General features: G+C 63.8%; 46 protein-coding genes and 1 tRNA gene. 21 read left to right on the forward strand and 26 right to left on the reverse strand.

Translation table 11 applies throughout. The annotated features are described in order from the left end of the window. Window positions 1-183 precede the first annotated feature (183 nt). Window positions 184-1,104, forward strand: a complete 921-nt coding sequence (locus B8784_RS10835; RefSeq protein ID WP_084396516.1) for a transposase — start codon at window positions 184-186, stop codon at window positions 1,102-1,104. A 58-nt stretch (window positions 1,105-1,162) separates the two neighbouring features. Here the strand turns inward: B8784_RS10835 and B8784_RS10840 are convergent, their stop codons facing one another. Then, the gene (locus tag B8784_RS10840) at window positions 1,163-1,861 is read right to left on the reverse strand and encodes an SdpI family protein (RefSeq protein WP_084397978.1); all 699 of its coding nucleotides are present in this window, start codon (window positions 1,859-1,861) and stop codon (window positions 1,163-1,165) included. Next, window positions 1,858-2,157: a metalloregulator ArsR/SmtB family transcription factor gene (locus B8784_RS10845; protein ID WP_084397979.1), complete on the reverse strand. Its 300-nt coding sequence runs from the start codon at window positions 2,155-2,157 to the stop codon at window positions 1,858-1,860. The genes B8784_RS10840 and B8784_RS10845 overlap by 4 nt, the downstream gene beginning before the upstream one ends. Window positions 2,158-2,277: 120 nt before the next feature. Here B8784_RS10845 and B8784_RS10850 point away from each other — a divergent pair, with 120 nt between their 5' ends. Next, entirely contained in the window at window positions 2,278-2,706 is a 429-nt protein-coding gene (locus tag B8784_RS10850; RefSeq protein ID WP_084397980.1) for a hypothetical protein, read from the forward strand. 62 nt (window positions 2,707-2,768) lie between these two features. Here the strand turns inward: B8784_RS10850 and B8784_RS10855 are convergent, their stop codons facing one another. Beyond that, window positions 2,769-3,311, reverse strand: coding sequence for a type 1 glutamine amidotransferase domain-containing protein (locus tag B8784_RS10855; RefSeq protein ID WP_407646483.1), 543 nt, complete (start codon window positions 3,309-3,311; stop codon window positions 2,769-2,771). A gap of 152 nt (window positions 3,312-3,463) precedes the next feature. Beyond that, the gene (locus B8784_RS10860) at window positions 3,464-3,928 is read right to left on the reverse strand and encodes a PH domain-containing protein (protein ID WP_158085655.1); all 465 of its coding nucleotides are present in this window, start codon (window positions 3,926-3,928) and stop codon (window positions 3,464-3,466) included. 146 nt (window positions 3,929-4,074) lie between these two features. On the opposite strand from B8784_RS10860, the gene typA reads away from it, so the two are divergent. Beyond that, entirely contained in the window at window positions 4,075-5,907 is a 1,833-nt protein-coding gene (typA, locus tag B8784_RS10865; protein WP_084397983.1) for a translational GTPase TypA, read from the forward strand. On the opposite strand, the gene B8784_RS10870 is transcribed toward typA, so the two are convergent. Next, window positions 5,904-6,419 (reverse strand): SRPBCC family protein, encoded by a 516-nt coding sequence (locus B8784_RS10870; RefSeq protein WP_084397984.1) that lies wholly within the window; start codon window positions 6,417-6,419, stop codon window positions 5,904-5,906. The genes typA and B8784_RS10870 overlap by 4 nt on opposite strands. A 160-nt stretch (window positions 6,420-6,579) precedes the next feature. Here B8784_RS10870 and B8784_RS10875 point away from each other — a divergent pair, with 160 nt between their 5' ends. Next, entirely contained in the window at window positions 6,580-7,020 is a 441-nt protein-coding gene (locus tag B8784_RS10875) for a GNAT family N-acetyltransferase (RefSeq protein ID WP_158085656.1), read from the forward strand. 9 nt (window positions 7,021-7,029) lie between these two features. Here B8784_RS10875 and B8784_RS10880 read toward each other — a convergent pair whose 3' ends face one another. After that, on the reverse strand, window positions 7,030-9,111 hold the full coding sequence (locus B8784_RS10880) for an alpha/beta hydrolase family protein (RefSeq protein WP_084398016.1): 2,082 nt from the start codon (window positions 9,109-9,111) through the stop codon (window positions 7,030-7,032). 505 nt (window positions 9,112-9,616) lie between these two features. Here B8784_RS10880 and B8784_RS10885 point away from each other — a divergent pair. The 5 genes from B8784_RS10885 to B8784_RS10905 all read left to right on the forward strand — a co-directional run bounded on the left by B8784_RS10885 (window position 9,617) and on the right by B8784_RS10905 (window position 13,155). Further along, the gene (locus tag B8784_RS10885) at window positions 9,617-10,339 is read left to right on the forward strand and encodes a DJ-1/PfpI family protein (protein ID WP_199288580.1); all 723 of its coding nucleotides are present in this window, start codon (window positions 9,617-9,619) and stop codon (window positions 10,337-10,339) included. Window positions 10,340-10,523: 184 nt separating this feature from the next. Continuing rightward, the gene (locus tag B8784_RS10890) at window positions 10,524-11,225 is read left to right on the forward strand and encodes a hypothetical protein (RefSeq protein WP_084397987.1); all 702 of its coding nucleotides are present in this window, start codon (window positions 10,524-10,526) and stop codon (window positions 11,223-11,225) included. Between the two features lie 5 nt (window positions 11,226-11,230). Continuing rightward, the gene (locus B8784_RS10895) at window positions 11,231-11,857 is read left to right on the forward strand and encodes a class I SAM-dependent methyltransferase (RefSeq protein WP_084397988.1); all 627 of its coding nucleotides are present in this window, start codon (window positions 11,231-11,233) and stop codon (window positions 11,855-11,857) included. Continuing rightward, complete coding sequence (locus B8784_RS10900; RefSeq protein ID WP_084397989.1) at window positions 11,847-12,659, forward strand: heme-dependent oxidative N-demethylase family protein; 813 nt, start codon at window positions 11,847-11,849, stop codon at window positions 12,657-12,659. Before B8784_RS10895 ends, B8784_RS10900 begins: the two co-directional genes overlap by 11 nt. A gap of 58 nt (window positions 12,660-12,717) precedes the next feature. Further along, on the forward strand, window positions 12,718-13,155 hold the full coding sequence (locus tag B8784_RS10905; RefSeq protein ID WP_084397990.1) for an EVE domain-containing protein: 438 nt from the start codon (window positions 12,718-12,720) through the stop codon (window positions 13,153-13,155). An 8-nt stretch (window positions 13,156-13,163) separates the two neighbouring features. Here B8784_RS10905 and B8784_RS10910 read toward each other — a convergent pair whose 3' ends face one another. Together B8784_RS10910 and B8784_RS10915 are read right to left on the reverse strand one after the other, a co-directional pair. Further along, complete coding sequence (locus tag B8784_RS10910) at window positions 13,164-14,138, reverse strand: bifunctional helix-turn-helix transcriptional regulator/GNAT family N-acetyltransferase (RefSeq protein WP_084397991.1); 975 nt, start codon at window positions 14,136-14,138, stop codon at window positions 13,164-13,166. 94 nt (window positions 14,139-14,232) lie between these two features. Continuing rightward, window positions 14,233-14,763 carry a D-glycero-alpha-D-manno-heptose-1,7-bisphosphate 7-phosphatase gene (locus tag B8784_RS10915; RefSeq protein WP_084397992.1) on the reverse strand — a complete coding sequence of 177 codons (531 nt, stop codon included), beginning with the start codon at window positions 14,761-14,763 and terminating at the stop codon, window positions 14,233-14,235. Between the two features lie 131 nt (window positions 14,764-14,894). Here B8784_RS10915 and B8784_RS10920 point away from each other — a divergent pair, with 131 nt between their 5' ends. Continuing rightward, entirely contained in the window at window positions 14,895-15,164 is a 270-nt protein-coding gene (locus tag B8784_RS10920; RefSeq protein WP_084397993.1) for a hypothetical protein, read from the forward strand. A gap of 63 nt (window positions 15,165-15,227) precedes the next feature. Here the strand turns inward: B8784_RS10920 and B8784_RS10925 are convergent, their stop codons facing one another. Further along, window positions 15,228-16,487 (reverse strand): TCR/Tet family MFS transporter, encoded by a 1,260-nt coding sequence (locus B8784_RS10925; protein ID WP_084397994.1) that lies wholly within the window; start codon window positions 16,485-16,487, stop codon window positions 15,228-15,230. Window positions 16,488-16,666: 179 nt separating this feature from the next. Here B8784_RS10925 and B8784_RS10930 point away from each other — a divergent pair, with 179 nt between their 5' ends. The 3 genes from B8784_RS10930 (at window position 16,667) to B8784_RS10940 (ending at window position 19,454) form a co-directional block, all read left to right on the forward strand. Then, a complete protein-coding gene (locus tag B8784_RS10930) occupies window positions 16,667-17,221 on the forward strand; it encodes a LemA family protein (protein ID WP_084398017.1) in 555 nt (184 codons plus the stop codon). Then, a complete protein-coding gene (locus tag B8784_RS10935) occupies window positions 17,221-18,912 on the forward strand; it encodes a DUF2207 domain-containing protein (protein WP_084397995.1) in 1,692 nt (563 codons plus the stop codon). Before B8784_RS10930 ends, B8784_RS10935 begins: the two co-directional genes overlap by 1 nt. A gap of 155 nt (window positions 18,913-19,067) precedes the next feature. Beyond that, entirely contained in the window at window positions 19,068-19,454 is a 387-nt protein-coding gene (locus B8784_RS10940; RefSeq protein WP_084397996.1) for a hypothetical protein, read from the forward strand. Window positions 19,455-19,527: 73 nt separating this feature from the next. Here B8784_RS10940 and B8784_RS10945 read toward each other — a convergent pair whose 3' ends face one another. The 8 genes from B8784_RS10945 to B8784_RS10980 all read right to left on the reverse strand — a co-directional run bounded on the left by B8784_RS10945 (window position 19,528) and on the right by B8784_RS10980 (window position 27,869). Further along, window positions 19,528-20,307, reverse strand: a complete 780-nt coding sequence (locus B8784_RS10945) for a crotonase/enoyl-CoA hydratase family protein (protein WP_084397997.1) — start codon at window positions 20,305-20,307, stop codon at window positions 19,528-19,530. A gap of 13 nt (window positions 20,308-20,320) precedes the next feature. Beyond that, a complete protein-coding gene (locus B8784_RS10950) occupies window positions 20,321-21,037 on the reverse strand; it encodes a DUF4336 domain-containing protein (RefSeq protein ID WP_084397998.1) in 717 nt (238 codons plus the stop codon). Beyond that, on the reverse strand, window positions 21,034-21,957 hold the full coding sequence (locus B8784_RS10955; protein WP_084397999.1) for an alpha/beta fold hydrolase: 924 nt from the start codon (window positions 21,955-21,957) through the stop codon (window positions 21,034-21,036). The genes B8784_RS10950 and B8784_RS10955 overlap by 4 nt, the downstream gene beginning before the upstream one ends. Before the next feature lie 78 nt (window positions 21,958-22,035). After that, on the reverse strand, window positions 22,036-23,217 hold the full coding sequence (locus B8784_RS10960) for a vWA domain-containing protein (protein ID WP_084398000.1): 1,182 nt from the start codon (window positions 23,215-23,217) through the stop codon (window positions 22,036-22,038). Between the two features lie 107 nt (window positions 23,218-23,324). Further along, a complete protein-coding gene (locus B8784_RS10965; protein WP_158085657.1) occupies window positions 23,325-23,828 on the reverse strand; it encodes a tellurite resistance TerB family protein in 504 nt (167 codons plus the stop codon). A gap of 59 nt (window positions 23,829-23,887) precedes the next feature. Further along, entirely contained in the window at window positions 23,888-24,508 is a 621-nt protein-coding gene (locus B8784_RS10970) for a coiled-coil domain-containing protein (protein ID WP_084398002.1), read from the reverse strand. A gap of 69 nt (window positions 24,509-24,577) precedes the next feature. Next, on the reverse strand, window positions 24,578-26,581 hold the full coding sequence (locus B8784_RS10975; RefSeq protein ID WP_143435430.1) for a tetratricopeptide repeat protein: 2,004 nt from the start codon (window positions 26,579-26,581) through the stop codon (window positions 24,578-24,580). Between the two features lie 202 nt (window positions 26,582-26,783). Beyond that, window positions 26,784-27,869 (reverse strand): hypothetical protein, encoded by a 1,086-nt coding sequence (locus tag B8784_RS10980; RefSeq protein ID WP_084398004.1) that lies wholly within the window; start codon window positions 27,867-27,869, stop codon window positions 26,784-26,786. Between the two features lie 197 nt (window positions 27,870-28,066). Here B8784_RS10980 and B8784_RS10985 point away from each other — a divergent pair, with 197 nt between their 5' ends. Next, window positions 28,067-28,555 carry a hypothetical protein gene (locus B8784_RS10985; protein WP_084398018.1) on the forward strand — a complete coding sequence of 163 codons (489 nt, stop codon included), beginning with the start codon at window positions 28,067-28,069 and terminating at the stop codon, window positions 28,553-28,555. A 27-nt stretch (window positions 28,556-28,582) separates the two neighbouring features. On the opposite strand, the gene B8784_RS10990 is transcribed toward B8784_RS10985, so the two are convergent. Both B8784_RS10990 and B8784_RS10995 read right to left on the reverse strand, forming a co-directional pair. Further along, window positions 28,583-28,659: transfer RNA gene (locus tag B8784_RS10990), tRNA-Arg, on the reverse strand. Window positions 28,660-28,712: 53 nt separating this feature from the next. After that, a complete protein-coding gene (locus B8784_RS10995) occupies window positions 28,713-29,705 on the reverse strand; it encodes a P1 family peptidase (RefSeq protein ID WP_084398019.1) in 993 nt (330 codons plus the stop codon). Between the two features lie 79 nt (window positions 29,706-29,784). Here B8784_RS10995 and ggt point away from each other — a divergent pair, with 79 nt between their 5' ends. Further along, window positions 29,785-31,590 carry a gamma-glutamyltransferase gene (gene ggt, locus B8784_RS11000; RefSeq protein WP_084398005.1) on the forward strand — a complete coding sequence of 602 codons (1,806 nt, stop codon included), beginning with the start codon at window positions 29,785-29,787 and terminating at the stop codon, window positions 31,588-31,590. Here the strand turns inward: ggt and B8784_RS11005 are convergent. From B8784_RS11005 to B8784_RS11015, 3 genes are read right to left on the reverse strand one after another with little or no spacing between them, the layout of a single operon-like run. Next, window positions 31,587-32,987: a sensor histidine kinase gene (locus B8784_RS11005; RefSeq protein ID WP_169712621.1), complete on the reverse strand. Its 1,401-nt coding sequence runs from the start codon at window positions 32,985-32,987 to the stop codon at window positions 31,587-31,589. The two genes, ggt and B8784_RS11005, sit on opposite strands and share 4 nt — an antisense overlap. Window positions 32,988-33,002: 15 nt before the next feature. Further along, window positions 33,003-34,514, reverse strand: coding sequence for a dihydrolipoyl dehydrogenase family protein (locus tag B8784_RS11010; RefSeq protein WP_084398006.1), 1,512 nt, complete (start codon window positions 34,512-34,514; stop codon window positions 33,003-33,005). Next, a complete protein-coding gene (locus B8784_RS11015; RefSeq protein WP_084398007.1) occupies window positions 34,511-35,251 on the reverse strand; it encodes a TVP38/TMEM64 family protein in 741 nt (246 codons plus the stop codon). The genes B8784_RS11010 and B8784_RS11015 overlap by 4 nt, the downstream gene beginning before the upstream one ends. Window positions 35,252-35,483: 232 nt before the next feature. Here B8784_RS11015 and rpmH point away from each other — a divergent pair, with 232 nt between their 5' ends. From rpmH to yihA, 4 genes are read left to right on the forward strand one after another with little or no spacing between them, the layout of a single operon-like run. Further along, window positions 35,484-35,618 (forward strand): 50S ribosomal protein L34, encoded by a 135-nt coding sequence (rpmH, locus tag B8784_RS11020; protein ID WP_018148127.1) that lies wholly within the window; start codon window positions 35,484-35,486, stop codon window positions 35,616-35,618. Between the two features lie 32 nt (window positions 35,619-35,650). Further along, window positions 35,651-36,034 carry a ribonuclease P protein component gene (gene rnpA, locus B8784_RS11025; protein WP_084398021.1) on the forward strand — a complete coding sequence of 128 codons (384 nt, stop codon included), beginning with the start codon at window positions 35,651-35,653 and terminating at the stop codon, window positions 36,032-36,034. Window positions 36,035-36,070: 36 nt separating this feature from the next. After that, the gene (gene yidC / locus B8784_RS11030) at window positions 36,071-37,912 is read left to right on the forward strand and encodes a membrane protein insertase YidC (protein ID WP_233356069.1); all 1,842 of its coding nucleotides are present in this window, start codon (window positions 36,071-36,073) and stop codon (window positions 37,910-37,912) included. Continuing rightward, a complete protein-coding gene (gene yihA / locus B8784_RS11035) occupies window positions 37,909-38,553 on the forward strand; it encodes a ribosome biogenesis GTP-binding protein YihA/YsxC (protein ID WP_084398009.1) in 645 nt (214 codons plus the stop codon). The genes yidC and yihA overlap by 4 nt, the downstream gene beginning before the upstream one ends. 14 nt (window positions 38,554-38,567) lie before the next feature. On the opposite strand, the gene B8784_RS11040 is transcribed toward yihA, so the two are convergent. From B8784_RS11040 to B8784_RS11050, 3 genes are all read right to left on the reverse strand, one after another. Then, window positions 38,568-39,185, reverse strand: a complete 618-nt coding sequence (locus tag B8784_RS11040) for a hypothetical protein (RefSeq protein ID WP_143435431.1) — start codon at window positions 39,183-39,185, stop codon at window positions 38,568-38,570. Between the two features lie 78 nt (window positions 39,186-39,263). Beyond that, window positions 39,264-39,818, reverse strand: coding sequence for a DUF1697 domain-containing protein (locus B8784_RS11045; RefSeq protein ID WP_084398011.1), 555 nt, complete (start codon window positions 39,816-39,818; stop codon window positions 39,264-39,266). 33 nt (window positions 39,819-39,851) lie between these two features. Continuing rightward, window positions 39,852-40,355, reverse strand: a complete 504-nt coding sequence (locus B8784_RS11050; protein ID WP_143435432.1) for a hypothetical protein — start codon at window positions 40,353-40,355, stop codon at window positions 39,852-39,854. Between the two features lie 218 nt (window positions 40,356-40,573). Between B8784_RS11050 and B8784_RS11055 the strand changes: the two genes are divergently transcribed. Together B8784_RS11055 and B8784_RS11060 are read left to right on the forward strand one after the other, a co-directional pair. Beyond that, window positions 40,574-42,856 (forward strand): TonB-dependent receptor, encoded by a 2,283-nt coding sequence (locus B8784_RS11055; RefSeq protein ID WP_084398013.1) that lies wholly within the window; start codon window positions 40,574-40,576, stop codon window positions 42,854-42,856. Window positions 42,857-42,983: 127 nt separating this feature from the next. Then, window positions 42,984-43,451 (forward strand): GNAT family N-acetyltransferase, encoded by a 468-nt coding sequence (locus B8784_RS11060; RefSeq protein WP_084398014.1) that lies wholly within the window; start codon window positions 42,984-42,986, stop codon window positions 43,449-43,451. Window positions 43,452-43,709: 258 nt separating this feature from the next. Here the strand turns inward: B8784_RS11060 and B8784_RS11070 are convergent, their stop codons facing one another. Beyond that, on the reverse strand, window positions 43,710-44,630 hold the full coding sequence (locus B8784_RS11070; RefSeq protein ID WP_084396516.1) for a transposase: 921 nt from the start codon (window positions 44,628-44,630) through the stop codon (window positions 43,710-43,712). Between the last annotated feature and the right edge of the window lie 183 nt (window positions 44,631-44,813).

Consider the following 44,813-nt stretch of genomic DNA (forward strand, 5'->3'; position numbering starts at 1 on the left):
CTCATCCTTGTCTGTTTGAAGTGTGCGATAGAGGGGTGGCAGGCGAGACCCCGTTCTCATCCTTGATTTGACGGATCGTGGCTCAGCCAGGGGCTCGCCTGCCGGGTACGACAGTTGTGTCGCCTGAACAGTTGCCAGGGGCGGTGACAGCCGACCCCGTATGACAAGGACAGGATTTTCTTCATGTCACACCCTGCTCTCGGCGTCGATATTTCCAAGACGCATCTCGATGTCTTCGATCCGCGTGACGGCTGCTTTCACCGGCTGTCCAATGATGCGGCAGGGCTCGATACCCTCTGTCTGCTGGCTCCCCCATCCATCGTCTTCGAGGCCACAGGCCCTTATGGCGAAGCGCTCGAACGGGCGATGAGCCAGGCTGGCGTGCGGATGTACCGGGTCAACCCGCGCCAGGCGCGCGAGTTTGCCCGCGCCTCTGGCGTGCTGGCCAAGACAGACCGTGTCGATGCCCGGCTCCTGTCGGCCATGGCCGGCCAGATCAGCCTGCCGGTGCACGTCCCACCCGCACCCGGCGTGCAGGTCCTGCGCGAGCTTCACGCCTACCGGCATGATCTTGTTGAAGCCCGAAAAGCCTGTCTCAACCAGCTCGAACGCTATCGCTGCGGCCCGCTGGTGCGGCGGCTGAAAGCCAGGATCGCAGGCCTGACCCGACAGATCGTCACCATGGACAAGGAGATCGCGGTCCATATCGAGGCCGATGACACCCTGGCTGGCCGGGCCCGCCTCATCGCCAGCGAACCGGGCGTCGGACCGGTCACAACCGCAGCCCTGCTCGCCTTCCTGCCAGAGCTCGGACACCTGGCCCGAAGACCCATCGCAGCCCTTGCAGGCCTTGCTCCCCATGCCCATGAAAGCGGAAGCTTCAGGGGAAAACGCCGGGTCTGGGGCGGGCGCGCAAGGGTGCGCGAAGCACTCTACCTCGCCGCCCTCTCAGCCTCGCGCCATCACCCAAGGCTCAAGCAGACCTACTGCGCCATGCGAACCGCTGGAAAACCTCCAAAGCTCGCCCTCATCGCTATCGCCAGAAAACTCCTCACAATCCTCAACGCAAAACTCAGAAAACATGACATCCAATACAGTTGCTGAGCGATGTCGGAGGGTGAGGCCGTTCGCGTGACGGCAAGGGTCAGGCGAGGTGGGACATCTACACCAAGTAATCCGCCCCTTCATTGCGGTCGGAGGCCTTGCGCCAGGCGAACCAGGAATAGGCCGCGCTGAACAGGGTGACGCTCATCACTACACCGACAAAGGCGAAGACCATCCAGATGCCGTCCAGGGTGAAGGCGGTCACGATGCCGATGAGGCCGGCAAGGATGTAGAGCGGGCCGGCCAGGCGGTGGGTCTTCTCCCAGGCATAGTCGCTGGTCAGCGTCCAGGGCGTGCGGATGCCGAGGAAGAAGCTCTTGCGCGTCTTGGGCAGGTAGTTGCCGATGACGATGAAGAGCAGGCCGCAGCCAGCCATGATGAAACGGACGAATTCGTTCGATGGATCGGCATTGGCGCCGCGCACCATCATGAGGGCGATACCGCCATGGACCGCGGCCAGCAGCACCATCACGCCCGCCCAGGTCGCCACATAGGCTTTACGCGAATGGCGCAGATTGCCCCGGAACGGATCGATCATGGGCGCGAGGCTCATGAGAGCTGCTGTGAACAGAGCGGTGCCGGGCACGATCAGAAGGCTGAGAAAGGCTTCACGGCGCGGGGCGAAGTCATCGGCCACGCCAGCGCTGTTCCAGTGGACCGGGATAGAGCCGTCGGGCAGGGCGCCCCAGGCCCACCAGAGGGTTCCGAGCATGAGCGCGATGGCGCCTGCCGACCAGATAAGTCCTGTACGGATCATTCCGCTGCCTCCTTGTAATCGTCATCGTCGCCATTGTCCTGGCCGATCAGGGCGAGGATCGAGGCGGCGGCGTCTTCCAGCACGCTGGTATTGGCGCGGTAGAGGATGCTGGTGCCCTGCCGCTCGGCGGTGATCATATCGGCTTCCTTCAGGACGTTGAGATGCCGGCTGACCGTCGGCCAGCTCGCATCGAAAGCCTCGGCAAGTTCGCCGGAGGTCTTCGGGCCTTTCCTGAGCAGCGCCATGACCTGGCGGCGCAGCGGATGACCGAGTGCGCTGAAAACACTATTTGCCATTTTTGCTAATTAGCATGAATCAAAATTAGCGGTCAAGCTAATTAAGAATGTGCGGTTGATTGTGAAGGATCGTTTGCTACCTCGGCTGATAATCTGACCCCTCAAAAGAAGGAGAGACCGATGGCGTTGCTCACCGGCTTCCTGCTCGTGGCGGTGCTCGGCATTGCCCACCATTTCGGAATTCTCTGTGTGCGCATGTGCATGCCGCGGCTGGATGGCCAGACCCATCGGACTGTGCTGACGGCCTTCCTTGGTTTGCTTGTGCTGCACACGGCTGAAATCGTCGCCTGGGCGGCCGTGTATGGCGTGATGCTGGAGGGCGCGTGGTTCGGCACCCTCAGCGGAGCCTATACCGGCTCCTTCGGTGACCTGATCTACTTCTCCGGCATGAACTTCGTCACGCTGGGCTTCACCCAGTTGAAGACCGATGGCGCCATCCGGATCATCTCGATGATGCAGTCGCTGGGCGGCTTCATGATCCTGACCTGGTCGGCCACTTTCATCTATTCGGTCTGGCAGGATGCGGTGAAGAAACGCTCGCAGGAATAAAAAAAGAGCGCCTCCCTTTCTAGAGAGGCGCTCCCGATCGGTCGTTTCGCGAGGGGATGAGATTACGCTGCGACCGAATCCCTTTGACCGTCGTGCCTGCCCTCGCAGATTTCTTCCACGATCTTGCGGTTGAAGGCGGGCAGGTCGTCGGGATTGCGGGATGTCACGAGGCCTTCGTCGACGACGACCTGTTCGTCGGAGACGAGGGCGCCGGCATTCTTGAGATCCTGCTGGATCGCCTTGAAGCCGGTCATCTGACGGCCGCTGACGAGCCCTGCGGAAATCAGGACCTGCGGTCCGTGACAGATGGCAAAGACGGGTTTCTTCTGCTCGAAGAAGGCAGAGGCGAAATCGAGCGCCTTCTGCTCGACACGCAGGGCGTCCGGATTGAACAGGCCGCCGGGGATGAGCAGGGCGTCGAAGTCTTCAGCCTTCACCTCGTCCAGCGTTTTGTCGACCTTCACCTTGATGCCGTGCTCCCGGTGCTGGTTGGCCTGGATCTCGCCGGACTTGAGCGAGACGACGACGGTCTTCGCGCCGGCATTCTCCATCGCTTCCTTCGGGGAGGTCAGCTCGACCTCTTCGAACCCGTCGGTGGCGAGGATGGCGAGTGTCTTGCCTTCAGCTCTCTGGGTCATGAAAATCTCCTTGTCGCATTCTGCGGGAAATGGCGGTCGCGTCTGGCAACCGATTTTCTTAACAACGACGGGAGAAGGCAGGCTGTTCCGGCCTGAAAACGTTTTAATTCAGGTGGGGCCTAATGCTCATGATGGCCGTGCTCCTCGATCTCGTGGGCGAGGCGGTCGACCGAGGCCATGTCATGCCGGTTGCTGGCATTGTTGGCGGCTTTCAGGAAGGCGCCCGGCCTGGCCATAGGCGGAAAACGGATCTCGCCTTCGCCGCGGCCCTCGATCTCGAGACTGCCGAATCCGAAGATGCGCCCGATAATGCCCTGGTCGAGGTCGGCGCCCTCGATGGAGGAGAGTGAGAGCTGGTCGACATGGGCTGACAGGATGCCCCGTTTCATCACGATGCGGCGGCTGGTGACGGCAAATTCCGTCGTTTTGAGCCGCAGCATCTCGTAGATGAAATAGATGATGCCGATGATCAGGATGCCAAAGATGATCAGCGCCGCCCAGGCCCGGGCATACCAGAGCCAGTGAAACTCGCCCCAGTAGAGCACCTCCTCGTCTTCCGAGAGGTTCTTCTCGATATAGCGCATGCGCTGTCGCTCCCTGTCCGCGGCGAGCATAGTTAACGGCCATCTCCTCTAGGCCGTTCCGAGAACATGCGTGTCAAGCCTCGCTTTTGGGGCCAACCCCGTGTACAGGGGCGCCAAACACGCCTTTGCTGAAAGCTACCCCTCCCATGACTGAGCCTACCGCGCTTCGCAACATCGCGATCATCGCCCACGTTGACCATGGCAAGACCACGCTGGTCGACTGCCTGCTGAAACAGTCCGGCACCTTCCGCGAGAACGAGCAGACCGAAGACCGGATGATGGACTCCAACGACCTGGAGCGGGAACGCGGCATCACCATTCTCGCCAAGACGACGTCGGTGGTCTGGGGCGATACGCGCATCAACATTGTCGACACGCCCGGCCACGCCGATTTCGGCGGCGAGGTGGAGCGTATCCTGCACATGGTCGACGGGGCCATCGTGCTGGTCGATGCCGCCGAAGGCCCGATGCCGCAGACCAAGTTCGTGGTCGGCAAGGCGCTGAAGGTGGGCCTGCGCCCCATCGTGGCGGTCAACAAGATCGACAAGCCGGATTCCCGGCCCGACTATGTCATCAACGAGGTGTTCGATCTGTTCGCCGATCTCGGTGCCGATGACGACCAGCTCGATTTTCCGATCCTCTACGGTTCGGCCAAGAATGGCTGGATGAGCCTCGACTATGAGAAGCCGGAAGAGGACATGTCCGCGCTCTTCGATCTCGTCACCCATCACGTGCCGGAGCCGAAGACCGAGGAAGGCCCGTTCCGCATGCTGGCCACCACCATTTCCGCCGACAACTTCCTCGGCCGCATCCTGACCGGGCGCGTCACCTCGGGCACGGTGAAGCCGAACCAGACGGTTAAGGTGCTCTCGCGCGACGGCGAACTGGTCGAGCAGGGGCGTGTCTCCAAGGTGCTGGCTTTCCGCGGCCTCGGGCGCGAGCCCATCGAGGAAGGCCATGCCGGCGACATCGTCTCGCTGGCCGGGCTTGCCAAGGCGAACGTGGCCGACACCTTCGTCGACCCGTCCGTCAACGAGCCGATCGAGGCCCAGCCCATCGATCCGCCGACGCTCTCCATGACCTTCCGCGTCAATGACAGCCCGCTCGCCGGCACCGAGGGCACGAAGGTCACCTCACGGATGATCTGGGACCGGCTGGTCAAAGAGGCCGAGGGCAATGTCGCGCTGAAGGTCGAGCGCTCGACCGAAGCCGAGGCCTTTACCGTCTCCGGCCGGGGCGAGCTGCAGCTGTCTGTCCTGATCGAGACCATGCGCCGCGAAGGCTTCGAACTCGGCGTGATGCGGCCCAAGGTCGTGATGAAGGAAGATCCGGATACGGGCGAGAAGCTCGAACCGGTCGAGGAAGTCGTCATCGATGTCGATGACGAGCATACCGGTATCATCGTGCAGAAGCTCAATGAGCGCAAAGCCGACATGATGGAGATGAAGCCGTCTGGCGCGGGCCGGACACGGCTGGTCTTCCATGCGCCGACGCGCGGGCTGATCGGCTATCAGGGCGAGCTGCTCTCCGATACGCGCGGCACCGCCATCATGAACCGCGTCTTCCTTGAATACGCGCCGTACAAGGGCGCGATCAAGGGCCGTCACACCGGGGTGCTCGTCTCCATGGACCAGGGCGAGGCCGTCGCCTTCGCGCTGTTCAACCTGGAAGACCGTGGCCCGATGATGATCCATCCGGGCGACAAGGTCTATCAGGGCATGATCATCGGCGAGCACACCCGCGACAATGACCTTGAGGTCAATGTCATGAAGGGCAAGAAGCTCACCAATGTCCGCGCCTCCGGCACCGATGAGGCCGTGCGCCTCACCCCGCCGCTGCAGATGACGCTGGAGCGCTCGCTGGCCTATATCGCCGAGGACGAGCTGGTCGAGGTGACGCCGAAATCCATCCGCCTGCGCAAGATCCACCTCGACCCGCATGAACGCAAGCGCGCCGCCAAGGCTGCCGCGAACGCCTAGTCTTCTGCGGCGGGGGCTGTCAGGCGTGTGATGGCTTCCTGCTTCACCGCGTCCACGGCCGGAGCGATCTGGTCAAGTGCGCTGGCCTGGGCGCCATTGGCGACTTCCTCGAAGGTGACGTGCGAGCCGTTGCCGTCGGGTTTGATCGTGATCGTCCAGATGACAGTCACGCCCATGCCCTGAAGCGGGCCGAACGGGGCGTCGAGGCGCAGCATCTTGCCCTCCATCACGGTCAGAACCGTTCCGTGGGCGACCGAACTCCCTTCCCACGCTTCCTGCCACAGCCCGCCGGCCTGCGGGTCGAGCGAGAGATTGGCCGCATCGCCCGACCAGGTGTGATCGGGCGACCACCAGGTCTCCGGCTGGATCAGCCGCTCCCACATATCCTCCGGCGACAGCGTCGACATCGCTTCGTGCTTCAGCGTGTAGTGGCTTGGGCTGGCGGCGACGATCTCGGCGCCGGCCGGCAGGGCGAGCCCGCTCAGGGCAAGGCCGGTCAGGACAGGTTTCATGGCGTCTCCTCCTCCACGCTGGAGGAGACTATCCGCCGGGCTGCCGGCTTTGGCAAGCGCTCTGCCCGGGTGTGCCGGCCGGCGGGCCATTACCAGTCATACGTGCAATGACGGTATCGACGCCCCTGAAATTTGAGCTTAATCTTTTCTCATGGAGCTGATGTCACACCGTGCTGCCGGCTGGCATATCCGACTGAGGACGACGTCGGATCATGCCGGTATCGAGGCGGTGTTCAAATCCTGCCTTGTCGAATTTCCCTGGCGCCGGCCTGAGACCGATGAAGTGCTGCGCCTGCGCCGCACGCTGAGCGGATGCGACTGTCTGGTCGCCCATGAGGCGCAGGCCGGGATCATCGGCTTCCTGACGCTCGAGCGTGAAAAGGCCTATGTCGCCCATCTCTTCGTGCATGATGACTGGCGTCTTTGCGGCGTCGCCAGCGGTCTCCTGGCCGTAGCGCGGGATCTTGCACGCGCCTCGCTGCAGCTCGATGTCGACGAGCAGAACCAGAAGGCGCTGAAGGCCTACAAGGCGATGGGCTGGACCGAGAAGGTCGGCGCCAACCCCGCGCGCGGGGGCCAGCGCCGCCTCTCTGGGCCTTAGCGGCGACGCCTATTCGGCCTCGCCCGCCTCGCTTTCGCTCTCATCCGTCTTGACCGGATCGTATTTCTCGAACCAGCCCATGATGTTGTCCGTCTTGGCGATGAGACGGCTCGGACGTCCGGCAATATAATGCGGCGAGCCCGGCACGCGGATGAGCGCGGTATCGATGCCGCGCAGCTTCAGCGCGGTATAGAACTGCTCGGCTTCCCAGGCCGGGGTGCGGTAGTCTTCCTCGCCGACCATGACAAGCGTCGGTGTTTCGACATTGCCGACCAGGCTGATCGGGGAAAGCTCCCAATAGGCGTCCGGATTTTCCCACGGGTCCTCACGGATCCAGTGGCGCCAGACATAGGGTGCGATGTCGCCGGAGAGCGCCATGGTCAGCCAGTTGATGACCGGCTTGATGGTCGCGGCCGCGGCGAACCGGTCGGTCTTGCCGACGATCCAGGCGGTGAGAACGCCGCCGCCTGAGCCGCCGGTGACGAAGAGCCGCTCGGGATCGACGTAATTGCGCGAGACCATTTCATCGACGACGCTCATCAGGTCGTCATAGTCCTGGCTCGGATAGGCCTTGTCGATCAGCTGGGCGAATTCCTCGCCATAGCCGGTCGAGCCACGCGGATTGGCCCAGACGGTGACATAGCCTTCGGCGGCATAGCGCTGGATTTCGGCAGCGAAGAACGGCCCGTACATGGAGAAGGGGCCGCCATGGATCTCGAGGATCATGGGATAGCTGCCATCGGCCTCGAAGCCGGGCGGCAGGGCGACCCAGGCCTCGATCTCGCGCCCGTCATGGCTGGAGGAGACCTTGAATTCCTCGACCTTCGCCATGTCGAGATAAGGCAGGACATCGTCATTCAGCGAGGTCAGCACGCGGTTCTCGACGTTCCGGCCGGTCACGGCGACTTCCGAGGGCGTGTTCGGGGAGCCGGCCGTATAGGCAATGACCGGGCGGTTGGTCTGCGAGATCGAGAAGTCGGCCCCGGCATAGGGCCGGCCGATCGAGGTGCCGCCCAGCCCGGTCACGGCAATGGAGGATTTCCCGCCGGTCGTGATCTCGAAGAGGTCGATATTGCCGGCATTCTCGCCTTGCACATACAGGCTGCGCCCGTTCGGGGCCCATTCGGTGTGGCCCATCGAGATGTCGAGGTCGGCGGCGATCTCGCGGACATTGGAGCCGTCGGCATCCATCAGGTAGAGATTGGCCTGCTCATAGGCGAGGACGTGATCGTCATAGCCGCGGAAGGCGATGGTCTTGCCGTCCGGGGAGACGACCGGTGACTGGTCCGGGCCGTCGCGGCTGGTGAGGGCGCGCATGGAGAGGTCGGACAGTTCCAGCGCGTAGATCTCGCTCTCGACGGTGTCGATGTCACGGTCCTCGGCCTTGTTGCCGGTCACCAGCAGCGTGTCATCGTCGAGCCAGACCGGGTTGGACATGTCGGCTTCGCCATCGGTCAGCTGGCGGGGCGAGCCGCCGGAGGCCGACAGCACGAAGACCTGTTCGGTGCCATCCTCAAGATAGCCCTGGCCGTCGAAACGGAAGGTCAGATCGTCGATCACCTTGACCGGATCGTTCCACTCCGCGCCTTCCGGCTGGTCCGGCGGGGTGGCAAAGCTCGGCTTGTCGCCCGGCACGAACATGGAGACGGCGATCTTGCTGCCATCCGGCGACCAGGCCGCCCCGCGCGGGCCTTCCTCGAACTGGGCGAGCGAGAAGCTGTCGCCGCTGTCGAGATAGAGCAGGCGCAGCTCGGGCTTGCCATCCTTCACGGTGGAATAGAGAAGCTTGTCGCCCTCCGGGGACCAGACCGGCCCGCTGGCCGGAGGACCGCCGGTGACGAGGGGGCGCTGATCGCCCGATTTCACGTCGATGATCCAGAGGTCGCCGCGATCCTGGTCGCTGCGCTGGTCCATGGAATGGCGCACATAGACGATCTTGCTGCCGTCTGGAGAGATTTGCGGACTGGTCGCGTATTCCAGGTCGAAGACGCGCTCGGCGGTGAACTTGCGGCTGTCGTCTGTCTTGTCCTGGGCCAGGGCAGGCATGGCGAGCGCCAGCATGCAGGCGGCGGGTATCAGGTGTCGTTTCACGGGCAAGGCTCCCCTCCTTCTTCAGTTGCCGGGCACCATGCGCCCGCCAGCGGGGAGAGGCAAGACGGCGATCCGTAGCATTTGCGGGCGATGATCCCTCGCCATAACGGATTTCGAGCCTGTTCGCCCCCGTTTTTGTTCGGATTGCAGGCAATTGTGCCCAATTGCCGGGACATCGCAGCGATCACTGACATAATTTATCGTGACTGCTATATGGATCCTTGACGAAAGCCCTCCCCATTCAAAGATATGGAGCGACTGGCTTTCAGCATCCTCCCAGACTTGAAGCCGGTTTCTGCCCACCCCGATACGGGGTGAAGGTAGAGCTTTATAGCGGGGTCTTTCATGGCCCCGCTATTTTTTTGCCTTCCTCAGCGGCAATGACGCTCCATTTCTTGTCATCAGCCCCATGCATAGGGCGCCAGACGGTTCCGCCTCTTGGCTTTGCAAACACTATGGCCGGTAGTTTCATGATCCGTAGTTTCGACAGATGGAGCCCCTTCGCATGACACGCCTGCTCGCCGCCTTCCGCTCCATCGCGCTCGCGTTTGCGCTTGCTTCCGGTCCATCGCTGGCCAGTGGGCAGGCGGCCGCGCCCCCTTCCCAATCTCCTTCAAAGACAAAGACGCTGGCCATCGTGCTTTTCCCGAAATTCGAGACGCTCGATGTCTTCGGGCCTGTGGAGATGTGGGGCCGTCTCGACGATTATGAGATCGTCACGGTTTCAGAGCATGGGGGCACGGTCATGTCGGCCCAGGGCATAGAGACCGTCACCCGCTATTCGTTCGAGACTGCGCCGCAGTTCGACATCATCATGATCCCGGGCGGCATGGGCACCCGCACGGAAGTGAACAATCCCGCCATGCTCGACTTCCTGCGCTCGCAAGACGAGGGGACCGAGTTCACCACGTCGGTCTGCACAGGCTCTGCCGTACTCGCCAAGGCGGGCCTGCTCGATGGACGCAAGGCGACATCCAACAAGATGGCGTGGACATTCGCGACGAGCCAGGATGACGATGTCATATGGCAGGGCGAGGCCCGCTGGGTCGTGGATGGAAAGTACATCACCTCATCGGGGATTTCGGCAGGCATCGACATGGCGATCGGGCTCGTCGAGATGATCGAGGGCCGCGAGAAGGCCGAGAATGTCGCCCGCGTCGCCGAGTATGACTGGAATGACGATCCGTCGAACGATCCCTTCGCCGTAGACGCGCTCGCCACGCACTAGGCGCGTGCCCTCGCGCGCTCATGTGACCGGGGCGGACAAGCCCCTCCGCCCTGGCGAAACCTTCCCAATCTCGCCGCGTTTGTGTGCCAGACCGGCCGCGTGGCAAAGACGTGTTTGGTAAACGGACGGCCTGCGCTACAAAGTTGGCGGACGGGCCGGCAACGGCCAGCGGAGAGGGAGCGCAATGGGATTGATCTGGTGGATCCTGCCCGCACTGGCCGGTGTTATCGGCCTGATGCTGACCTTTGCCGGCATGGGCCGGCTGATGAAGCTGCGCGTGGCCGCCGGTGGCCTGCGCTTTCTCTTCGGCATCGGGTTTCTGGGCGCGGCCGGGGTCGGCACTTTTGCCGGGCTGAACCTGCAGACCTATAAGCGCCTGACCTATGAACGCCCCGTCGCACAGGTGACCTTCGATGCCGTGGCCGGCGAGGCAAATGCCTATCGCGTCCGCGTGCTGCTGGCCGAAGGCGATGCGGTGACCTGTTTTGTCGAGGATGGCAGCGAGGAAGACTGCATCCTGCGCGGCGACGAATTCTCGATGGGCGCCCGCGTCATCACCTTCAAGCCGATGGCCAACATGCTCGGCTATGACAGCGTCTACCGGCTGGACTACATGGAAGGCCGCGAAAGCCGCCGCTACAATACCGCAACGATCAGCGAGGCGACGAGCAACGGCCTGGCGCTCTCGAAGAATCCGGGCCTTGATGTCTATGCGCTGGCGGAAGAGCAGGGCTCGACCTTCGGCATGGAGGGCACGCAGTTCGGCTCGGCGGTCTATGCCCCGATGGGCGATGGCTTGTCTTATGATGTCGCCCTGACGCAGGATGCCCTTGTGCTGAAGCCGGGCAATGAGGCAGCGCGGCGCGCACTGAACCGGGAGAACTGACGACAATGGGCCTGTGGGAGAAATACGTCGTTCCGCCGCTTGTCTCCTGCGCCTGTTCGACCAAGCCCATCATGAAGCAGCGCGCCAAGGTCGTGCCGCGCGCCCGGGGAAAAGTGCTGGAACTCGGCTGCGGGTCGGGCACGAATTTCGATTATTACAGCCAGCAGGATGTCGAGCGACTCTACGCGCTGGAGCCCTCCGGCGGCATGATCAAGCGCGCGCAGAAGAAAGCCGAAGCGCTGGGATGGCGCGACCGGATCGAGTTCATGGAAGCCGGCGCCGAGGCCGTCCCGCTCGAGGACAACTCTATCGACACCGTCATCATTACCTTCGTTCTCTGTACCATCCCCGACTGGGAAGGCGCGCTCAGCGAGGCCCGCCGCGTCCTGAAGCCAGGGGGCGAAGTTCTGTTTTCCGAGCATGGCCTGGCGCCCGATGAGGGCATCGCCAAATGGCAGCGCCGCATCGAACCGGTCTGGAAACCGCTCGCCGGGGGCTGTCACCTGACCCGCGATACTGGCCAGATGCTGACCGGCGCGGGCTTTGCGCTTGAAGGCATGGAGACGATGTATCTGCCGAAGACGCCGAAGATTGCCGGCTTTGTCTGCTGGGGAGCCGCCCGTGTCGCCTAGACAGCCGCCCTATCTGCCTTTCCTGCAGGGGCCGCCCCGGATCGCGCCCGGCCTGAAGCCGATTCCAGAAAGCCGCTGGCTGCTGCCGGACACCGAGAAGGACACCTGGCTGCCCGGTAAGCGGATCGTCATGGCCACACGCCCGCACGATACGGTGCTTGGCGAGACCGACGGCGAGCCGGCACGCGAACTCCTTTCGATGATCGGCGAGGCGATCGGCCGGTCGCCGCATCACAGCTGGGAGAATGCCGTCGAGGCGGCCGCGTCGCTGGTGTCCGACGATCTCTGCCTGTTGGAGCGCGATACCGATGGCGCCTGGGTTCTTACCGCGGCGGCCGTGGCGGCACCGACCTACTGGTGGCCGGAAGACCAGATCGGCCTGGCGCTCGACAGCCTGCATCACCCGGTCCCGGGCGGGGACCCGGAGCTTGCCACGCGCATCAACCGCATCTTTGACGGCCTGCAGCCCGACCGCGTGCTTGAACGCTTCAACTGGACGATCCAGCCCGAAGGCACGCGCTATACGCCCGAACGCCCCAGCCCGGAGGGCATGACGCCGGAGCAGCTCTTCCTGCGCGTCGAACGCCAGACCCTCCGCAAGCTGCCGGAAACCGGCGCCATCTGCTTTACCATCCGGGTCTGCATGGACCCGCTTATGCCGATCCTCGCCGATCCCGATATTCGTGAGACCTTCGAGGATGCCTGGATCGGCGCGGCCCCAGAGGTGCGCGCCTATAAGGGCTGGGATGCGCTCGAGCCCCTGGTGCGCCAGGCCTGCCGGCAATCGGCGGGGGCCTCCTAGTCGAAATCTCTCCGAACTGCTTTATGTGAGGGCGGAAAGACGATTCGACGGAGGTTTCATGGCGTACTGGCTGTTCAAGTCCGAACCGTTCAAATGGGGCTGGGATGCCCAGAAGAAGGCGGGCAAGAAAGGCACCGAGTGGGACGGGGTTCGCAACTATCAGGCGCGCAATTTCATGCGCGACATGAAGAAGGGCGATCTCGGCTTTTTCTACCACTCCAACAAGGGGCTGGAAGTCGTTGGGATTGTAGAGATTTGTGCCGAAAGCCACCCCGACTCCACCACCGATGACGAGCGCTGGGATTGCGTCGATATCCGCGCGGTGACAGACATGCCCGAGCCGGTGACACTCAAGGATGTGAAGGCCAATGAAAAACTGGCCGACATGGCGCTGGTGACCTCGTTCCGCCTGTCGGTGCAGCCGGTCAAGGAAGACGAGTGGATGGAAGTCTGCCGTATGGGCGGGATGAATGGTAAGACGCTGAAGCCGCTATAAGGGCGGGCTCAGGCCGTCAGGTCATAGGTCATGGCGACATTGGCCCGTTCATAGCGTCCGCCATAGCGGGCCAACAGGCCGGCATCATGGGTAAAGCCCGCCTTCTCATAGAGGTGGATCGCGGCTTCGCACTTCTTGTTGGTCAGCAGGAACAGCTCGTCGATGCCGAGGCCCGGTGCGCGGTTCAGGATTTCCCGGAGCAGGAATTCCCCGGCCTTGCGGCCTCGTGCCGAGGCGCGCACGCCCATCTTGGTCAGCTCGAAACTGCCATCCCCCACCGGCATCAGCGCGCAGGTGCCAATGATGCCGAGGGTCTCATCCTTCACGAAGAGGATGATGCCACCCTTGTCGATGATGTTGCCTTTCGGGTCTTCCATCAGCAGCAGGTCATTGTCTTCGAGCGAGAACATGCCCTCGACCCATTCGCGCGTGATCTCGTAGAAATCCCGGGCGAGGCTGTCGTCATAGCCGACGATCGACAGGCCGGGCATGCTGTGCCTGTTGTAGCTTGCGACAATGCGGTCATAGAGCGAGGTCTCGTTCATGGCGGTCTCCATCCGGTGCAGCAGGGTCAGAACATCGCCATCGGGCCCGGCGCAGATCTCGCGCGCAGCCGCCTCGATATGCGGCCAGATTTCCTGTCGCATACGGGCGACGGCGGCCTTGCCGTCAGCGGTCAGGCTGATGCTTTTCGCCCGGCGGTCGCCATCGACCGGGCTCAGCTCGGTAAAGCCCTGTTCCTTCAGGCTGTTATGGATGCGGGTGACACCGGGCTGGCTGGCCTGTAGCCGTTCCACCGCTTCCCCGACTGTCATCGGGCCATACCGGTCCAGCGCGACAAGCAGGGAAAACTGGCTCGGCTGCATGGGATAGCCAAGCGCCTGGTGGGCGCGCCCGGCATCGGCCTGCATGCGTTCGGCAAGCCGCTTCAACCGGCTGCCGAGAGCGAGGTGTCCGCTCATTTCGAGGATGTCGCTGTCCATGCACGGCTCCCTTCCAAACATGTTATATAACATGTTATGTTTGTGAGGTGTCAAGAGGGCGCGCCTGGGGCGATCTGACGATTGGGAAAGGTGTCTAGCCGCGCACGCCGTCTTCGAAACTGGCCAGCGCCCATTCCGCGAAGGTGGCGAGATTGCCACCGGTAAACAGGAAGGCCCCGACGCCAGCGGCACGCGCGGCCTCCATGTCGGTCTGCTTGTCGCCGATCAGGAAGCTCTGCTCGCGGTTGACCGGGAAGTCGGCCATGGCCTGCAGCAGCATGCCGGGGCCGGGCTTGCGGTCGATGCTCTCCCGGCGATAGCGCGCGATCTCGCCGGCTTCGTGCCAGGGCGCATAATAGAAGTGGTCGATGGCGGTGCCGGCCTTTTCGAGCTCTTCGGCCATATGCGCGTGCAGCGTCTGCATGTCCTCTTCGGTGTAGAGCCCGCGGGCGATGCCGGACTGGTTGGTCACGACGAAGACGAACCAGCCGCGGCGCTTGAAATTCGCGACGCAATCAATGGCGCCCTCGATCCATTCGAAGTCCTCGACACGGCTGACATAGCCGCGGTCGACGTTCAGCACGCCATCGCGGTCAAGGAAGAGAGCAGGTCGTCGGGTGGTCATCGTCCCCGTCTTTAGACGAGACTTTGCCAGCCGACCAGAGACCAAGTTTTACTGGAAAAACATGCGGAATTCGATTTTTCTGGGTCCTGGAGGCAAAGAAAACAAACAGCCTCCGGACTGGGAGGAAAACCATGGAACAGTATCTACCACTCATCCTGAGTGCCATTGGCGGCGGCGTGCTCGGCCCCGTCATCTCGAAAATCTTCGGGGGCAGCGGTACGGGCGGTGTCATTGGCGGGATCGTCGGCGGCCTGGGCGGACATTATGGCGCAGATGCCGCCGGCCTCGGAGACCTGCTCGGTGCCGGTATCATGAGCCATATCCAGGACCTGTTGGAAGGCGGCGTCGGCGGCGCCATCCTTGGCGTGATTGCCGGCATGGCGACCAAGAAGGGTGCCTGAGGACATCTCATCTGCGAAAAGGGGCAGGGCCGTCTGAGGCTCTGCCCTTTTTTGGATGGCGGCCTACTCGGCCGGGGCCAGCTCGGCGACTTCCTCGCGATTGGCGCGCACGCCGAACCAGAAGGGAATGAGCGCGAGGCCGGTCAGGACGGCCGCCAGCAGGAAGGCCGCGCCCGGGAAGTAGACCGGGGCGTCGTCGGCGGCGAAGGTGTGCAGCGTCTGCGTCATGACGAGCGGCGCGAAGATCATCGAGAAGGCGTTGAGGCTGGCGGTTGCCCCCTGCAGCTCGCCCTGCGCGTTGCGCGGCGTGAGCCCCGACATGATCTGGTTGATCGACGGGCCGAACACCCCGCCCAGCGCCCCGAACGGGATGATCGCATAGGCCATCCAGTCATTCGTCGCCAGCGCATAAAGAAAGCAGGCCACCGTGGTGATCATCAGGCCGCCAAAGGCGGTGCTCACCGGGCCGAAACGCTTGATGGCCGGGCCGATCAGGGCGGCTTGCGTCACCGCCGAGCCCAGCCCGATCAGCGCGAGCGACAGGCCGATCTCGGCTTCGCCCCAATCGTAGCGGATCTCGCCATAGAAGTTCCAGGTCGCCGGGAAAACGGAATGGGCGAACATGAAGAAGCCATAGGCCACGATGAACCAGGCCACCTTGGGCAGTTTGGCGAAGTGCTTGATGGCGCCGAAGGGGTTGGCGCGGCGGATGTCGAAGGCGCGCCGGTCTTCACGGGCAAGCGACTCCGGCAGGACGAAGAAGCCGTAGCAGAAATTGAGCAGCGACAGCACAGCTGCCCCGAAGAAGGGCAGGCGGGTGTCGATCGAGCCGAGCCAGCCGCCAATCGCCGGGCCGATGATGAAGCCGATCCCGAAGGCGGCCCCGATCATGCCGAAGGCCCGGCCGCGGTTTTCCGGCTCGGTCACGTCGGCGATATAGGCATTGGCGGTCGAGAAGGTCGCTGAGGAGATGCCGGTCAGCGCCCGGCCGATAAAGAGCAGCCAGACCGAATGAGCGAAGCCCATGATCATGAAGTCCACGCCGAGGGTCGCAATCGAGACGAGCAGGACGGGGCGGCGCCCGAACCGGTCCGACAGATTGCCGATGAAAGGCATGGTCAGGAAGTTCAGCACGCCGTAGAGCGCGGTCAGCATCCCTCCGATGACCACGGTATCGGCGGCACCCTTGCCGGTCAGCTCTTCCAGGAGCGACGGGATGACGGGCACGATGATGCCAAAGCCGATCATGTCCATCGCCACGCAGACGATGACAAACAGGAAGGCATTCTTGCCGTGCTTGCGGGTGGCAGGCGCATCAGTCATGGCGCGAGGGTTTGGCCCCGATCGCCACAGCCGTCAATCACGCGATGCCGTCAGGCCGGCCCGCCTCACGCCCATTTCCCCGCAACCAGCGGCATTCGGCCCTTAACAGGCCGGCCGACTTGCCCGATAGTCACACCCGTCGCAGCCATGAGGAGAGGGGAGCGGCGATGACGGGACTGATCATCCTGACACTGATCGCGATCGCCCTTCTGGCCGGGCTGGTCGTTGTCTACAATATGCTGGTTGGCAAGCGCCAGATGGTCCGCAATGGCTGGGCCGATATCGATGTGCAGCTGAAGCGCCGGGCCAATCTCATTCCGAGCCTTATGGAGACGGTGAAGGGTTATGCCGCCCATGAGCGCCAGCTCTTCCAGGAGGTGACGGAAAAGCGCAGCCAGGCCCAGCAGGCCGGCGACGATGCCAGGGCGCGCGGGGCGGCCGAGAGCGCGCTGTCGCAGCCCATCGGACGGCTGATGGCGGTCGCTGAAGCCTATCCCGACCTCAAGGCGAGTGAGAATTTCCGCCAGTTGCAGGATGAGCTTTCCGACACCGAGAACAAGATCGAGATGGCGCGGCGCTTCTATAATGGCGCGGTACGAGAGCTGAACACGCTGGTCGAGAGCTTCCCGGCGAGCCTCGTTGCCGGCGTGTTCGGTTTCCGCCAGGCGACCTTCTTCGAGGTGGAGACGTCCGACCGTGCGGTGCCGGAGGTCGGCTTCGGGGACGGGCGCTGATGCTGCGGGTCGCTCTGCTTTTCATCGCGGCTGTGTCACTTGGCCTGACGGCCATGGCCGAAGAGGTGATCAACCGGTTCGACGTGGCCATCGCGGTCGAGCAGGATGGCGACATCGTCGTCACCGAGACGATCAATGTCACCGTCGAGGGCAACCAGATCCGCCGCGGCATCTTCCGCGACCTGCCGCGTTATTTTACCCAGGATGGCGACCGGCTGCGCTATGATTACGACGTGCTGTCGGTACAGCGCGACGGCCAGAGCGAGCCCTATGAAACCACGACGGACGGCAATGCCTGGCGCATCCGGATCGGCGACCCGGACCGCCAGCTCAGCCGTGAGCCGCATGTCTACGCGATCCGCTATCGGGTGAAGAACCAGATCCGTTATTTCGACGAATTCGACGAACTCTACTGGAACGTCACCGGCAGCTACTGGGCCTTCCCGATCCTGACCGCGACGGCCCGCGTGACGTTTCCGGACGGGGCGCAGATGGTCGAGCAGAACGGCTATACCGGCGGGCAGGGTGCGCGCGGCTCGGCTTACCGCTTCCGGCGCGAGGGCGATGCGTTTGCCTTCGAGACGACCGAGCCGCTGGGCCGCGAGGAAGGCTTCACAATCTCGCTTGCCATCGAGAAAGGCGTGATCGATCCGCCGAGCGCGGCCGACAAGAGCGCGCTCTGGTGGCAGCGCTATGGCGCGGTCGTCATCCTGCTCGTCTCGCTCGGCGGGGTGTTCTACTTCCTCTACCGTTCCTGGCGGCTGGTCGGCGTCGATCCGCCCAAGGGGCCGGTCTTTGCCCGCTATGAGGCGCCGGAAGGCTATTCCCCGGCAGCGGCTCACCACATCTATCATCGCGGTTTCCACGACCATGACGCGCTGATCGCGACGCTGGTCAATCTGGGCATCAAGGGCCGCGTCGAGATCTATGCCAAGGACAAGAAGAAGATCGCGCTGACACCGAAATCCGAAGGCACGGCCCCGCTCGCGAGTGAAGAGGCCCTGCTTGAACGCAAGCTGCTGTCTGGCGGGCCGGTCATGCTGGGCGGGAAATACAATTCGGCCTTCACCAAGGCCTATATGAGCTTTCGCAAGCGGGTCTCGCGCCGGTTCGGATCGGACTATTTCAAATGGAATGTCGGCTACACGATCTTCGCCGTGGCGCTTTCGGGCGCGGCTATCGTCTGGGCCATCCTGCAGGCGACCGGCTGGACGCCGCTGCTGACAGGGCTGGTCCTCGCCATCGTCGTGATGAATGGCGTCTTCATGTATCTGATGCCCGCACCGACGCCGAAGGGCCAGGACGTGCGCACCGAGATCGAGGGCTTCAAGCTCTATATGGAGAAGGCCGAGAAGCTGCAGCTCAATGTCGCCGATGTCGGCTCCGGCCAGCCCCCGCCGATGACGACCGAGCGGTATGAAAAATTCCTGCCTTATGCCATCGCGCTCGGCGTGGAGAAGCCCTGGACGAAGTATTTCGAGAAAGTGCTGCCGGAAGAGGCGGCCAGCTATCATCCGGCCTGGGGCCATATGGGCCGCTATGGCTCCTATTCCAGCTTCAACAGGGCGATGGTCGCCTCGATGAGTTCGGCCGTGACGAGCGCCATGCCGCAAAGCTCAAGCTCCTCGGGCTCCGGTGGCGGCGGCTTCTCGGGCGGCGGCGGAGGCGGCGGCGGCGGTGGGGGCTGGTAGCTCTCCATGTGAAGCGCGTGTCATCTTCAAGACGGCAGGCAAAACACCCTCAAAATTAAGAATGACTCTCATTCGCAGTTCATGTTAGGACCGGTCATGTCCTGTTACAGAGCGCGTCCGTTCGCAGTCGGCGCTTGCGGTTGGAGGAGTGATGAATGTCTGAATGGTTCGAAGAGGTTGAGCCGGGAATCTATCAGTGCGCGGGTCTCAAGCTTGAAACCGCCGCGCAGGCCGAGGCGTGGACGGATGCCTTCGGTGCCTTGCTGGCGCGCGCCACCCCTTTCAGCCTCATCATCGACACAGCACAACAACCTCATCCAGAGGCAGGGAAGGTCTTCATTCTCTGGCTCAAGGCCAATCGGGCCCGGTTGGCTGAAAAGGTGAGGCGGGTGATCTATGTGATCGAGGATCCGCAAGAGCGGGCCGTTTCGCAGGAGCGGTCTGACAAGGCGGGGGCCGCGATGCCTTATCCCGTCGAGATTGTCGCGACGTTTGACGATGCGCTGCAGGCGGCGCGCAGGGCTTTGGTCACCCAGGAATAGGCCATAGCGCTCGTCCTTCGACTTCGCTCAGGATGAGCGCGGGCAAAAACCGGATGCGCCCGGCAAACGCCGTTCAGAACGCCCCGTGGCGGCCCTTGCCGGACTTGAAGGCGGTCGCGCCCGAGACCGTTTCGCCCGACTGGATCACCTCCAGCCCGCCGGCGACTTCGGCTTTCAGGGCGGTCTCTTCATCGAGGCTCCACTGCGTCAGGGCCGACAGCCGGTCGGCGCGCAGGCAGTGCTGCGGGAAGGCGGCGATCTCGTGCGCGAGCGTCTTGGCTGCGGCGAGGGCTTCGCCCGCCGGGGCCCGGCGGTTGGCCAGGCCGATGCTCATCGCCTCGTCGGGGGCGACTTCGCGGCCGGTCAGGATCAGGTCCATCGCCCGCGACTGGCCGATCAGCCGGGGCAGGCGGATCGTCCCGCCATCGATTAGCGGCACCCCGAAGCGGCGGCAGAAGACCCCGAAGCGGGCGGTCTCGGAGACCACGCGCAGGTCGCACCAGACGGCCAGTTCCAGCCCGCCGGCCACGGCATAGCCCTCGACCGCCGCGATGACGGGCTTGGACAGGCTTAACCGCGAGGGGCCCATCGGCCCGAGATCGCCATCCGGTTTCGTGACATTGCCGCGGCCTTCTGAAACCGCTTTCAGGTCGGCGCCTGCGCAGAAATTGCCGCCCGCGCCGGTCAGGATCGCGACCGACAGGCTGTCATCGGCATCGAACGCCTTGAAAGCGTCGTAGAGCGCCTGCGCGGTGTCGCGGTCGACGGCATTGCGCGCCTGCGGGCGATTGATCGTGACGGTGAGGATGTCACCGTCCGTCTCTGTCAGGACCGGATTGGTCTCATCGTTCATTCCGCATTCCTCCCTAGTCGCGGATCAGCCAGGCGAAGGCTTGGCGCAGATAGGCGTCCCCGCCGGTGTCCACCCATTCGCCATGGGCCATGATGACCCGGTCGGGATGGCTTGCCATGATCTTGCTGAGCGCCTGGCGGGCGGGCGCGCGGTTCAGCCAGCTGAGCCGCCATTCCAGCGGCGCATAGCCCTTACCGACGACGATGCCCCAGGCTTTCGCGATGGCGCGCTGCCAGCCCTTCCAGTGGCGCTTCAGAAAGCCGTCGCTGAAATTCTCCGACAGGTCGGCAAAAATGACGGTGTGGGTCGGCTCATGCACGAAGGCGATCTCGTCCATGAAGAAGGAGCCGCGGAACCAGGCCTGCGTGATGACGCCTTGCCAGGCCTCGGGAGCGGTGTCTTCCAGCGCCGGCTCGAAGGGTAGCGAGTCGCATTTCTTTATCGTGGCCGCCGGGCCCCAGAGTTTCGCCTCCGGCCAGGCTTCGTGCCACTGCGTGAGGAAGAGGTAATGGATCGCATTCGGGCTGACGAGATGCGCGACCGGGCCGAGCGCCTCGACCTCTCGCTTCAACTCATCGGTGAGGGCGATGGGCGACCAGACCCACAAATCGCCGTCCGGCAGGCGCGCGACGATCATGCGGGTGGGATAGGGAAAGCCGTGAAAATTGACCACCGGGCCCTCTCCGAGCCAGAGGCCGGTATCAATCGGCTGCAGGATTTGCTCGCTCATGTCGCGTCCGCACGCGCCTCCTCTGGCACATGCCGGCCAAGGAAGGGCACGATGCGGTTGAGCAGCACCGGGACGATCTTCTCCGGCAGGTCATGGCCCCATTTGTCGATGACCTCGATCTCCGCGCCGGGAATACGCTCGGCAATGTCGCGCCCGCAATCGGCCTTGATCAGCGGGTCCATGGCGCCATGCAGGACGAGGGTGGGCTGGGTGATGCCGGACAGGCGCTCATGCCAGCGCGGCTGGGCGAGGATGGCGGCATATTGCCGGGCAACGCCCATCGGCCGGTCGGAGCGGTTGAAATCGGCGATGGTCTGGCGGCGGGTCTGTTCGTCGCTGTTGCGGACATCCTCATGCGAGCCGATCGCCTTGCGCGACTCCACGGCCAGTTCGGCGATGGCTTCGGCCATGCGGATCTCCGGCTGGGCGGTGAGCGCGGCCTGGGCGTCCGGGTCTGCCTGCGGCAGGCCGGGCGCGCCGGACGTGGTCATGACCGGGATCAGCGTACGCACGCGCTCGGGGTGGTTGAGTGCCAGGAGCTGCACGATCATGCCGCCCATGGACGCGCCGAGCACGTCGGCCTTTTCCGCGCCCAGCGCCGCGATCAGCGCGGCGGCATCGGCGGCCATATCGTCGAGGATGTAGGGCACCTTCTCATGCACCGGCTCACCGGCGGCGGCACCTTTCACAATATCCTTCGGCGCGATCGGCACTTCATTGGTAAATTCCGTCGACAGGCCGATGTCGCGATTGTCGAAAACGACGACCCGGCGCCCGGCATCGACGAGGCCCTGGATGAAGTCCGCCGGCCAGCGCGTCAGCTGTCCGGAAAACCCCGAGATGAGCAGCATCAGCGGGTCATCCTTCGACCCGTATTCGGCATACTCGATCTCGATTCCATTGGCTTTGACGCGCGGCATTCATCTCTCCCGTCATGGTTTCTGGCGCGAGAGTAGAGGCCTTGCCGTGGGGGCTGTAAATGCCCCGGACAGAAAAGATTAGCGGCTGAGTTCCTTCATCGCATCCTCGAGGCCCTTCAGGGTCAGCTCGAACATGCGGTCAGGGCCGATCAGCTCGTTGATGAGCTTGATGGAGCCGGTGTATTCCCACGCGCCGGACTTGACCGGATTGAGCCAGACCAGGTTCGGGAACTGCTCCACAAAGCGCTGGATCCAGACGCCGCCGGCCTCCTCGTTCCAGTGCTCGACCGAGCCGCCCGCATAGGTGATCTCGTACGGGCTCATCGTGGCGTCGCCGACGATGATGACCTTGTAGTCGGAGGGGTATTTGTGCAGCACGTCCCAGGTCGGGATGCGTTCGTTCATGCGGCGGCGATTGTCCTTCCAGAGGCCCTCATAGGGGCAATTGTGGAAGTAGAAATATTCGAGATTCTTGATTTCGGAGCGCGCCGCCGAGAACAGCTCTTCCATGACGCGGACATGCGGGTCCATCGAGCCGCCGACATCCATCAGCAGCAGCACCGAGACCGTGTTGCGCTTTTCCGGGCGCATCTCGATATCGAGATAGCCCTGTTTGGCGGTGTTGCGGATCGTCTTGTCGAGGTCGAGTTCTTCATCGGCCCCATCGCGGGCCCATTTGCGCAGGCGCTTCATGGCGACCTTGATGTTGCGCGTGCCGATCTCGACGCTGTCGTCATAATTCTTGAAGTCGCGCTTGTCCCAGACCTTCACCGCCCGGCGGTGGCGGGACTTTTCCTGCCCGATGCGCACGCCTTCCGGATTGTAGCCATTCGCGCCGAAGGGCGAGGTGCCGCCCGTGCCGATCCATTTGTTGCCGCCCTCATGGCGCTCGGTCTGTTCCTTGAGGCGCTCCTTGAGCGTCTCCATCAGCTTCTCGAAACCGCCCAGCGCCTCGATCTCGTCCATTTCCTCCTTGGTAAGGAATTTCTCCGTCATCTTGCGCAGCCATTCTTCCGGCAGCTCCTGCACGTCGACGGCATCCTGCATGCTGTCGAGGCCCTTGAAGACATGGCTGAAGACGCGGTCGAACTTGTCGAGGTTGCGCTCGTCCTTCACCAGGGCCGCGCGCGAGAGATAATAGAAGTCCTCGACCTCCATGCCGATGACATCCTTGTCCATCGCCTCGAGCAGGGTGAGGTATTCCCTGAGCGTCACCGGCACCTTGGCCTGGCGCAATTCATTGAAGAAGTTCAGGAACATGGGGCACAGATCTCCAGTCGCTGCCCCTAAGGTAGCGTGCGTCAGCCGACACTCCAAGGGCTGACGCGGCGCGAGTTCACAATTGACGGGCCAGCGCGGCGAGGGCGTTAGTACCGGTTCTTGATCAGCATGACCGTGCGGATGGCCTTCACCATGTCCTCGTCGAGCTGCATGACCTCCGCAATGCGGGCGAGGAAGTCTTCCTCGTTCTCGCGCAGCTGGCGGTCGGCCAGCACGATATCGACGCAATGGGCATAGACCGACAGGCGCATGTCGACCGGCAAGGCGAGGCAGGCTTCGCGCAAGCCATCCTTGCGCTCGCGCATGCGCTCATTGACCGTCTGGTTTACCGCCGCCATCTGCTGCGGGCTCAGCCGCTTCATCGTGCGTGAGCGTTTGACCAGCGCGGCAATCTCTTCCTTCTCCTCCATCGCCAGCGAGCCGTCGGCAAAGGCGGCTTCCAGCAGGAGGCAGAGGAAGGCTTCCGGAATGGTCCAGTCGGACTCGCTGTTCTCATTGAACTCCTGCTCGAGTTTCGCAATGTCGGGGAAGGCGTTGCCGGTGCTTTCCATCTCTTCGCCTGTATTGAACAGTATTTTCACGTCGCTCATGACTTCATGTCCCATCGTTCAATTAAATTGGCCCGCACGGGCGGGTCTCCTGTAAGTGCTCAGCAGTTTTCCGGATCATTGCAGGGCGGAAGCGGATTGCGGGCCGGCCAGGTCGTGACCTGCTCGACGCGCTCATTGAGATAGTCGAGATAATCGCGAAGCGTCTTCTCGGCGTCGGCAATCCAGGTCGGCACGGCGTCGATCTCTTTCGCGCCGTCAGGCATGCGCTGGCGTTCCGGTTCGGCGAGGAGTTCGTCGATGTCGTCGCGCCGCTCTTGGATGTCGGCTTCCAGGTTCTCCAGCTCGCGATAGCGGGCACTGGCATCGATGCGCGCCTCCAGATCGGCCGTCAGGCTCGCGACCTGGTCTTCGAGGCCCTGGATCTGGTCGGCGACCGCGCTTTCCTTGAAGCTGTCGATCTGGCGCTGCAGTTCGGCGTTCTGCTCACGCAACTCCTCAAGCTCCGGGCTGGTGGTGGCGCCTGTCCCGGCTGCCGAGATGACAAACCAGACGATGATGGCGGCCACCGCCGCGGCGAGCGCGGCGACCAGAAGGACGCCGGCCGCCGACAGTCCGGCTCGTTCCCGCCGGGGCGGTTCGGGCTGTTCCTGGACCGGGGAGGGAAACAGGGTCCGGTCTTCATAGAGGACCGGGGCGCCTCCGGACGATTGGCTGGACATGAACTTCTCTCCTCATAAACGCTTGGCCGGGCGCGCTGCTCTGGGGCAGGCCGCCCATCGAACTTGTCATCAGGTGCACAGCCGCGACTTGTAGACGTCGAGGAAGTTGCGCGCGGCGGCATAATCGGCGGCCGTGAGCCCGTTCCCTTCCGGCAGATTGAAGGTGTAGTTGCCGCCGCAGGCGAGCGAAGCCTCCTTCAGATACAGCAGGATCGCGCGCGTCTTGACCGGCGCCAGTGTCGTCTCGGACGGCCAGTCGAAATCCGTCATCGCGCCCGGCTGGACGGTGGCTAGCGCGCTGTCGATCGTGTCGCGCGCGCTGCGGCGGATGCGGTTGGCGCTGTTGGTGCCGACATGCTGGGCCTTGCGCATCTCGAACATGGCCTGGAGCAGCAGCGCCTCCGGCGTCGTGCCGAGCGAGCATTTCGCGCTGTTGGCACTGTTGGTGACGCTGGAGCCGCCGCGATAGATGCGCGCGATGCAGGCCTGACGGCGATAGATCGGATCGGCGCTGTCGAGTTTCACCGCTTCATCGGCATAGGTGACCGCTTCGGTCAGGTCGGGGTTCGGCCGGCTCGCCGCCAGCGTGCTGAGCTGGGCCCAGGCTTCGGCCCTGTAGGCGGTGGCATTTTCCATCCCGCCTGCCGTGATCCGCCGCAGCGTCGTCTCTGCGGCCGACCAGTTGCCGGTGCGCATGTCATGACGCGCCAGCGCGATGGCGGCATCGGCGGAGGCCGGTGCGGTGTTGCTCGCATCCTGCAGCAGGGCGCGGACATCGGCGGCTGAGTATTGCGCCATGTTGGCGCGCACGCCGGCATGATCGATCAGGGCTTGGGCAATAACGCTGCCCGGTGCCCCATCGCCGCGCAGGCGGGCAATCCCCTTGGCGTAATTGTCATCGGCGCACGCCCAGTCGCCTCGCGCATCGCAGGCCTTGGCGAGGGTAAGGTAGGCGTCTGCCGAATTGGCGAATTGGGAGGCGGCCTGATAGTCCGCGATGGCGCCCTCGCGCGAGGTGCCGAGCAGGCTGGCCAGCGCATCGCGTGTCGCGCCCCGGCCGGAATAGGCCGCCGCTTTCTGAGCATCGGTGGCGGCATATTGCAGGGCGTCTGTATAGGCCTGCTCTGCCGTGTGCAGCTGGTCGACATCCCCGGCGCGGCTGGCCATGGCAAAATAGATGTTGCCCAGCCCGATCATCGGGGTCGGGTCCTGCGGCTGGGCCTCGCGGGCGATGTTGAAATAGCGGATGGCGAGCCCCGCGCTGCCGGAATCGCCCCTGGCCATTGCGGCCTGGCCAAGCTCGGTCGCCAGGCCCGCGAGTGCCTGGCGCGCTTCGGCGCGGGCCGGGCCGGCGAGCGGGCTACTGGCGACTTTCTGATAGGCCGTCAGCGCCGGTTCGGTATCGGCGGCGGTGGCGCGGGCCTCGTGCAGCTTGGCGAGCTGCAGGTAATAGGCGTCATATTGCGGCGAGCGCGCCTCGGTGGTCGAGCCGGCGAGGTTGGCGGTCACGCCTTCTTCCGCCGTCATGCGGCTGATCGCTTTCGATAGGCAGTCCATACGGCTGGAGCAGAGCCCTGATGGCGCAGTAGCCGCCGATGCGCCGAAGGTGTCTGCGAGACCGCTATAGGCTTCGGCATATTGCAGGATCCGGTCGGCCTGGAAGGTCTGCCGCGGGGCTGTCCAGCTTGCCAGCTCGCGCCCGGACACTCCGGCGGGCGGCGTGGTCAGCCAGCTATCGGTCGTGGCCAGTTCCGCGAAGGAGCGCTCGGCCATGTCGGCGGCGGCCCTGTAATCGCCAAGGGCATTATAGGCGGAGGCAGCATGATAATAGGCCAGCGCGGATTCGCGGCCGAGAATGTCGGAATCGTCGGCCCGGGCCGCACACTGGCGGGCAACCGTTCCCGGGGCGCCGGACGGGGGTGTGAAGCTGGTGCAGCGGGCAATGCCGGCGACAGGGCCGGACGATGGCGGCGCGCTTTCGCAGGCCGATGCGAGGGCGATGGTCGCCGTCAGGGCCAGACCCACTCCAAATCCGGGGCCGAATCCCGGCGTGCGCTTACAAAACCAACTCATTTTCCCCACCCTTATGGCTGTTAACCATAAGGCAGTTTAAGAGGAATTAGTCGCGCGGGTAAAGATATCGCGTCGATGAATTCTTGTCCTGCGGGAGAAGGGCACGTGTATTCGAAGTGTAGTATTTTGCGAGTTCTGTAGTAAATGCAGCAGGATTGGCGCGGCCCGCATTTATGCTTCGGGCCGCGCCAGCCGCAGAGCCTTACCAGCGCAGATCGGCGCGCATTTCCGGCAGGGCGTCGTGCTCTTCAGCGCCGTACCAGTGGATCTCGGCGCCATTTTCGAGTGCCAGAACAGCCGTCAGGTTTTCCGCCGTCTGCTCGCTCTCGCCGTCAAAGGCGCGCAGCTTCACATGCTCGTCGGCCTGCTCATGCATCGTCTCGAGCATGGCGTGCTCGATCGGCAGGTAGAGCGTGCCGAGCTGGCCGGACTTGGCCGCATCCTGCAGGTCCGGAAGGTTCTTGCCTTCGGGCAGATAGTCGTCCGCAGCCGACTGTTCGCCGAAGACCTCCTGGATATGCGTCTCGACCTCATTCGGTCCGCCGACATGGTGCTGTTCGATGTCGAACCGGCCATGCTCCATAACCTTGGCGAAATGGCCGACCGTGCCTTCCTCCCCGATGATGTGCAGGGTCTTCACCTGCGGCGGCAGCGCCAGGTCGGCGGCATTGGCAACATCCTCGTAAAAGGCGCGGTCTGTCTTGTCGCGCTCCTCGTCCTGGCCGGTGCCGAGCGCGTGATAGGCCGACTCGCCGTCGCCATTGCTGGCCGAGCCGCGCGAGACGGAATGGAAGAAGACATCGTCATGGACGTGGCGGCGCGCCTCGACCGAGCGGTATTTCGGCGCGTCCAGCCGGTCGCTCATATCCTTCACATGGCCGCCGGAATAGAGGAACAGCTTCGGTTCGCCGCGCGTGATGAAGAGTACCCAGTGGGTCTCGCGGCTCTGGAAATCGGCCAGAAGCGGCAGGATGAAGGGCGGCTGGCCTGTCGTGATCGAGGCGACCGGGCGCGCATTGAGGTGCGCCATGCGCCGGTTCTTGCCATCATCGAACAGCGCGATCCCGTTGGCCCGGAAGTCCGGCAGTTCGAAATTTTCAAGCCGTTCGAGGATGAAGTCCGCCTGCGGGGCGTGGTCCTTCACCTCGTCGATGACATTCTTGCGCAGGATGCGCCACTTCTCGCCGCCGATCTCGATAGCGGGGCGGGGCACATACACACTGACCGTCTTGTCAGAGAAGTCGGCAAAGGCCTGCCGGAATGTCTCGAGCGATGTGTGGTCGGACATGATTGGGTCTCCTGTATTGTCTGCTTGATGACAAAACGGCTGCGCCAATGCGGCGTTCCGAAATTGCGGGCAATTCAGGTGCTGACGCCGGGAGCAGGCAGGAAATCGCGCAGGCGCGGAACGAACGGCCTTGCCGGCCCTTGATATGACATGTCGTTCATTTGCAAGCAGACAGCGCCCGGGCGCCGGAGGTCGGCGTGAAACACTGGGCCGTCTTCACCACCACGGGCCTGATCATCCTCATCGGGGTGGGCGCGCGCTTTGCCATTGGCGAGGTCTACAGCGAGGCCGAGGCCACAAATCTCATCAAGTCACTGACCCAGACGGGCCTCTATCTCGGCTCGGCGATTGCCGGGGCGGCCGCGACCACGCTCGCCCTGATGCTGACCCTGCTCGGCCTGCTCAGGAATGCCGAGGCGAATTTCGACGAGAACGCTTACAAGAGCATCTCGCAGGTGGCCTGGCTCTCGACGATCAGCCTTGTCGGCGCGGTGATCCTTCTGCTCCTGCTCGTCCTGCCGGCCGGCGAGTTCGAGAAGATGCCCGATGGCTGGTATCTCTATATGTATGAAGTGATGTTCTGGCTGACCGTAACGGTCTGCGCGCTCCTGACGGCGACCGTGATGCGGCTGTTTCTCACCATCCGTCACGTGATCGCGCACATCACGCCGGGCGAGGCCGTCTAGACAGCAGCTTGTCTGAAAGAAGGGAAATGGCGCACCGGGGAGGACTCGAACCCCCGACCCCGTGATTCGTAGTCACGTGCTCTATCCAACTGAGCTACCGGTGCCACGCCAAGTCGAGCGCGGACACATAACGGCGGGTTCGAAGCGATGCAAGCGCTTATGCTGCAACTTTCTGATCGGCTTCATATACGCCCCGCGCAATCGCCCGTGCCAGGGTCGATGCGGCCAGTTCCCCGACCCGCGCCAGCTGGATCGGTGTCGGTTCCTCGAGTGGCACCTTGCCGGTGGAGAGGATGAACAGGGCATCGCCGTCGAACGGCGCGAAGACCGGACGGATGGCGCGGGCAAAGCCGGCCAGCGCCATCTGCGCGACGCGCTGCGCCTGCGCCGGGGTGAGGATGAGATCGGTGGCGATGCAGCCAATGGTGGTGTTCTGGCCGGGCTGGGGATTCATCTTCGCGTCGCCCCATTCTTCCGGGTCGCACTCATATTCGGCCGACGGGCGGTGGCCGCCATATTCGCCGTTGAGTTCATAGGGCCAGGCCCAGAAGCAGGTCGTGCCCGGCATGAAGACCGAGCCGAAGCAGTTCACCCCCGCCACGGCGCCGATGGTGAAGCCGTCATTCGTCTGGAAGGAGGCCGAGCCGAGCCCGCCGGCATGCGCCCCGGCATTCGCGCCCAGGCCGCAGCCGACATTGCCGAGCGGGAAGCTCTCGGCGCGGTTCTCGCAGGCCTCTTCGCCGAGCTGGCGATAGGGCGGCATTTCGCCCCAGTCTTTGTCGCCGCCATTGGCAAGATCGTACAGGATTGCGGCCGGAACGATCGGGGTCTTTGGTACGCCCGGCAGGTCTTTCAGGCCATAACCGCGCCCCTCCGCGCCAAGCCGTGTGGTGACGCCGTCGGCGGCGGCAAGGCCATAGGCGCTGCCGCCGGAAAGCACGATGGCATCGACCTGTTCGACCATTGTGTCGGCGCGCAAAAGGTCGGTCTCGCGCGTGCCCGGTCCGCCCCCGGCGACCGCACAGGCTGCCGTGGCCGGTTCGTCCGCCACGATCACCGTCGTGCCGGTCAGCACGTCACGATCTTCGGCATTGCCAACGAGGATGCCGCTGACATCCGTAATCAGGTTTCTCGGTCCAGGACGTGACATGCGCGAAAAACCACCTTTCATCTGCATCGTGAATGACTAGTCTTGGCCTTGAACCACAGAAAAGCGAATTATCCCAACCATGAAACAGCGAATTTTCAGCCTGCCGCTCGCCGCTCTCCTGCTGGCCGCGGCCTGTCAGCCCGAACCGGCGGCCCCGGCGGAGACCGGGACGGATGCAGAGACAACCGATGCTGCCGAAACGGCTCCGGAAACTGCAGGGAAGCGGGAGTGGACGAAAGGCGGCATGGTCGCCGCCGCCGACCCCCGCGCGGTCGAGGCCGGCCTGAAAGTGCTCAGCGAAGGCGGTAACGCCGTCGATGCGGCAATCGCTGTCCATACCGTGCTGGGCCTGGTCGAGCCGCAAAGCTCCGGCATCGGGGGCGGGGCCTTCATGGTCTATTACGATTTCGAGGACGACCAGATCACCGTCTATGACGGGCGCGAGGCGGCGCCGATGGCGGCCGACGAGAACCTGTTCATCGAGGATGGCGAGGTTCTGGACTATGTGCCGGCCTGGCAGTCGGGCCGGTCTGCCGGCGTGCCGGGCATGGTCGCGCTTTACGAGACGGCGCATGAGGCGGAAGGCCAGGCCGATTGGGCGAGCCTCTTCCAGCCGGCCATCGATCTCGCCACAGAGGGCTTCGAAGTTTCGCCGCGCCTGGCCGGGCTGCTGGCCAATGAGCGGCTTCGCGCAGCCATGCGCCTCGACGATAACGAGCCGAGCGCCTCCTATTTCTACCCCGATGGCGAGCCGCTGCAGGCCGGCACGGTCCGCGACAATCCGGAGTATGCCGCGACGTTGCAGGCCGTTGCCGAGAATGGGGCAGGGGCCTTCTATACCGGCGAGAATGCCGAAGCGATCGTCGCGGCGGTCACGGCCGATCCGCTGCCCGGTGAAATGACGACGCAGGATCTCGCCGACTACAAGGTGAGAATCCGGGCTGCGCTGTGCGGCAACCATGGTGCCATTCGCATCTGTTCGGCGCCGCCGCCGTCTTCGGGCGGGATTACGCAGAACATGATCTACGGTCTCTATGACCGCATGGTCCCCCAGACGGACGATCTCGCCGAAGAGGATGCCCTGATGGCCTGGGTCGAGGCGCAGCGCCTCTCCTATGCCGACCGGGACCATTATGTCGGCGATGCCGATTTCGTGCAGGTGCCGAGCGAGGACCTCATCAATGAGGAGTATCTCGATGCCCGCGCCGGTCAGGCCGGCCCGCTCGACGGCACGCCGCAGCCGGGCGATCCGGGCGAGGTGCTCGGCCGCGACCCGATGATCGACATGTGGGGCCGCGACCTCACGGAAGAGCATGCCGGCACGACCCACATTTCCATCGTCGATCAGTATGGCAATGCGGTCGCCATGACCGCCACCGTCGAATCGGCCTTCGGCGATTCGCGCATGGTGAACGGCTACCTGCTCAACAATCAGCTGACCGACTTCTCGCGTCAGCCGCGCATCAACAACAAGCCGGTGGCGAATGCGCCCGGACCGGGCAAGCATCCGCGCTCGTCCATGTCGCCGACGCTCGTTTTCGACACCGATGACGGCGCCCTGCGCATGGTGACGGGCTCGCCGGGTGGCAACTCGATCGTGGCCTATGTCTCCAAGACGCTGCTGGGCGTGCTGGAATGGAATCTCTCCGCGCAGGAAGCGGTGAACCTTCCCAACGTCGTTGCCCGCGGCCAGAGCGTCGGCGTCGAGGTCGATGTCGCCAAGGGCCAGGAATGGGCCGATGCTCTGAAAGAGATGGGCTTTGTCGTCGAGGAACGCACCGGCGAGAATTCCGGCTTGCATGTGATCGTCGTGCGCGACAATCACCTCGAAGGCGGGGCCGACGCGCGCCGGGAAGGTGTCGCCAAGACGCTGTCTGCGGACTAGGCGTCGTCCGGCAGGGCCAGGCGGAAATGCGTGCCTGACGCGCCGGTTTCAACCAGCGTCAGGTCTCCGCCCATGGAGCGGGCCAGGTCTCGTGAGAGTGCGAGGCCGAGGCCCGAGCCATCCCGGCGGGACGAGGCGGCAAACGGCTTGAAGAGATTGTTGCGGGCTTTCGGCGCCAGGCCGGGGCCTGTGTCCTCGAAGTCGATGGCGCCATTGCTTTGGTTCACGGTGATGGTGCCTTCGCCCTGCATGGCTTCGGCCGCATTGCGGATGAGATTGGTCGCGATGCGGTGCAGGTGATCTGGGTCGGCCGCGTGGACGAGGCTTTCGGGCACCGCATTCCGGAATTCGACCTCTGGCCAGGGCGCCAGCGCTTCCATCGCCGCTTCGGCAATCACCTGATGGGGCTTCACTGGCTGCAGCTTTGCAGGCTGTGTCCGGGAGCGGCCATACTTCAGCGTTTCGCTAGCCAGGTTGATGGCGCGTTCCAACGCCCGTTCCAGCCGGGGGACGGCCCGTTGCACGCGCGGATCATCCGAAGCCGAGAGCGCATCGGAGGTCAGCTGCGCGGTGGCGAGCGTATTGCGCAGATCGTGATTGATCTTGGCCACCGCTTCGCCGAGCTGGGCGAGGCGTTCGCGCTGGCGGAAGCTGTTGGAGACGGCGCTTTCCATATCGGCCAGCGCATTCTGGGCGCGCCCGATTTCGTCCTTGCGCGGCGTTGGTGACAGCCGCTTGGTCCAGGCGCCGGGATCTTTCTGGAACTGGATGACCGAGTCGGTGACCCGCTGCATCGGCCGGACGACGAGAAAGAAGAGCAGCAGATAGATGATCGCCCCGGCCGAGAGCGAGATGAGCAGGGAAATGCCCATGATCCGCCAGCCAAAATCCGCAAGCCCCGCCTTCAGGGGGGCCTCGGGCACGATGATCTCCAGCACGCGGCCGGGCGCAGAGCCCATGGCATGAATGATCAGCATGCGGCCTTCGGGGGCGTTCCAGGTCGCCACCGTCTGGCCGATGGAGCCGAAGAAACCTTCCTCCATCAGGTCGACTTCCTTCATCGGCCCGTCCAGCGGCATGGAAGGCGGCAGGATCTGCTCGCGCATGTCGTCGCTGAGCTCTGCCACGGCCAGAACCTCGGCGCGTTCGAGCAGCTCGTTGGAGAGTTCTTCCGACACCATCCGGCTCGGCGCGGCTTCCAGCGACAGCGCGGCGATGCGCGCGGCCTGGACCCGTTCGGTCAGCCAGCTGTCGCGGTAATTGGCGGCGCTCGGCAGGAAGACCAGGAATTCCACCAGCAAGATGGCGAAGATGGTTACGAGGAAAAGCCTGACCGACAGGCTGTCGAACCAGCCCGAATGGCCGTTGCGGGCAGGGGGTGACGGTGCGTCAGACACGCCTGCGGAAATAGGTCAGAGGATGCGTTGAAGCAAGCTTACGAGCATCTTTGCCGGTTTTCCGAAGACCGCATCGCTGAAATGCGCGCTGGCGGCGCGCTTCACGACTTCGGTGCGGGTCGGGTAGGGCGAGATGAAGTTCGTCAGGGAGGTGAGCTTCATCCCGTTCGACATCGCATAGCCGACGAGCTGGATGATATCGCCGGCCCCTTCGCCGACAATCGAGGCCCCGACCAGCTTGCCCTTGTGCAGGATCAGCTTGCACTCGCCGTCGGTTTTGCCCTCGGCGATTGCGCGGTCATTCTCGTCGAAGCCGAAGCGGGTGACCTGGACTTTCTCTCCATGCTTGTCGCGCGCCTCCTGCTCGGTCAAGCCGACCTGGGCGACTTCCGGCGAGGTATAGGTCACAGATGGAAGGGGCAGCGAGGAAGAGGTCGAGCCCTGTTTGAAGAAGGCCCGGCGCACCAGCACCGAGGCGTGCCATCCGGCCAGGTGGGTGAACTGGCCCTTGCCGGCCACATCGCCCAGCGCCCAGACATGCTTGTTGGAAATCGAGCGAAGCTTGTCGGAGACCTTGATGCCGTACTGGTCATGGTCCACTTCCCCGGCGTCGAGGGCGAGCCCGTCGGTGAGCGGGGTGCGCCCGGCGGCGACGAGCAGGTGGGTGCCGCGCACCGTTTGCGTTCCGTCCGGACCTTCGGCTTCCACACAGATCAGCCCGCCTTCGGTCGAGATGCCGGCAGCCTTGTGGTGGTCGAGCAGGGTGACGCCTTCCTGCTTCAGCGCCCGGGCGGCAATGGCGGCGTGGCTTTCATCCGACCTCGCCAGCGCCCGGCCCATTTCGATCACGGTGACATTCGATCCAAGCCGCCGGAAAGCCTGGGCCATTTCCATGCCGATGGGGCCAGCGCCGAGAATGACGAGATGATCGGGCAGTTCGGGAAGGTCGAAGATGGTCTCATTGGTGAGGTAATCGACGGTCTCGATACCCGGCACGGGTGGAATGGCCGCTTTGGAGCCGGTCGCAATGGCGACACGCTTGGCACTGACAATGACGCTGTCGGAGGCGACGGTGCGCGGGTTTGTGAAGTGGGCATGCTCGCGGATGACCGTCACGCCGAGGCCCTCGAATCGCTCCTGACTATCAACGGGTGCGATTGTGTCGATGGCCTTGCGGATATGCGCCTGGACCTTTGTCCAGTTTGTCTTCGGTTCGCCGGAGGTGACGCCATAGGCTTCGCTCTCGCGGGCGGCGGCGGCATATTTCGCGGCGGTCAGCAGGGCCTTGGAGGGCACGCAGCCGGTGTTCAGGCAGTCGCCGCCCATTTCGCCTTTCTCGAAGAGAACGACATCGAGCCCCAGCATGGCCGCGCCGGCGGCCGCTGACAGCCCGGCCGAACCCGCCCCGATCACGACGAGATCGGCTTTCATCATGCGCGGCTGTTGCCGGGAGGCAGAGCCATCCGGAACGGACGTCTCGTCCGCCAGGTCCGGCGGCGTCGTGTCTGTGGTGTACTCCTCGGTCATTGCGCAGCTTCCTCAAGCCGGGCGGCTTTGCGCCCGGCAATCTTCTTGTAAATGACCGGCAGAAGCGCCACGACGGCCAGAGCGACAAAGGCCGGAATGAAGTTCTTCACGACGTCGAACAGATCTTGTGTCTCGCCCGCATCGAATGTCGCGCCGAGGCTGGCGCCGATCCATGTATAAGCGACAACGCCCGGAATGATGCCGAGTGCCGTGGTGATGACATAGTCCCTGAATTTCGCGCCCAGCAGGGCCGGGGCGATGTTGGCGACCGGGAAGGGGACGACCGGTAGAAGGCGTAAGGCAAACATGTAGGAGATGGCGTTCTCGCGGAAGCCGGCTTCCATGCGGCGGACAAACTTGCCGGCCCTTTCCTGCAAGGTTTTGCCGATCGAGGTCTTCGCCGCGAGGAAAAGCACGCTTGCCCCGAGGGTGGCGCCGGCCACCGTCGCCAGCGAACCGCCGACAAGGCCGAAAACCAGCCCGCCCGTAATCGTGATCCAGAGTGCACCTGGGATCATGAAGGCGGTCGCGGCTGTGTAGATCACGATATAGGCGATGACGGCCATCCCGATATGATCGGCCACGAAGGTCTGCAGTTCTTCATTCTTCGCCTGCAGGGTTTCCAGCGAAAGGTACTGGAACACGCCGAGCTGCCAGGCGGCGAGCAGCCCCGCGGCGATGACATAGACGGGCCAGAGCCGGATCCAGATGGATGTGGTCTTCTCGGTGCCGGACATGGGGGAGGGTCTTTCCTGCAGGGCGTTTCGTGGAATGGCGCTTGATACGTGCCCTTACCTGTATTTGCGATATAGAGCGTTCGCGGTTAAGGCACACATCACGACAGGCCGCGCCGGCATCAAACTCCCGTGAGGGTCAAAGGACTGGCATCACAGCCTTGACCGGCCCGGGATCAGCCTGTATCAGCCGCGGTTTCCGAATTCGGTCAACACAAGTCCAAGGCGTAAGCCCATGAAACGTACATTTCAGCCCAGCCGCCTGAAGCGCGCCCGCCGCCACGGCTTCCGCTCCCGCATGGCCACCAAGAATGGCCGCAAGGTGCTCGCCCGCCGTCGTGCCAAGGGCCGCAAGAGACTGTCCGCCTAAACCGGCGCATGTCTGCGCTTGGGGGCAGCCCCATGGCAAACGAAACTGACTCCATGACTGAGGTCGTCCGGCTTACCGTGCGGCCTCAGTTTCTTTTTGTGCGCGGCGGATTGTCCGAGCGCCGGCGCAGCCTCGTCATACAGGCGCGCCACCGCAAGGATGGCAAGGCGCATATCGGCAAGGGTTTCACTGCCACGAAGAAGACCGGAAACGCCGTCAAGCGCAACAGGGCGCGGCGTCGTCTCAAGGCTGCGGCCCGCGAGCTTCTGCCGCACTTCGGTGTGCCCGGGGCTGATTATGTCTTCATCGCCCGCATGGAAACCGCCGGGATCGACTGGCAGCGCTTGCTTGACGATATGGAAAGCGCGCTGATAAGCCTCGCCGCAGCCTTGAATCAGGGGTCGGGCACGGCCTGACCCCCTTTATTTTTGTAATCACCGCGGACACTCGACATGAATCAGGGGATGGACCCGCAGGACCAGCGTAACTTCATCATCGCCATGGTGCTGATGATCGCCTTCGTGTTTGCCTACCAGGCCCTGGTCATCAATCCGGAACAACAAGAGCGCCGCGAGGCCCAGGAACAGGCCGAAGCCGAGAAGCAGGCCGAGACACCCGACACCAGCAGCGCTGCCAGCCAGGCCGTGACGCTGGCGCCGAGCGTGGACGAGGCCCTGGCGGCGAATGAGCGTGTCAGCTTCGATGCCGACCGCGTCGATGGCTCGATCCGCATGACCGGCGGTATCCTCGACGACCTGCAGCTCAAGGATCACTTCACCACGGTCGAGCGGGTGCATGAGCTGCGCCTGCTTCGCCCGACCAATGCCGAGTATGGCTATTATGCCGGCTGGTACTGGTTCGACGGCAACACGCCGGTGGCCGGCCCGTCGGCGCAATGGCAGGTCCAGGGTGACGGGAACCTGACGACGAATTCGCCGGTGACCATGACCTATCAGGGCAATGGCGTCTCGATCGAGCGCACGGTCAGCGTCGACGAGAACTACATGTTCACCTTCACCGACCGTGTCACCAATACCGGCAGCGAAGCGCGCACGATTGCGCCGCTCGGCTCGATCCGCCGGCATGGCGAATGGAAGGACTTTCTCGACGCGACCGATCCGGGCTCCTCGCGTACCTCGGGCATGGCGCACCAGGGCCTCCTGGCGGTCTTCGACGGCAAGCTGACCTGGCGCAACTACAAGAACCTCGACAAGGGCAAGGGGCTCAAGGACGCCGACGATATGGGCCAGCGCCGCGCCTCCGAAGGCGGCTGGATCGGCTTTACCGACAAGTACTGGATGACAACGCTCATCCCCGAGCAGCAATATGAGTTCGCCGGACGCTATCAGCGCCTTTCGCGTGAAACCGGCGCGGTCTTCCAGGTGACCGCCGCCAGTGCCGGGCGCGTCATCGAGCCGGGCGAGACGATCACCTCGCAGAACCGTATCTTCTCCGGCGCGAAGGAATTCGCGGTGCTGAAGGATTACGAGCAGGCCGGCGTGCCGCGCTTCGAGGATGCGATCGACTGGGGCAATATCCTCTACTACATCACCAAGCCGCTCTTCAGCCTGCTGCGCTGGCTCGAGCACAATCTCGGCACCTTCGGCGCGGCCCTGCTGGCGCTGACCGTGATCGTGCGCCTGCCGCTGGTGCCGCTGTACAACCAGTCGTACAAGTCGATGGCGAAGATGAAGAAGCTCCAGGAGCCGATGAAGGAGATTCAGGAGCGCTTTGCCGCCGACCCGCAGCGCCGCCAGCAGGAGATCATGAAGCTCTACCAGCGGGAGAAGGCCAACCCGATTGCCGGGTGTATCCCGATCCTGTTCACGATCCCGATCTTCTTCGCGCTCTACAAGGTGCTCTATGTGACGATCGAGATGCGTCACACGCCCTTCTGGTACATCCAGGACCTTTCCTCGCCGGACCCGACGGCCATCGGCAACCTGTTCGGCTTGCTGCCCTGGGCGGCGGCTGACGTGAAATCCATCCCGATCCTCGGCCTGATCCTCGGCATCGGTATCCTGCCGATCCTCTACGGCGTGACCATGACGGCCATCCAGTCGCTGTCGCCGCCGCCGAACGACGCGACGCAGAAGATGATCATGCGCTTCCTGCCGCTCATCTTCATGTTCGTCTTTGCCGGCTTCGCCGCAGGCCTCGTGCTTTACTGGGTATGGTCGAACACGCTGTCGCTGATCCAGCAATACTTCATCATGCGCCGCAATGGCGTCGACACCGAGCTGGACAAGCTGATCAAGCGGATCCTGGGCCGGGGTGAAAAGGAAGAGGCTTGAGCGAGACATCCGAGTTTGACGAGGCAACGCTGGAGGCTGCGCGTGTGCTCTGCGCGGGCCCGTGCGACTTTGTCCTCGGCGCGGCTTCGCTCTCGCAGCTGCCCGACGCCGACCGGCCGGAGATCGCCTTTGCCGGGCGCTCGAATGTCGGCAAGTCCTCGCTGATCAATGCGATGCTGAATCGCAAGAATCTGGCACGGGCCTCCTCCGAGCCGGGGCGCACGCGCGAGCTCAACTATTTCGATCTCGGCGAGGGCCGGCTCTGGCTCGTCGACCTGCCGGGCTTCGGCTATGCCAAGGTCTCGCGCAGCCAGGCGCAGGAATGGCAGCGCCTCACGCTTCGCTACCTGCAGGGCCGGGTCAATCTGCGCCGTGTCTTTCTGCTGATCGACAGCCGCCGCGGGCTGATGGACACTGATGGCGAGGTCATGGACATGCTCGATGCCTCGGCGGTGACCTATCAGATCGTCATGACGAAGGCCGACAAGGTGAAGAAGACCGAGGCCGAGAAGACCAGGGCGAAGATCGAGGCGGCGCTGGCAAAACGGCCGGCCGCGCATCCGGTGATCCGGGTGACGTCAGCCGAGAAGGGCTGGGGCCTGCCGGAGCTGCGGGCCGAGATCCTTCAGCTCAGCGCCTGAGTCTCTTTGAGGGCCTAGTCGTGGTGCGTGGGGTTGGTAATGCTCCGGTCGCCGCGCAGCTCATCCCTGGTTCTCTGAATCATGCGCCGCTCACGGCTTTCCCTGCGCTGGCGATCATTTGCGCGCTGTCGATGGTCACGGCCCCGGTCGCGGGATCTGTCTTGCCGGTGATGCCTGTCCCCCCGGTCTGACCGGTTCCCACGGCCCCGCTCTCCCCGGTCCCGGCGGTCTCTCCGGTCTGTGCGGTCATGCCGGGGGCGATGGTTGCCGTCCCGGCCGCGGTCCCCGCGATGACCGGTATGGCGGGGATCCGGCCTGTGTCCGGCCCGGTCTCCACGCGGGCGGTGACGCTCATCCTTGCCATGGCCGCGATGGCGGTCACGGATGTAGCGGTCGCGATAATGCTGGCGCGGCGAGGAATAGTAGATCGTCTCGCCATAGCTGTAGCTCGGGGCGTAATAGCCGGGCTCGTAATAGCTGCCCTCATAATAACCGTCGCCGTAATAGTACGGGTCGTAGCTCTCGCCATAATAGCCGTAGCCAGTGGTGCAGCCTGCTGTGAACAGGCCGGCCGAGAGCAGGCCAAGGGCGAGTCCGGCCCGTGTCCATCTGGTCCTGGAGGGGTGGCTCATGTCATGCTTTCCGGGTCGCTTGACCGAAAAGCTAGCGCACGTCACCTGACTGCGACATGAATGCGGCGTGAGGCGGGCTCAGAGGTCCTCGACATCCAGGCCGGCCAGCGCGGCGACCTTGTAGAGCGTGCGCATGTTGCGCCCGGTCATGGCCACGCCAAGCGCCCGGTCGAGCTCCTTGACGAGGTCCGAGCGGCCAATGCCGTCGGGCGCGTGCAGGTAGAGGGCGTCGTCCGTCAGTTCGAAGGCTTCGTTGTACGCCTTCAGTTCAGACAGGCGCTCCAGATTGGCCTCACCGGCCGGCTCGGCCAGCAGGAAGAAATGAACGGATTTCGGCGCTTCCAGCCCTTCTTCCTTGTACGGGTTGAGCTGGATGATCCGGGAGATGTCCTGAGGCGAATAGACATGGCTGCGCGGCGTGATGCCGAAATGCTCGCGCAGCAGGTCCGTCAGGTCATGAGAGACGTCTGCATAGTTTTCGTGCCCGGAGTCGAAGACGATATTGCCGCTCTGGATATAGGTCTCGACCTTTTCATAGCCTTCCTCTTCCAGCACCGCGCGCAGCTCCTTCATCGGCAGGCGGTTGCTGCCGCTGACATTCACGCCGCGCAGGAAGACGATCCATCGCTTCATATGTGTCGGAACGCGCTGCAGGGCGCCCAGCGCCTAGTCGTCATCATGGATGATGACCTCGTCAGGCTTGCGCGGGCCGTCATAGGCACGATTGCGCTGCCAGCAGCCGCACTCATTGCCCCAGGTAAAGGCCTCGCCCCGACCGTTCACGCGCAGTGAGCTGGAGGCATAGGAGCCGTCCTCGGCATCGCCATAGGAATCGGCCAGCCCGTCGCCATTGGTGTCGCAGGTATAGAAGCTGCCCGTGTGGCGGCACTGGTTGTAGCCTACAAAGTCGCCATAGGTGTAATTGGCTGGCCAGCCGCTATAGCTGCCAAAGGTGCGCGGGGACCAGTAGGGCCCGGAATAGCCGTAGCCATAGGAGGGGCTGTAGGACGCGTTGCCGTTGTAAGAGGCGGTATAGGCCGCGTTCGCGACCTCCTCCTGCATCGAGGCCGACAGCATCGACATGTCCTGGCTGGAGCAGCCGGCGGCGAGCATGAGCCCAGAGAGCCCTGCGCCAAAGCCGGCTGTCGTCCATTTCCGTGCGTACGTCATCCCCACAACCATCGCCATTTTTCGTCCGTGCCGCAAGGGGTTAGCGCGGTTTGTCTGACTGCAGGATGAACGGATCTGAGCAGCAGGCGCCCGCCGCCTGCCCGTGTCCCAACGGCAACAGCCGCAAAAATGCGCGGGCAACCGCCGGATCGTCGTCTGACTGTTGCAATGCGGGCCTATGAGCCGCTCCGCCAACACAAAAACAGTGGAGCCTCCCGATGAAATCGATCCTGTTTACGTCCACCTCGCTCGCCTTGCTTGCGGGCCTGGCCATGCCGGCCAGTGCGCAGGACACGAGCGATGAATTGCGCCAGTCGACCATCACGGTCACGCTGCAAAAGCGCGCGGAAAATCTCCGCGATGTGCCTGTCGCTGTCTCTGCGATCGATGACGCGCTGCTGGACGATCTCGGCCTCGATGAGTTCAGCGAGCTGGCGCGCTATGTGCCGGGCTTTGAGGTCCAGGAGCAGAGCCCGAACAATCCGGGCTTCGTGATCCGCGGCATTACCTCTGACAGCGGCGAATCCAACATCGAACCGCGCATCGCCATCTTCCAGGACGGTGTCTCCATCTCTCGCTCGCGTGGCTCCATCGTCGAGCTGTTCGACCTTGAACGCGTCGAGGTGGCGAAAGGCCCGCAGCCGACCCTGTTCGGCCGGGGCGCGCTGATCGGCGGGGTGAACGTGATCCAGGCCAAGCCGGAATTCGATTTCTCCGGCCAGGTCACTGCCGGTATCGGCAATTATGACGAGCGCTATCTCGACGGCTATGTCACCGGCCCGATTACGGACAAGCTGGCCTTTCGCGTGGCCGGGCGCCTGCGGGAGCGTGATGGCTATGTCGAAAGCCTCAACCCGGAGGAAGAAGACTTCAACAGCCAGGACATGAAGGCCGTCCGCGCTTCGCTCGCCTTCGAGCCCTCCAGCGAGCTGCGCTTCGACCTGATCGCGAACTATCAGAAGGACGAGCCCTCCGGCACGAGCTTCAAGTCGAAGCGTTTCGACCCGCTTCCCGGCCGCTCCTCCGACCCGTGGGAGCCGGCCAATCTCAACACGTTCGGGGATTTTCTCGGCGGCAAAAAACTGGGCCTCGAGCGCGAGGTCCGCAGCGTGACCCTGCTCGCCGACTGGACGATCAATGACAAGCTGTCGCTGACCTCCATCTCCGGCTGGCGGGACTTTGACAGCCTGGAAGTGTTCGATCCCGACGGCTTCGGGCTTGATCTGCTGATTTTCGGGGAAGACGCCAAGGGCGAGCAGTACAGCCAGGAAGTCCGCCTCAACTATGATGATGGCGGCCGGGTGCGCGGCTTTGTCGGGGCGAGCTATCTCGACGAGGATGGCGAGCAGGGCGTTCCGCTGACCTTCGATGAGCGCGCCGTCCAGGCGCTTCTCGGCGGCTTCCTCACCCCGCCGAACGCGCCGCCGGCGAGTGCCTTCCCGGACATCAACCTCACCGCCTTCCAGCAGTCTGGCGGCACGCTGGTCGTTCCGCTGAAGCCGATCCACGAGGAGATGTACACCAATTACGGTGAGACCCAGGCGATCGACGTCTTCGCCGATGGCACGGTCGATCTCACCGACCGCTTCCAGCTCACCGCCGGCGTTCGCTACACCACCGAGGACAAGACCAGCGGCCTGATCGTCGACCTGCTGAATGGGCCGAGCGCGCTGACCGGGGCGGGGCTTTTCGTGCAGCCGTCGAACGGCCTCATGGAAGAGAGCAAGACTTTCGACGACCTCACCTGGCGGGCGGCGGCGAAATATGAGCTGACCGGCACGGTGAACCTGTTCGCCAACTATGCGCGCGGGCGCCGGCCGGAAGTTATCACGGCTTCGGCCTCCGCGCCCTCGGCGGGGTTTGCCATCCTTGATGCGGAGATCGTCGACGCCTATGAAGCCGGCATCAAGGGCGTCTTCCTCAATGGCGCGCTCAATTTCGACGCCTCGGCCTTCTATTACGACTACAGCAATTTCCAGTCGACCGAGATCACCGAAGAGGGCCTGATCGAGCCGATCAATGCCGGCGATGCCAAGGCCGAAGGCATCGAGGCCCAGGCCAACTGGATCGCCAGCGACTGGCTGAACCTCGTCGCCTCCTATGGCTACAACCACGCCCGCTTCGACGAGGACGAGGCTGCGCCCTATAGCGGCAACAAGCTGCGCCTTTCGCCGGACCACAAGGCGAGCGTCTCGGCGCGCATCCTGCTGGCCGATGCCGGTTTCGGCGAGGTGACGCTGGTGCCGAGCTATACCTGGCAGTCGGAGGTCTATTTCGACAATACCGAGCGCGACCTGATCAGCCAGGACCCCTACGGCCTGCTCAATCTCAACCTCCAGCTCGACCTGGAAAACGGCTTCGGCGTGGAGGCCTATGTCACCAATATGCTCGGCGAGGAATACATCATCGACGCGGGCAATACCGGTGACGGTTTCGGCATTCCGACCTTCATTTCCGGCGCGCCGACCTTCTTCGGGGCGCGGGTCCGCAAGGCCTTCTAGAGGCGACGGGAACAGGGGACAGAACGGCCCCTGACGGAGCGGTTCCGGCGCCGGGGGCCATGGCTGGCCGGGGCCGCTCCGAATCCGCCTTGATCTTCACCGCAGAGGGCCAACATACACCGCTGACATGAGCATCTCCATCGAGCTGGCCGACCTTGAGGCGGAAGACGTTGTGAGCCTGATCCGGGCCCACAAGGCGCTGATGCTCGAGACTTCCCCGCCCGAAAGCTCGCATGCGCTGCAGATCGACGGGCTGAAACAGCCGGGCATCACCGTCTGGGCGATGCGCGAGGGCCATGGCGTGCTCATCGGCTGCGGCGCGCTGAAGACCTTGTCCGGCGGGCGCTCCGGCGAGATCAAGTCGATGCACACCGTCGCCCAGCTGCGCCGGGGCGGGCTCGGCCGGCAGATGCTTTCCCACCTGATCGCAGAGGCCCGCGCGCGCTACTGGTCCGCGCTCTATCTCGAGACCGGGGCCCAGGACGCCTTCTACCCCGCCCGCAAGCTCTATGAGCGCCACGGTTTTGCCTATTGCGGGCCGTTCGAGGGCTATCGGGAGGACCGGAACTCGGTCTTCATGCGGCTGGACCTGTAGGCCGCACGGGGTTTTGTGCGAGGCCATCCGCGCCGCTCATGCCGGCGAAGGCCGGGACCTCGTGAAACCGGGCGGACCGCTTCAATGGCATGAGATCCCGGCCTTCGCCGGGAAGATCGGCCCGTGGAGGCAGCACCAGCGGCCGCAGACTCCGGTGGGAGCGCGGCAGGAAAATGTCGGGATGGAAGCGCTCATGGTGAGCGAAGTCGAACCACGAGCGCGGATATCGTGAGCCCGGCCCCCGTCCTTCGACTTCGCTCAGCAACTGTATTGGATGTCATGTTTTCTGAGTTTTGCGTTGAGGATTGTGAGGAGTTTTCTGGCGATAGCGATGAGGGCGAGCTTTGGAGGTTTTCCAGCGGTTCGCATGGCGCAGTAGGTCTGCTTGAGCCTTGGGTGATGGCGCGAGGCTGAGAGGGCGGCGAGGTAGAGTGCTTCGCGCACCCTTGCGCGCCCGCCCCAGACCCGGCGTTTTCCCCTGAAGCTTCCGCTTTCATGGGCATGGGGAGCAAGGCCTGCAAGGGCTGCGATGGGTCTTCGGGCCAGGTGTCCGAGCTCTGGCAGGAAGGCGAGCAGGGCTGCGGTTGTGACCGGTCCGACGCCCGGTTCGCTGGCGATGAGGCGGGCCCGGCCAGCCAGGGTGTCATCGGCCTCGATATGGACCGCGATCTCCTTGTCCATGGTGACGATCTGTCGGGTCAGGCCTGCGATCCTGGCTTTCAGCCGCCGCACCAGCGGGCCGCAGCGATAGCGTTCGAGCTGGTTGAGACAGGCTTTTCGGGCTTCAACAAGATCATGCCGGTAGGCGTGAAGCTCGCGCAGGACCTGCACGCCGGGTGCGGGTGGGACGTGCACCGGCAGGCTGATCTGGCCGGCCATGGCCGACAGGAGCCGGGCATCGACACGGTCTGTCTTGGCCAGCACGCCAGAGGCGCGGGCAAACTCGCGCGCCTGGCGCGGGTTGACCCGGTACATCCGCACGCCAGCCTGGCTCATCGCCCGTTCGAGCGCTTCGCCATAAGGGCCTGTGGCCTCGAAGACGATGGATGGGGGAGCCAGCAGACAGAGGGTATCGAGCCCTGCCGCATCATTGGACAGCCGGTGAAAGCAGCCGTCACGCGGATCGAAGACATCGAGATGCGTCTTGGAAATATCGACGCCGAGAGCAGGGTGTGACATGAAGAAAATCCTGTCCTTGTCATACGGGGTCGGCTGTCACCGCCCCTGGCAACTGTTCAGGCGACACAACTGTCGTACCCGGCAGGCGAGCCCCTGGCTGAGCCACGATCCGTCAAATCAAGGATGAGAACGGGGTCTCGCCTGCCACCCCTCTATCGCACACTTCAAACAGACAAGGATGAG

This window comes from Henriciella aquimarina (assembly GCF_002088975.1).
Classification (GTDB): Bacteria; Pseudomonadota; Alphaproteobacteria; order Caulobacterales; family Hyphomonadaceae; genus Henriciella; species Henriciella aquimarina.

Excerpts from the sequence above, each read along its gene's own strand:
- B8784_RS11060 (WP_084398014.1), top strand. The coding sequence starts at position 42,984 with ATGAGCATCTCCATCGAGCTGGCCGACCTTGAGGCGGAAGACGTTGTG.
- B8784_RS10925 (WP_084397994.1), bottom strand. The coding sequence starts at position 16,487 with ATGACTGATGCGCCTGCCACCCGCAAGCACGGCAAGAATGCCTTCCTG.
- B8784_RS11015 (WP_084398007.1), bottom strand. The coding sequence starts at position 35,251 with ATGTCCGGCACCGAGAAGACCACATCCATCTGGATCCGGCTCTGGCCC.
- yidC (WP_233356069.1), top strand. The coding sequence starts at position 36,071 with ATGAATCAGGGGATGGACCCGCAGGACCAGCGTAACTTCATCATCGCC.
- B8784_RS10840 (WP_084397978.1), bottom strand. The coding sequence starts at position 1,861 with ATGATCCGTACAGGACTTATCTGGTCGGCAGGCGCCATCGCGCTCATG.
- B8784_RS10980 (WP_084398004.1), bottom strand. The coding sequence starts at position 27,869 with ATGTCCGACCACACATCGCTCGAGACATTCCGGCAGGCCTTTGCCGAC.
- B8784_RS10860 (WP_158085655.1), bottom strand. The coding sequence starts at position 3,928 with ATGCGCTATATCGAGAAGAACCTCTCGGAAGACGAGGAGGTGCTCTAC.
- B8784_RS10850 (WP_084397980.1), top strand. The coding sequence starts at position 2,278 with ATGGCGTTGCTCACCGGCTTCCTGCTCGTGGCGGTGCTCGGCATTGCC.
- B8784_RS10835 (WP_084396516.1), top strand. The coding sequence starts at position 184 with ATGTCACACCCTGCTCTCGGCGTCGATATTTCCAAGACGCATCTCGAT.
- B8784_RS10910 (WP_084397991.1), bottom strand. The coding sequence starts at position 14,138 with ATGGACAGCGACATCCTCGAAATGAGCGGACACCTCGCTCTCGGCAGC.
- B8784_RS10940 (WP_084397996.1), top strand. The coding sequence starts at position 19,068 with ATGTCTGAATGGTTCGAAGAGGTTGAGCCGGGAATCTATCAGTGCGCG.
- B8784_RS11010 (WP_084398006.1), bottom strand. The coding sequence starts at position 34,514 with ATGACCGAGGAGTACACCACAGACACGACGCCGCCGGACCTGGCGGAC.
- B8784_RS10960 (WP_084398000.1), bottom strand. The coding sequence starts at position 23,217 with ATGTTCCTGAACTTCTTCAATGAATTGCGCCAGGCCAAGGTGCCGGTG.
- B8784_RS11070 (WP_084396516.1), bottom strand. The coding sequence starts at position 44,630 with ATGTCACACCCTGCTCTCGGCGTCGATATTTCCAAGACGCATCTCGAT.
- B8784_RS10970 (WP_084398002.1), bottom strand. The coding sequence starts at position 24,508 with ATGTCCAGCCAATCGTCCGGAGGCGCCCCGGTCCTCTATGAAGACCGG.
- B8784_RS11055 (WP_084398013.1), top strand. The coding sequence starts at position 40,574 with ATGAAATCGATCCTGTTTACGTCCACCTCGCTCGCCTTGCTTGCGGGC.
- B8784_RS10935 (WP_084397995.1), top strand. The coding sequence starts at position 17,221 with ATGCTGCGGGTCGCTCTGCTTTTCATCGCGGCTGTGTCACTTGGCCTG.
- typA (WP_084397983.1), top strand. The coding sequence starts at position 4,075 with ATGACTGAGCCTACCGCGCTTCGCAACATCGCGATCATCGCCCACGTT.
- B8784_RS10890 (WP_084397987.1), top strand. The coding sequence starts at position 10,524 with ATGGGATTGATCTGGTGGATCCTGCCCGCACTGGCCGGTGTTATCGGC.
- rpmH (WP_018148127.1), top strand. The coding sequence starts at position 35,484 with ATGAAACGTACATTTCAGCCCAGCCGCCTGAAGCGCGCCCGCCGCCAC.
- B8784_RS10995 (WP_084398019.1), bottom strand. The coding sequence starts at position 29,705 with ATGTCACGTCCTGGACCGAGAAACCTGATTACGGATGTCAGCGGCATC.
- B8784_RS10950 (WP_084397998.1), bottom strand. The coding sequence starts at position 21,037 with ATGAGCGAGCAAATCCTGCAGCCGATTGATACCGGCCTCTGGCTCGGA.
- B8784_RS10920 (WP_084397993.1), top strand. The coding sequence starts at position 14,895 with ATGGAACAGTATCTACCACTCATCCTGAGTGCCATTGGCGGCGGCGTG.
- B8784_RS10955 (WP_084397999.1), bottom strand. The coding sequence starts at position 21,957 with ATGCCGCGCGTCAAAGCCAATGGAATCGAGATCGAGTATGCCGAATAC.
- B8784_RS10885 (WP_199288580.1), top strand. The coding sequence starts at position 9,617 with ATGACACGCCTGCTCGCCGCCTTCCGCTCCATCGCGCTCGCGTTTGCG.
- B8784_RS10875 (WP_158085656.1), top strand. The coding sequence starts at position 6,580 with ATGTCACACCGTGCTGCCGGCTGGCATATCCGACTGAGGACGACGTCG.
- B8784_RS10945 (WP_084397997.1), bottom strand. The coding sequence starts at position 20,307 with ATGAACGATGAGACCAATCCGGTCCTGACAGAGACGGACGGTGACATC.
- B8784_RS10915 (WP_084397992.1), bottom strand. The coding sequence starts at position 14,763 with ATGACCACCCGACGACCTGCTCTCTTCCTTGACCGCGATGGCGTGCTG.
- B8784_RS10975 (WP_143435430.1), bottom strand. The coding sequence starts at position 26,581 with ATGAGTTGGTTTTGTAAGCGCACGCCGGGATTCGGCCCCGGATTTGGA.
- B8784_RS10965 (WP_158085657.1), bottom strand. The coding sequence starts at position 23,828 with ATGAGCGACGTGAAAATACTGTTCAATACAGGCGAAGAGATGGAAAGC.
- B8784_RS11045 (WP_084398011.1), bottom strand. The coding sequence starts at position 39,818 with ATGAAGCGATGGATCGTCTTCCTGCGCGGCGTGAATGTCAGCGGCAGC.
- B8784_RS10895 (WP_084397988.1), top strand. The coding sequence starts at position 11,231 with ATGGGCCTGTGGGAGAAATACGTCGTTCCGCCGCTTGTCTCCTGCGCC.
- B8784_RS11040 (WP_143435431.1), bottom strand. The coding sequence starts at position 39,185 with ATGAGCCACCCCTCCAGGACCAGATGGACACGGGCCGGACTCGCCCTT.
- ggt (WP_084398005.1), top strand. The coding sequence starts at position 29,785 with ATGAAACAGCGAATTTTCAGCCTGCCGCTCGCCGCTCTCCTGCTGGCC.
- B8784_RS10870 (WP_084397984.1), bottom strand. The coding sequence starts at position 6,419 with ATGAAACCTGTCCTGACCGGCCTTGCCCTGAGCGGGCTCGCCCTGCCG.
- B8784_RS10845 (WP_084397979.1), bottom strand. The coding sequence starts at position 2,157 with ATGGCAAATAGTGTTTTCAGCGCACTCGGTCATCCGCTGCGCCGCCAG.
- B8784_RS11050 (WP_143435432.1), bottom strand. The coding sequence starts at position 40,355 with ATGACGTACGCACGGAAATGGACGACAGCCGGCTTTGGCGCAGGGCTC.
- rnpA (WP_084398021.1), top strand. The coding sequence starts at position 35,651 with ATGGCAAACGAAACTGACTCCATGACTGAGGTCGTCCGGCTTACCGTG.
- B8784_RS10905 (WP_084397990.1), top strand. The coding sequence starts at position 12,718 with ATGGCGTACTGGCTGTTCAAGTCCGAACCGTTCAAATGGGGCTGGGAT.